The organism is Bacillus sp. PK3-067 (assembly GCF_056738645.1).
In genome coordinates, this window is the sequence record NZ_CP096490.1 from 2,238,141 (window position 1) to 2,295,811 (window position 57,671).

64 protein-coding genes (2 of these 64 cut by a window edge) are annotated in these 57,671 nt (G+C 33.1%); 44 read left to right on the forward strand and 20 right to left on the reverse strand.

What is annotated here, in order from left to right:
- Together M1D73_RS11625 and M1D73_RS11630 are read right to left on the reverse strand one after the other, a co-directional pair.
- Positions 1 to 127, reverse strand: the 5' portion of a protein-coding gene (locus M1D73_RS11625) for a nucleoside hydrolase (RefSeq protein ID WP_002195488.1). It extends 827 nt beyond the left edge of the window; the window shows 127 of its 954 coding nt (coding positions 1-127); the start codon lies at positions 125 to 127; its stop codon lies off the left edge, out of view.
- Positions 128 to 148: 21 nt separating this feature from the next.
- Positions 149 to 751 carry a DUF2441 domain-containing protein gene (locus M1D73_RS11630; protein ID WP_001005956.1) on the reverse strand — a complete coding sequence of 201 codons (603 nt, stop codon included), beginning with the start codon at positions 749 to 751 and terminating at the stop codon, positions 149 to 151.
- Positions 752 to 963: 212 nt separating this feature from the next.
- Between M1D73_RS11630 and M1D73_RS11635 the strand changes: the two genes are divergently transcribed.
- From M1D73_RS11635 to M1D73_RS11670, 8 genes are all read left to right on the forward strand, one after another.
- Entirely contained in the window at positions 964 to 1,449 is a 486-nt protein-coding gene (locus M1D73_RS11635) for a DUF2798 domain-containing protein (RefSeq protein ID WP_001143404.1), read from the forward strand.
- A 169-nt stretch (positions 1,450 to 1,618) separates the two neighbouring features.
- Entirely contained in the window at positions 1,619 to 2,044 is a 426-nt protein-coding gene (locus M1D73_RS11640) for a DMT family transporter (protein WP_000676258.1), read from the forward strand.
- 19 nt (positions 2,045 to 2,063) lie between these two features.
- Positions 2,064 to 2,759, forward strand: a complete 696-nt coding sequence (locus tag M1D73_RS11645; protein ID WP_000431608.1) for a Crp/Fnr family transcriptional regulator — start codon at positions 2,064 to 2,066, stop codon at positions 2,757 to 2,759.
- A 16-nt stretch (positions 2,760 to 2,775) separates the two neighbouring features.
- The gene (locus tag M1D73_RS11650; protein WP_481158022.1) at positions 2,776 to 3,246 is read left to right on the forward strand and encodes a DMT family transporter; all 471 of its coding nucleotides are present in this window, start codon (positions 2,776 to 2,778) and stop codon (positions 3,244 to 3,246) included.
- 81 nt (positions 3,247 to 3,327) lie between these two features.
- Entirely contained in the window at positions 3,328 to 4,221 is an 894-nt protein-coding gene (locus M1D73_RS11655; protein WP_001072679.1) for an alpha/beta fold hydrolase, read from the forward strand.
- A gap of 411 nt (positions 4,222 to 4,632) precedes the next feature.
- A complete protein-coding gene (locus M1D73_RS11660; RefSeq protein ID WP_000384572.1) occupies positions 4,633 to 5,091 on the forward strand; it encodes an NUDIX hydrolase in 459 nt (152 codons plus the stop codon).
- A gap of 702 nt (positions 5,092 to 5,793) precedes the next feature.
- Positions 5,794 to 6,201 carry a GNAT family N-acetyltransferase gene (locus M1D73_RS11665; protein ID WP_000431735.1) on the forward strand — a complete coding sequence of 136 codons (408 nt, stop codon included), beginning with the start codon at positions 5,794 to 5,796 and terminating at the stop codon, positions 6,199 to 6,201.
- A 117-nt stretch (positions 6,202 to 6,318) separates the two neighbouring features.
- Complete coding sequence (locus M1D73_RS11670; protein WP_000401476.1) at positions 6,319 to 6,972, forward strand: MBL fold metallo-hydrolase; 654 nt, start codon at positions 6,319 to 6,321, stop codon at positions 6,970 to 6,972.
- A 97-nt stretch (positions 6,973 to 7,069) separates the two neighbouring features.
- On the opposite strand, the gene M1D73_RS11675 is transcribed toward M1D73_RS11670, so the two are convergent.
- Positions 7,070 to 7,693, reverse strand: coding sequence for a TetR/AcrR family transcriptional regulator (locus tag M1D73_RS11675; protein ID WP_000435995.1), 624 nt, complete (start codon positions 7,691 to 7,693; stop codon positions 7,070 to 7,072).
- Positions 7,694 to 7,814: 121 nt separating this feature from the next.
- On the opposite strand from M1D73_RS11675, the gene M1D73_RS11680 reads away from it, so the two are divergent.
- A complete protein-coding gene (locus M1D73_RS11680) occupies positions 7,815 to 10,046 on the forward strand; it encodes an MMPL family transporter (protein ID WP_000716592.1) in 2,232 nt (743 codons plus the stop codon).
- A 47-nt stretch (positions 10,047 to 10,093) separates the two neighbouring features.
- On the opposite strand, the gene M1D73_RS11685 is transcribed toward M1D73_RS11680, so the two are convergent.
- Entirely contained in the window at positions 10,094 to 10,276 is a 183-nt protein-coding gene (locus M1D73_RS11685) for a DUF4021 domain-containing protein (protein ID WP_086402011.1), read from the reverse strand.
- A 241-nt stretch (positions 10,277 to 10,517) separates the two neighbouring features.
- Here M1D73_RS11685 and tnpA point away from each other — a divergent pair, with 241 nt between their 5' ends.
- The 6 genes from tnpA (at position 10,518) to M1D73_RS11715 (ending at position 15,443) form a co-directional block, all read left to right on the forward strand.
- Entirely contained in the window at positions 10,518 to 10,919 is a 402-nt protein-coding gene (tnpA, locus tag M1D73_RS11690; RefSeq protein WP_000606465.1) for an IS200/IS605 family transposase, read from the forward strand.
- 5 nt (positions 10,920 to 10,924) lie between these two features.
- Positions 10,925 to 12,004, forward strand: coding sequence for an RNA-guided endonuclease TnpB family protein (locus M1D73_RS11695; RefSeq protein ID WP_086402010.1), 1,080 nt, complete (start codon positions 10,925 to 10,927; stop codon positions 12,002 to 12,004).
- A 277-nt stretch (positions 12,005 to 12,281) separates the two neighbouring features.
- Positions 12,282 to 12,932, forward strand: coding sequence for a type A chloramphenicol O-acetyltransferase (gene catA / locus M1D73_RS11700; RefSeq protein WP_086402009.1), 651 nt, complete (start codon positions 12,282 to 12,284; stop codon positions 12,930 to 12,932).
- Between the two features lie 331 nt (positions 12,933 to 13,263).
- Positions 13,264 to 13,788 (forward strand): GNAT family N-acetyltransferase, encoded by a 525-nt coding sequence (locus M1D73_RS11705; RefSeq protein ID WP_000668808.1) that lies wholly within the window; start codon positions 13,264 to 13,266, stop codon positions 13,786 to 13,788.
- 37 nt (positions 13,789 to 13,825) lie between these two features.
- Positions 13,826 to 14,770, forward strand: a complete 945-nt coding sequence (locus M1D73_RS11710; protein WP_121868318.1) for a GNAT family N-acetyltransferase — start codon at positions 13,826 to 13,828, stop codon at positions 14,768 to 14,770.
- A gap of 160 nt (positions 14,771 to 14,930) precedes the next feature.
- On the forward strand, positions 14,931 to 15,443 hold the full coding sequence (locus tag M1D73_RS11715; protein ID WP_000512619.1) for a GNAT family N-acetyltransferase: 513 nt from the start codon (positions 14,931 to 14,933) through the stop codon (positions 15,441 to 15,443).
- Positions 15,444 to 15,465: 22 nt separating this feature from the next.
- On the opposite strand, the gene M1D73_RS11720 is transcribed toward M1D73_RS11715, so the two are convergent.
- Positions 15,466 to 16,353 carry a DMT family transporter gene (locus tag M1D73_RS11720; protein WP_086402007.1) on the reverse strand — a complete coding sequence of 296 codons (888 nt, stop codon included), beginning with the start codon at positions 16,351 to 16,353 and terminating at the stop codon, positions 15,466 to 15,468.
- Positions 16,354 to 16,523: 170 nt separating this feature from the next.
- Between M1D73_RS11720 and M1D73_RS11725 the strand changes: the two genes are divergently transcribed.
- The 4 genes from M1D73_RS11725 (at position 16,524) to M1D73_RS11740 (ending at position 19,951) form a co-directional block, all read left to right on the forward strand.
- The gene (locus tag M1D73_RS11725; protein WP_086402006.1) at positions 16,524 to 17,084 is read left to right on the forward strand and encodes a helix-turn-helix domain-containing protein; all 561 of its coding nucleotides are present in this window, start codon (positions 16,524 to 16,526) and stop codon (positions 17,082 to 17,084) included.
- A gap of 33 nt (positions 17,085 to 17,117) precedes the next feature.
- On the forward strand, positions 17,118 to 18,062 hold the full coding sequence (locus M1D73_RS11730; protein ID WP_086402005.1) for a hypothetical protein: 945 nt from the start codon (positions 17,118 to 17,120) through the stop codon (positions 18,060 to 18,062).
- 170 nt (positions 18,063 to 18,232) lie between these two features.
- Positions 18,233 to 18,382, forward strand: coding sequence for an aspartyl-phosphate phosphatase Spo0E family protein (locus M1D73_RS11735; protein WP_000417698.1), 150 nt, complete (start codon positions 18,233 to 18,235; stop codon positions 18,380 to 18,382).
- A 177-nt stretch (positions 18,383 to 18,559) separates the two neighbouring features.
- Positions 18,560 to 19,951, forward strand: coding sequence for a protoporphyrinogen oxidase (locus tag M1D73_RS11740; protein ID WP_048538736.1), 1,392 nt, complete (start codon positions 18,560 to 18,562; stop codon positions 19,949 to 19,951).
- 55 nt (positions 19,952 to 20,006) lie between these two features.
- Here M1D73_RS11740 and M1D73_RS11745 read toward each other — a convergent pair whose 3' ends face one another.
- The gene (locus M1D73_RS11745) at positions 20,007 to 20,555 is read right to left on the reverse strand and encodes a hypothetical protein (protein ID WP_000275240.1); all 549 of its coding nucleotides are present in this window, start codon (positions 20,553 to 20,555) and stop codon (positions 20,007 to 20,009) included.
- Between the two features lie 308 nt (positions 20,556 to 20,863).
- On the opposite strand from M1D73_RS11745, the gene M1D73_RS11750 reads away from it, so the two are divergent.
- The gene (locus M1D73_RS11750) at positions 20,864 to 21,415 is read left to right on the forward strand and encodes a GNAT family N-acetyltransferase (RefSeq protein WP_000885397.1); all 552 of its coding nucleotides are present in this window, start codon (positions 20,864 to 20,866) and stop codon (positions 21,413 to 21,415) included.
- 43 nt (positions 21,416 to 21,458) lie between these two features.
- Here M1D73_RS11750 and M1D73_RS11755 read toward each other — a convergent pair whose 3' ends face one another.
- A complete protein-coding gene (locus M1D73_RS11755; RefSeq protein WP_000286203.1) occupies positions 21,459 to 21,644 on the reverse strand; it encodes a cold-shock protein in 186 nt (61 codons plus the stop codon).
- A gap of 86 nt (positions 21,645 to 21,730) precedes the next feature.
- Entirely contained in the window at positions 21,731 to 21,934 is a 204-nt protein-coding gene (gene cspD / locus M1D73_RS11760) for a cold-shock protein CspD (protein ID WP_000176366.1), read from the reverse strand.
- Between the two features lie 393 nt (positions 21,935 to 22,327).
- Between cspD and M1D73_RS11765 the strand changes: the two genes are divergently transcribed.
- From M1D73_RS11765 to M1D73_RS11775, 3 genes are all read left to right on the forward strand, one after another.
- Positions 22,328 to 23,224, forward strand: a complete 897-nt coding sequence (locus M1D73_RS11765; RefSeq protein WP_088338860.1) for a CPBP family intramembrane glutamic endopeptidase — start codon at positions 22,328 to 22,330, stop codon at positions 23,222 to 23,224.
- Complete coding sequence (locus tag M1D73_RS11770) at positions 23,224 to 23,883, forward strand: nucleoside/nucleotide kinase family protein (protein WP_481158023.1); 660 nt, start codon at positions 23,224 to 23,226, stop codon at positions 23,881 to 23,883. The genes M1D73_RS11765 and M1D73_RS11770 overlap by 1 nt, the downstream gene beginning before the upstream one ends.
- Positions 23,884 to 24,135: 252 nt before the next feature.
- Positions 24,136 to 24,741, forward strand: a complete 606-nt coding sequence (locus tag M1D73_RS11775; protein WP_000846977.1) for a PRK06770 family protein — start codon at positions 24,136 to 24,138, stop codon at positions 24,739 to 24,741.
- A gap of 70 nt (positions 24,742 to 24,811) precedes the next feature.
- Here M1D73_RS11775 and M1D73_RS11780 read toward each other — a convergent pair whose 3' ends face one another.
- On the reverse strand, positions 24,812 to 25,678 hold the full coding sequence (locus tag M1D73_RS11780; protein ID WP_000425899.1) for a LysR family transcriptional regulator: 867 nt from the start codon (positions 25,676 to 25,678) through the stop codon (positions 24,812 to 24,814).
- Positions 25,679 to 25,807: 129 nt separating this feature from the next.
- Here M1D73_RS11780 and M1D73_RS11785 point away from each other — a divergent pair, with 129 nt between their 5' ends.
- Entirely contained in the window at positions 25,808 to 26,851 is a 1,044-nt protein-coding gene (locus tag M1D73_RS11785; protein WP_000591712.1) for an aspartate-semialdehyde dehydrogenase, read from the forward strand.
- Between the two features lie 78 nt (positions 26,852 to 26,929).
- On the opposite strand, the gene M1D73_RS11790 is transcribed toward M1D73_RS11785, so the two are convergent.
- Positions 26,930 to 27,361 carry a hypothetical protein gene (locus M1D73_RS11790; protein WP_000093112.1) on the reverse strand — a complete coding sequence of 144 codons (432 nt, stop codon included), beginning with the start codon at positions 27,359 to 27,361 and terminating at the stop codon, positions 26,930 to 26,932.
- 286 nt (positions 27,362 to 27,647) lie between these two features.
- Between M1D73_RS11790 and M1D73_RS11795 the strand changes: the two genes are divergently transcribed.
- Both M1D73_RS11795 and M1D73_RS11800 read left to right on the forward strand, forming a co-directional pair.
- Positions 27,648 to 28,772: a C45 family autoproteolytic acyltransferase/hydrolase gene (locus M1D73_RS11795; protein ID WP_121868315.1), complete on the forward strand. Its 1,125-nt coding sequence runs from the start codon at positions 27,648 to 27,650 to the stop codon at positions 28,770 to 28,772.
- A gap of 63 nt (positions 28,773 to 28,835) precedes the next feature.
- Positions 28,836 to 29,087, forward strand: a complete 252-nt coding sequence (locus M1D73_RS11800) for a hypothetical protein (RefSeq protein ID WP_000936604.1) — start codon at positions 28,836 to 28,838, stop codon at positions 29,085 to 29,087.
- A gap of 96 nt (positions 29,088 to 29,183) precedes the next feature.
- Here M1D73_RS11800 and M1D73_RS11805 read toward each other — a convergent pair whose 3' ends face one another.
- Positions 29,184 to 30,086, reverse strand: a complete 903-nt coding sequence (locus M1D73_RS11805; protein ID WP_000612248.1) for a LysR family transcriptional regulator — start codon at positions 30,084 to 30,086, stop codon at positions 29,184 to 29,186.
- A gap of 156 nt (positions 30,087 to 30,242) precedes the next feature.
- Between M1D73_RS11805 and M1D73_RS11810 the strand changes: the two genes are divergently transcribed.
- The 5 genes from M1D73_RS11810 to M1D73_RS11830 all read left to right on the forward strand — a co-directional run bounded on the left by M1D73_RS11810 (position 30,243) and on the right by M1D73_RS11830 (position 36,473).
- Positions 30,243 to 30,932, forward strand: a complete 690-nt coding sequence (locus M1D73_RS11810; protein WP_001262990.1) for an MOSC domain-containing protein — start codon at positions 30,243 to 30,245, stop codon at positions 30,930 to 30,932.
- Between the two features lie 258 nt (positions 30,933 to 31,190).
- Entirely contained in the window at positions 31,191 to 32,078 is an 888-nt protein-coding gene (locus M1D73_RS11815; protein WP_000528674.1) for a GNAT family N-acetyltransferase, read from the forward strand.
- Positions 32,079 to 32,111: 33 nt separating this feature from the next.
- The gene (locus M1D73_RS11820; RefSeq protein WP_001027672.1) at positions 32,112 to 32,708 is read left to right on the forward strand and encodes a DUF1349 domain-containing protein; all 597 of its coding nucleotides are present in this window, start codon (positions 32,112 to 32,114) and stop codon (positions 32,706 to 32,708) included.
- Positions 32,709 to 32,929: 221 nt separating this feature from the next.
- Positions 32,930 to 34,684, forward strand: coding sequence for an ABC transporter ATP-binding protein (locus M1D73_RS11825; RefSeq protein ID WP_000834784.1), 1,755 nt, complete (start codon positions 32,930 to 32,932; stop codon positions 34,682 to 34,684).
- Positions 34,677 to 36,473, forward strand: a complete 1,797-nt coding sequence (locus M1D73_RS11830; protein ID WP_001243554.1) for an ABC transporter ATP-binding protein — start codon at positions 34,677 to 34,679, stop codon at positions 36,471 to 36,473. The genes M1D73_RS11825 and M1D73_RS11830 overlap by 8 nt, the downstream gene beginning before the upstream one ends.
- Before the next feature lie 663 nt (positions 36,474 to 37,136).
- On the opposite strand, the gene exsF is transcribed toward M1D73_RS11830, so the two are convergent.
- From exsF to M1D73_RS11855, 5 genes are all read right to left on the reverse strand, one after another.
- Complete coding sequence (gene exsF / locus M1D73_RS11835; RefSeq protein ID WP_001257869.1) at positions 37,137 to 37,640, reverse strand: exosporium protein ExsF; 504 nt, start codon at positions 37,638 to 37,640, stop codon at positions 37,137 to 37,139.
- Positions 37,641 to 38,015: 375 nt separating this feature from the next.
- Positions 38,016 to 38,300, reverse strand: a complete 285-nt coding sequence (locus M1D73_RS11840; protein ID WP_001123247.1) for a DUF4183 domain-containing protein — start codon at positions 38,298 to 38,300, stop codon at positions 38,016 to 38,018.
- A 242-nt stretch (positions 38,301 to 38,542) separates the two neighbouring features.
- Positions 38,543 to 38,815, reverse strand: coding sequence for a hypothetical protein (locus M1D73_RS11845; RefSeq protein WP_000774115.1), 273 nt, complete (start codon positions 38,813 to 38,815; stop codon positions 38,543 to 38,545).
- Positions 38,816 to 39,201: 386 nt separating this feature from the next.
- Positions 39,202 to 39,984 carry a glycosyltransferase family 2 protein gene (locus M1D73_RS11850; RefSeq protein ID WP_000598280.1) on the reverse strand — a complete coding sequence of 261 codons (783 nt, stop codon included), beginning with the start codon at positions 39,982 to 39,984 and terminating at the stop codon, positions 39,202 to 39,204.
- 179 nt (positions 39,985 to 40,163) lie between these two features.
- Complete coding sequence (locus tag M1D73_RS11855) at positions 40,164 to 40,748, reverse strand: LysE family transporter (RefSeq protein ID WP_001121273.1); 585 nt, start codon at positions 40,746 to 40,748, stop codon at positions 40,164 to 40,166.
- Positions 40,749 to 40,803: 55 nt separating this feature from the next.
- Between M1D73_RS11855 and M1D73_RS11860 the strand changes: the two genes are divergently transcribed.
- The gene (locus M1D73_RS11860) at positions 40,804 to 41,418 is read left to right on the forward strand and encodes a helix-turn-helix domain-containing protein (protein WP_113732221.1); all 615 of its coding nucleotides are present in this window, start codon (positions 40,804 to 40,806) and stop codon (positions 41,416 to 41,418) included.
- A gap of 359 nt (positions 41,419 to 41,777) precedes the next feature.
- Here M1D73_RS11860 and M1D73_RS11865 read toward each other — a convergent pair whose 3' ends face one another.
- On the reverse strand, positions 41,778 to 42,464 hold the full coding sequence (locus M1D73_RS11865; protein ID WP_481158024.1) for a BclA C-terminal domain-containing protein: 687 nt from the start codon (positions 42,462 to 42,464) through the stop codon (positions 41,778 to 41,780).
- 216 nt (positions 42,465 to 42,680) lie between these two features.
- On the opposite strand from M1D73_RS11865, the gene M1D73_RS11870 reads away from it, so the two are divergent.
- Together M1D73_RS11870 and M1D73_RS11875 are read left to right on the forward strand one after the other, a co-directional pair.
- Positions 42,681 to 43,565, forward strand: coding sequence for a DUF4183 domain-containing protein (locus M1D73_RS11870; RefSeq protein WP_000827723.1), 885 nt, complete (start codon positions 42,681 to 42,683; stop codon positions 43,563 to 43,565).
- Between the two features lie 556 nt (positions 43,566 to 44,121).
- A complete protein-coding gene (locus M1D73_RS11875) occupies positions 44,122 to 45,417 on the forward strand; it encodes an exosporium glycoprotein BclB-related protein (RefSeq protein WP_136363386.1) in 1,296 nt (431 codons plus the stop codon).
- A gap of 563 nt (positions 45,418 to 45,980) precedes the next feature.
- Here M1D73_RS11875 and M1D73_RS11880 read toward each other — a convergent pair.
- A complete protein-coding gene (locus tag M1D73_RS11880) occupies positions 45,981 to 46,613 on the reverse strand; it encodes a cupin domain-containing protein (RefSeq protein ID WP_000126309.1) in 633 nt (210 codons plus the stop codon).
- Between the two features lie 229 nt (positions 46,614 to 46,842).
- Between M1D73_RS11880 and M1D73_RS11885 the strand changes: the two genes are divergently transcribed.
- The 3 genes from M1D73_RS11885 (at position 46,843) to M1D73_RS11895 (ending at position 49,399) form a co-directional block, all read left to right on the forward strand.
- The gene (locus M1D73_RS11885) at positions 46,843 to 47,148 is read left to right on the forward strand and encodes a luciferase domain-containing protein (RefSeq protein WP_048656582.1); all 306 of its coding nucleotides are present in this window, start codon (positions 46,843 to 46,845) and stop codon (positions 47,146 to 47,148) included.
- Between the two features lie 93 nt (positions 47,149 to 47,241).
- Positions 47,242 to 48,552: a phytoene desaturase family protein gene (locus M1D73_RS11890; protein ID WP_001091208.1), complete on the forward strand. Its 1,311-nt coding sequence runs from the start codon at positions 47,242 to 47,244 to the stop codon at positions 48,550 to 48,552.
- Entirely contained in the window at positions 48,530 to 49,399 is an 870-nt protein-coding gene (locus M1D73_RS11895) for a sigma-70 family RNA polymerase sigma factor (RefSeq protein ID WP_000447158.1), read from the forward strand. The genes M1D73_RS11890 and M1D73_RS11895 overlap by 23 nt, the downstream gene beginning before the upstream one ends.
- 33 nt (positions 49,400 to 49,432) lie before the next feature.
- Here the strand turns inward: M1D73_RS11895 and M1D73_RS11900 are convergent, their stop codons facing one another.
- Positions 49,433 to 49,591, reverse strand: coding sequence for a hypothetical protein (locus M1D73_RS11900; RefSeq protein WP_001100984.1), 159 nt, complete (start codon positions 49,589 to 49,591; stop codon positions 49,433 to 49,435).
- A 303-nt stretch (positions 49,592 to 49,894) separates the two neighbouring features.
- On the opposite strand from M1D73_RS11900, the gene M1D73_RS11905 reads away from it, so the two are divergent.
- From M1D73_RS11905 to M1D73_RS11915, 3 genes are all read left to right on the forward strand, one after another.
- Positions 49,895 to 50,488: an O-methyltransferase gene (locus M1D73_RS11905; protein ID WP_016124554.1), complete on the forward strand. Its 594-nt coding sequence runs from the start codon at positions 49,895 to 49,897 to the stop codon at positions 50,486 to 50,488.
- A gap of 314 nt (positions 50,489 to 50,802) precedes the next feature.
- Positions 50,803 to 51,915 carry a toxic anion resistance protein gene (locus M1D73_RS11910; protein WP_000137402.1) on the forward strand — a complete coding sequence of 371 codons (1,113 nt, stop codon included), beginning with the start codon at positions 50,803 to 50,805 and terminating at the stop codon, positions 51,913 to 51,915.
- Between the two features lie 24 nt (positions 51,916 to 51,939).
- Entirely contained in the window at positions 51,940 to 52,773 is an 834-nt protein-coding gene (locus M1D73_RS11915) for a DUF3974 domain-containing protein (protein WP_000008371.1), read from the forward strand.
- A gap of 57 nt (positions 52,774 to 52,830) precedes the next feature.
- Here the strand turns inward: M1D73_RS11915 and M1D73_RS11920 are convergent, their stop codons facing one another.
- On the reverse strand, positions 52,831 to 54,390 hold the full coding sequence (locus tag M1D73_RS11920; protein WP_000636017.1) for a glycoside hydrolase family 10-like protein: 1,560 nt from the start codon (positions 54,388 to 54,390) through the stop codon (positions 52,831 to 52,833).
- A 227-nt stretch (positions 54,391 to 54,617) separates the two neighbouring features.
- Between M1D73_RS11920 and M1D73_RS11925 the strand changes: the two genes are divergently transcribed.
- From M1D73_RS11925 to anmK, 4 genes are all read left to right on the forward strand, one after another.
- The gene (locus tag M1D73_RS11925; RefSeq protein WP_000865907.1) at positions 54,618 to 54,923 is read left to right on the forward strand and encodes a PTS sugar transporter subunit IIB; all 306 of its coding nucleotides are present in this window, start codon (positions 54,618 to 54,620) and stop codon (positions 54,921 to 54,923) included.
- A gap of 11 nt (positions 54,924 to 54,934) precedes the next feature.
- Positions 54,935 to 56,218 carry a PTS sugar transporter subunit IIC gene (locus M1D73_RS11930; protein ID WP_001032277.1) on the forward strand — a complete coding sequence of 428 codons (1,284 nt, stop codon included), beginning with the start codon at positions 54,935 to 54,937 and terminating at the stop codon, positions 56,216 to 56,218.
- Positions 56,219 to 56,296: 78 nt separating this feature from the next.
- A complete protein-coding gene (locus tag M1D73_RS11935) occupies positions 56,297 to 56,563 on the forward strand; it encodes a hypothetical protein (RefSeq protein WP_001021962.1) in 267 nt (88 codons plus the stop codon).
- 22 nt (positions 56,564 to 56,585) lie between these two features.
- Positions 56,586 to 57,671: the 5' portion of an anhydro-N-acetylmuramic acid kinase AnmK gene (gene anmK, locus M1D73_RS11940; RefSeq protein ID WP_000274978.1), read on the forward strand. 87 nt of this gene lie beyond the right edge of the window; only the first 1,086 of its 1,173 coding nucleotides appear in the window; its start codon is at positions 56,586 to 56,588; its stop codon lies beyond the right edge, outside the window.

The following is a 57,671-nucleotide window of genomic DNA, read 5'->3' on the forward strand; positions in this document are numbered from 1 at the left end:
CTGCTGGGATAACAGATACACCGGTAAGTTCAACGTTTTCCATTTGAAGTAATAAAAATAATGAAATTAAATCATCTACGCCGCCATCATGATTGAAGTACACTTTTTTCTTCATTGTAATCTCCATCCTATATGATTTAGTTAGAAATTAAATATGAATTGAGGAGAAGTCATCAATAATTTCCACCACTTCAATTTCTCCATTAATCAGTAGCTCAGGAAGTTCATTTCTAATATTTCCTTTCCAATACTTTCTAGCTTGTTCGATTTTTTGAGAAAAAGGAATACCATCTTCTTTTGGTAAAAGATTCCCGTCACCTTCAAAAGAACTTCCGATTACTCGTAGTTTAACAATCTGTAAAACTTCTCGATTGTAAGAATCAAATAATGCTTTCCATTTTAAAGCATCTTCATAGCTTTTTGCAGCGTATAAACAAGATAACCTGGAAGGATATTCAGGGAATTCTTGTAGTCTAACCATTTCTACAATGGTTTCTCTAGCTGCTCTAATTGTTTGATCCATATAACTTATAACTACTTTAGCATTTTCATTATTTATATGTAATTCGTCATTTTTATAGTGATTATTTAAAATTTGTATGCCATCTTCACCATTAGCATTTAATTGTTCTCTTTCAAAAAAGAAGTGATATAGAGTATTGTGTTGATTTTTGTTAAAAGGAATCATTTGTCCGATATGCATTTTTTTCCTTGTTACGATGTGATATGCGTAAAATTCTGTTTCATTCATGGTTATCCTCCTAGTAATAATGTAATGCAATGTTAAATTTAGTAATTCAACATTGAAATATATAAAACCTTTATAAGTAAAAGTGAGAATTTGAGTTGAAAGTAAAGAAAATACATGAAAACGTTTTAAATTTGTTCACAAAATGTTCACTTACGAAGGGGGTTCCAATGTCGATATAATGACAAAGACTCAAAGAGAGAGGATGATGAAATTTGCCAACAACAAGAAAAGAAAACCTCCAATTTGGCATGATGATGTGCCTTGGAATGGTTATCGTAATGACGTTTTACAATTTACTAATGAATGAAACAGGAGGACCAATTTATATTAAAGAGATTGCATTAGAACTATTAATTGGCTTTATTATTGCGCTATTAATTGAAATAAGTATAGTTGGACCTTGTGCGAAAAAAATTGTATTCATGTTGCCATTTGATAAATCTAAGAAAATAAATATTATCGTTGCGATGGCGACAACTATGGTAATCGGAATGGTGTTCTTTATGTCATTTTTCGGTATGGCTATGATGCATTTACATGGTGGACTACAAGGAGCTTCATTTGTTTCAATTTATTTTTCGATTTTTATTAAAAATTTCATAATGGCATATCCATTACAATTAATTATTATGGGACCGCTTGTACGTTTCTTATTTGCAAAGTTTGTTATGAAAAAGAAATCTTTTAATGTAGCGTAATTCTCATTTATAAAACACTATATATAAATAAAAAACACATCTCGCATTTTTGAGGTGTGTTTTTTTTTCATTCCAAGTTATTTTCATAGTGATGTGACATTTGTCCTTTTGTCATTATAGGATGATGGTTTTTAATTAAGTCAGAAATAAAGGATGAGGAGATGATTTTTTGAAAGGTATTCTATTTGCTGTTTTTGCGGGGATATTTATAACACTTCAAGGAACCTTTAATGCGAAACTTAGTTCACATATCGGTATATGGTCGACGAGTATTATAACCCATTTAATTGGATTCATTATTGCAACAACTGTATTTTTGTTAAAGAAAGAAGAGAAAGTAACGGATTTAAAGAGTGTAAAAAAAATATATTTAGTAGCGGGTGCATTTGGTGGATTCATTATTTGCGCAGAAACTATGGCGATATATTCACTAGGAGTTACATTGACAGCTGGCACACTAATGGTTGCTCAATTGTTAACGGCAACAGTTATTGAAATGAAAGGACTGTTTCATATAAAAAAGATACAGATGGAGAGATATCATATTGTGGGAACAATAGTAATGATTATAGGTATTGTTGTATTTAATATGTAAATGAAAGGAGGAAATGAATATGGAGAATAGATCAAGTTTAATTACGCATTATTTGAAAATCAATAAAACGCTCGAGGTTTTTTCAGAAATAGATACAGCATATTTTCAATTAAATCACTTTGAAAAAGGCGAGCTTATTTGCAATATAGATGACGAAATGGATCGTTTATATTTTGTTGTTAAAGGGAAAGTAAAAGTTTATACGATTACACCTGAAGGGAAGAAACTAATTCTTCGCTTTATCAATCCATTGGCCATTGTTGGTGATATTGAACTAATTCAAAATAGCAAAGCACATAATGTCGTTGAAGCTTGTTCAGATGTTGTAGCAATTTCTATTTCTAATACGGTTATTAGAAACAAGTTATTACATGATCCTATATTTATGAAGTTCTTGCTTGAAAACATTGCGAACACGTTAAAAATATCGACTCGTTTTACTGCTCTTAATTTACTGTATCCTGTAGAAGTACGTGTAGCTAGTTATTTACTTTCAATTTCAACAGATAGTAACGGGAATATGTATAAAGGGGATTTGGATGCAACTTCGGTAACGAGTATTGCAGATTTTATAGGGGTAAGTTATAGGCACGTAATACGGGTATTACAAAAATTTTATAATGAAAAATTAATTGAAAAGAGTAATGGAGTTATTGTAATTAAAGATTTTTCTAGAATGAAGGAAGTCGCTAAAGATAATATATATGAGCAATGAAAGGGAGAGGAAGATTTTGATTGGATTTAGTTTAGCTATATTAGCAGGAATATTAATTAGCGTACAATCTGTTTTTAATGCAAAAGTAAATGAAAATGTAGGACAGTGGTTAACAACTACATGTGTCCTTGGAATAGGTCTCATTAGTTCTATTCTATTTTATATCATTACAGAAAACAGTATTAACATTAAAGTGTATACTACAAATTATTTGTTTTATGTAAGTGGGTTGTTTGGTATCGGGTTAATTATTTGTATAATGGGTGCAATAAAGAGTTTAGGCCCAGCATATACGGTGCTAATTAGTCTTATTACTCAATTGATCGTTGCGTTATGCATTGATACATTTGGATTATTTGGAATGGAGAGCATTCCATTACAAATAAATAAATTAATTGGTATAGGTTTATTAATTGTGGGAGTAGGAATTTTTAAAAATCTATTTTTGAATAATAAAGCTATTCATATAAATGAGGATAGTGTCTAAAGAATATAAAGGGAAAAAGTGTAAATAGTCAGAACTTATACATTTAGATAGTAATAAGTGAGCGATGAGGAGAGAGGATAAATGAATCAGTTAATGTTGCAAGATGGTATACACTATTTGAAAATCAATGGGATTATGCATTGGTGTAAAGTTGCAGGGACAGCTCATAATACAGTTCCTCTTATTATAGTACATGGTGGTCCAGGTGGTAATCATTATGTATTCGAAAGAACGCTTGGTTTGAAGTTAGAAGGAAAAATGACTGTAGTTTATTACGAACAAAGAGGTTGCGGACGAAGTGAGGCACCACAAGATGACGGTGAGTACTCAATCAATACTCTAGTCGAAGATTTAGAGGAATTAAGAAAGCAATTACATGTAGAGAAGATAAATTTGTTAGGATATTCTTTTGGTGGACAACTTTGTTTAGAGTATGCTTTGAAATATCCAAAAAATGTTGAACAAATGGTATTACAAGCACCATCGTTAGATGATTTTAATGATATGTATACTGTGCAGATAGAAGGTTTTCTACAAGTAACGAAAGGGGAAATGAAAGAACAAATATTGATAATAAGTAAGTCAGAAATTCCTTTAAAAGAAAGGTATAATCAAGTTTGGAGTATAGTTGATACAAAAGCTGTAGATCGACTATTGTTTAAAAATGAAGAATTTGCAAAGCTAAATAGAAGGTTTTGGGAGGAAAGTCAGTTAAGTAATACAGGGAAGATGAGCAAAGTTATTTTTGGAACAAAAGCATCTTTACCGCTTATTGAGCGTATTAAAGGTTTAGAAATTGATACGTGTGTCATAGTTGGAGCGCATGACTATAACACGGGTGTAGGAATGAGTTATAGAATAACGAGACAATTGAAAAATGGTAAACTTGTTATATTTGAAAATAGTGGACATTTCCCAGATATCGAGGAGATGGATAAAGTCTGTGAAACGATTATTGAGTTTTTGGAACAATAGGGAGGATCGATAGTATTTCGGAAAATCCTCACGCTAAGAGCATACGAAATTTTATACAGTTTTTCGGTTAATCCAATAACAAACGAGATCCATAAAATGGAAGCAGAATAGAAATTTATAAAAAATGCATAGATCTCTAGAATAAAAAGAAGGAATTCTTATGAGAGTAAGGGTTCTTCCTTGTCCTTGCTACCAATAATGAGACGTTATGTTAACCAGTCATGAATAAGTATTCATCCCTATTTTCATTGTTTATAAGTGTAATTGCTAATGGTACAATCAAGATGATATAGGAATATCGTCCTGATTGTGTTTTATGGAAAAGCATTTCTAATAATCAGTACTGCAATGGGACAAAATAACTTTCTATGAATTTATATTGAATATAAATTCATATTGGAGCTGAAACATATGGATTATATAAGTTATTTAAGAAATATGGTTGGACATGAAAAAGTAATTATGGTGGTCGCAGGTTGTTTTGTGTTGAACAAAAAGAATGAAGTACTTCTGCAATTACGATCTGATAATGGGAAGTGGGGACACCCTGGCGGTTTTATGGAATTTGGCGAGACAGTTGAAGATACAGCAAGAAGAGAAGTGTTTGAAGAAACTGGTTTAAAATTAGGAAAACTTGAATTTTTTAATGTGTATTCTGGAAAAAAATACGAAAAAACGCTATCTAACGGTGATCAAGTTGCCTTAGTGAAATTGACTTATATTTGTAAAGATTTTCATGGAACATTACATACTGATAATGAAGAAAGCTTGCAACTAAAATTTTTCTCCCTAGATAACTTGCCTGAACTATGGCAAAATCAACAAGAAGTTTTGGACGATTTATTAAAGTTTATGAAAATAAAAAACTAATTACCCATCTTTTTTTGATATTATTTTACTGCCTATAACGATAATTAGGTAAATAAGCTTTCCTTATGGGCAGCTTATTGTAATTTTTTATTTGGGTTGTTTTTCTTCAAAAATGCATTGGATTTTCATAGAAAATTGTGGTGTGATGAAAATTTTAGCTAGATGGTTATGGACCGGTACCCCATAATAAAAAACAGGAATATTTCGTACATATCAAATATGTTCCTGCCTGTGGTTTTATTAAGATTAACATCTATGACTTAAAAATAAATTTATTGATTTTGAAGTTATGTTTTAAGAAGTGGTTTTAGGCAACGAGAATATAACCGAAAATAAAATATTACTAAACGTATATAACTAATGAATACAATGTCTTTTTCGGTTATTATGTTGTAAATAATTTTATGATAAAATCTTTTACATAATGAAATAAAGGGGTAGTATTCTATGGGTTATTTCTCAAATGGTTTATTAGTTTTGTTTGTGCTAATCGTATGCAGTTGTATATTTTTTGGTTAATAATATAATGAGAGTCTTATATAAAAGAAGTTATCTTAAGTGAGGTAACTTCTTTTTATTTTATATTGAGAAGGAATTCTATCTTTCTTATTGAAGTTTGTTCTAGTTATTTTTACATCGATCAGATTTGTGTAAAGGGAATTTTATGAAATATAAACAAGCCAGAGAATAGGGAGTATTTACATGGAAAATAGTATACGCTACACAAGTGAACATCCTACAGATTTTAATGGATTATTATCCTTATACGAATCTTTAGGATGGAATTCTCTTAAATTAACGGTTAACGAGTTAGAACGAATGTGTAAGCAAAGTTGGTATGCAATTTATGTTTTTGATGATAAGAGGTTAGTAGGGATGGGGCGAGTCATATCAGATGGAGTCATAACAGGCATTATTTGTGGAGTTGGTGTATTGCCAAAATATCAGTCTAGTGGCATCGGAAAAGAAATAGTGAAACGATTAATCCAACACTGTGAACAAAACAAGGTTATTCCACAACTTATGTGTGTAGAAAAATTGCAATCTTACTATGAATCTATAGGGTTTGAAGCATTCTCTATTGGGATGACAAAACATATTATAAGATAGAGGTGCTTTATCCCGCTATTTGCCGAGTAGTAAAAGCCCCACGGATTAAAGTTTCACTTTATATTTTCAGTTTACTCGTACATATTTTCAAACTTCAACATAAAGGAGAATGGCTGTATGGAGATTGCTAAAGGGATAGAAATGTTACAACTTGAATTTCAAGAATTTGTTATTCATCCAATTCTTTTATGGGATGATGAAATGGCAGTATTAATAGATACGGGTTTCCCAGGACAAATTGAAGATATACAAGTAGAGATGGAAAAGGTTGGGGTATCATTTGATAAGTTAAAAGTCGTGATTTTGACGCATCAGGATATTGATCATATAGGTAGTCTTCCGGAGTTGTTGCAGCGCTGTCGAAGTAATATTAAAGTTTATGCGCACGAACTAGATAAGCCATATATCGAGGGGGATTTACCTTTATTGAAGGACGGAAATGTAGAGAACCGACCAAAAGGAAAAGTGAGTGATACTATGATTGACGGGCAAGAACTTCCGTATTGCGGTGGAATACTAATTCTTCATACTCCAGGGCATACCCCGGGTCATATTAGTTTATATTTGAAACAAAGTAAAATTCTTGTTGCAGGAGACTCTATGTATAGTGTGAATGGGATGTTAGGAGGAATTCACGCCCCAACAACTATAAATATTAAGGAAGCACAGCAGTCTTTGAAGAAGTATTTAAATCTAGATATTGAATCTGTAGTTTGTTACCATGGGGGATTAAGTAAGGGGAATATAAAGATTCAACTTCAAAATTTATAAAAGTCGAAGATAATAATTTTTAGATAATGGATGCTAAATTATAAAAAAACATGTTTGAAAAAAATTCAAACATGCTTTTTTATTAAAGGAAATCTGTTTAATATGAATGACCTAATCCGTTCCAATAAAAAGAAACGATTTCTTGTGCTAATTCATCTATATTTGCAAGAATAGGATTGTGATTTTCATCTTTAAAATTCCCAATAGATAATAAAGATACGAAAGCATGAGCCGCAAATTTAGCGTTCCCTTTCGGAATTTCTCCGATGTGCATAGCATTATCGAGTGCTTTTTCTAGTACTTCATACATATTATCTTCAGCATTTTTTAATTGTTTCAATTGTTCTTCAGATAACGACAGTTTTGCATCTTTCATAAAATTTTTCATATCAATATCCATCGTTGCGTGTAAGTAAACTTTAGCGAAGTCTAATAATCTTTCTTCTAAAGTTTTGTTTGTAGAGAGTATTTGAGACATATTCTCACGTATACGTACCATCATTTCGATCATAGTAGCGGTAAATAAATCGGCTTTTGTTGAATAGTAATAGTAGACAGTTGCTTTCGTAACACCACAAACTTTTGCGACCTCATCCATAGAAACGACTTGATAATTTTGTGTAAGAAATAAGCGGGTTGCTACTTCTAAAATGTTTTCTTTTGTAGATTTTGTATTTTTATTTTGACGCGGCCTTCCGATAGGACGTTGTTTTTGTTCCAAATACATTCGCTCCTGACATTTATGATTGAGATAATTATAACATAATTTTCAATCATTCTTGATTAATTAACCGACCAGTATATATAATTAATAATGGAGGAAAAAAGGAAGGTGGGTTTTTATGAAAAAGCACCCGTTACATATGTTAGGGAGGCTTGTAGCAGGGAGAAATACGCAGTGGATCACTTTATCGGTGTGGGTTCTTATTACATTATTACTTTCATTTACGTTACCACAAGTAAACAGTACGAAAGAACCGAATCCGAAAAATTTACCTGAAACAGCTATGTCACAGCAAGCGGAAGCGCTTATGAAAAAAGAGTTTCCGAATAATGCAGGGAATCCTTTGTTAGTAGTATGGTATAGAGATGGTGGATTACAGTCACAGGATTATAAACTCATACAAGATGTTTATAAAGAGTTAAAATCTGGTCCTTTAAAAGAACAATCAACGTTACCACCATTTGATACAATTCCAGAGCAAGTATTATCAAAAAGTGCGTCAAAAGATGGTACATCATTTGTTACACCGGTATTTTTTAATAAATCTGCTGGTACGGATATATTAAAAGGAAATCTTGAAGAGTTTAGAAAAATAGTGAATAGTAAGGTGGATGAAGATCCATTTAAACAAAAAATAAGTGAATCTGGTTTACATGTTCGATTATCAGGACCTGTAGGTATTCAAACGGATGCAGTTAGTTTATTTAGTCAAGCAGATGTGAAATTGTTAGTGGCTACTGTACTACTAGTGTTAGTTTTGTTAATTTTACTGTATCGTTCACCAATTTTAGCGATTTTACCTATACTTGTTGTTGGCTTTGCATACGGTATTATTAGTCCTACACTCGGTTTTTTAGCTGATCACGGATGGATTAAAGTAGATGCCCAAGCGATATCAATTATGACAGTATTATTGTTTGGCGCTGGAACGGACTATTGTCTATTTTTAATTTCGAGATATAGAGAGTACTTGTTAGAAGAAGAAAGTAAATATAAAGCATTGCAACTTGCGATTAAAGCATCTGGCGGTGCAATAATAATGAGTGCGTTAACTGTTGTACTTGGATTAGGAACATTACTACTTGCTCATTATGGTGCCTTTCATCGATTTGCAGTACCATTTAGTGTTGCTGTATTTATAATGGGAATCGCGGCTTTAACAATTTTACCAGCACTATTATTAATTTTCGGTAGAATTGCATTTTTCCCGTTTATACCGAGAACAACTTCAATGAATGAGGAGTTTGCAAGAAAGAAAAAGAGGGCTGTAAAAGTTAAAAAATCAAAAGGCTCCTTTAGTAAAAAACTTGGAGATATTGTAGTACGAAGACCATGGACAATAATTATGCTAACTGTATTTGTATTAGGCGGATTGGCTTCATTCGTACCACGTATTCAATACACATATGACTTATTAGAGTCGTTTCCAAAGGATATGCCTTCTCGTGAAGGGTTTACGTTAATTAGTGATCATTTCTCAGCTGGTGAACTAGCACCAATAAAAGTTGTTGTTGATACGAAAGGAAAAGAGCTTCCTATTAAACAAGAACTAGAGAAACTTTCTTTCGTAAATACAGTGAAAGAGCCAAAAGAGGGAAAAGAAATTAAGCAAATAAAAATGTATGAAGTTTCTTTAGCAGAAAATCCATACTCAATTGAAGCGTTAAATCAAATCCCTAAATTGAAAAACAGTGTGGAAAAAGTATTAAAAGATGCTGGAATTAGTAAAGCTAAAGAACAATTATGGATTGGTGGGGAAACAGCTTCATTATATGATACAAAGCAAATTACGGAACGTGATGAATCAATAATTATCCCAGTAATGATTAGCATTATCGCTTTACTATTACTTGTCTACTTACGATCGGTTGTTGCAATGGTTTATTTAATTGTAACTGTTGTCTTATCATTCTTCTCAGCGTTAGGAGCAGGATGGATATTACTTCATTACGGTATGGGAGCGCCGGCCATTCAAGGTGCGATACCGTTGTACGCATTTGTATTTTTAGTTGCTTTAGGTGAAGATTATAATATCTTTATGGTTTCAGAAATATGGAAAAACAGAAAGACACAAAATCACTTGGATGCAGTAAAAAATGGTGTAATACAAACAGGTAGTGTTATTACATCGGCAGGTTTAATTTTAGCAGGAACTTTTGCTGTGTTAGGTACACTTCCAATTCAAGTATTAGTTCAATTTGGTATTGTAACTGCAATTGGCGTATTACTAGATACGTTTATCGTAAGACCGTTACTTGTACCCGCAATTACAGTTGTGTTAGGCCGATTTGCTTTTTGGCCAGGTAAACTTTCAAGAAAGAGTGAAGAAATACAAAAGGTGGATGCATAGTTAAAAAAGCCAAGGATATTTTCCTTGGCTTTTTTAAATGTAGTTAATTAATTTTTTGAAGTTAAATCATCAGCTGCAGAGTGATCAGCATCTTCAATTGTTGTTTCGGGCATTCCGTATAAGCCGTTCATTGCTTGTTCTTCGATAGTAAGATTTGCAGTATTATTATTTTGAATAGATGTAGTGTTTTCAGTAACATTTTCTTTTTTATTTATACTTTTGTCATTCATGTATGTATCCTCCAAATTTCATTTGATTTATCTATAGTATGTGGATGGATTTCCAGAAATATGTGAATTGATTCTTACAGCCCTTTCCGAACGGGAAAGCCCATCGCCTTTAGGCATGGGATGAAAGTGAGGTTGGATACGGAGTACCACTAAAAATCGCTAAGTTTGTGGTACTTTAAGTATCCAAAATATTGGTATCTTTTGTGGTGTAGTTTAAAAGTAAAACTGATACAATGTGAATATGATAAATGATTATAGAAGAACCAAAACAACTGTGTCATTAATTAACTACCATTTTGTGTTTTGCCCGCGATACAGAAGAAAAATTTTTCTTAACACAAAAGTAGAAGAACGTTTCAAAGAGTTGGTTCAAGAAATATGCGGAGAAATGGATGTTGCTATTGTCGCAATGGAATGCGACAAAGACCACGTTCACTTGTTCTTAAATACACTACCAACACTTAGTCCTGCTGACACAATGGCGAAAATTAAAGGAGTGACATCGAAGCGTTTGAGAGGAGAGTTTCCTCATCTTCAACACTTGCCAAGTCTATGGACACGTTCCTATTTTGTTTCTACTGCTGGAAATGTATCGACTGAGACAATTAAACAGTATGTTGAAAATCAAAAGACGAGGGGGTGAAAATTGTGTCACAAACAATCACAGTCAAAGTTAAATTGCTTCCAACAAAAGAACAAATTCAGTTATTGGAACAAAGTAGCTATGAGTATATCAAAGTCATTAATACACTTGTATCTGAAATGGCTGAAGCGAAGAAGAGCACTAAGAAAAGTACAAAAGATGTTGAAGCGAATCTTCCAAGCGCAGTGAAGAACCAAGCAATTAAAGACGCTAAAAGTGTGTTTTCTACAAAGGTGAAAAAAAGTAAATACAAAGTTATTCCGATTCTAAAGAGACCTGTTTGTGTATGGAACAATCAAAACTATTCGTTTGACTTCACGCACATTTCAGTTCCACTCATGGTAAATGGAAAATCAACTCGCTTAAAGGTTCGTGCTTTATTAACTGATAAATATAATCGCAATTTTAATTTGTTAACACACAAGTTAGGTACACTTCGTATCACGAAGAAATCTAATAAGTGGATTGCTCAAATATCTGTCACAATTCCTACAAATGAAAAAACAGGAACGAAGATTTTAGGGGTAGATTTAGGTCTTAAAGTCCCTGCGGTAGCCATCACAGACGATGAGAAAGTTCGTTTCTTCGGCAATGGTAGACAAAACAAATATATGAAACGTAAGTTTCGTAGTGTTCGTAAGAAGTTAGGTGAAAATAAGAAATTAAATGCCATTCGACAACTTGATGATAAAGAACAAAGATGGATGCAAGACCAAGACCACAAAGTAAGTCGTGAAATCATTGACTTTGCAACTGATAATAACATTTCTGTTATTCGTTTAGAACAACTAACGAATATTAGACAGACGGCAAGAACAAGCCGTAAAAACGAGAAAAATCTACACACTTGGTCATTCTATCGTTTAGCACAATTCATTGAATACAAAGCGAATTTAGTTGGTATTAAGGTAGAATATGTGAACCCTGCTTATACAAGTCAAACATGTCCGAAATGTTCTGAAAAGAACAAAGCACCAGACAGAAAATACAAGTGCCGATGTGGATTTGAGAAACATCGTGATATTGTTGGGGCGATGAATATTCGCTACGCAACTGTGATTGATGGTCACAGTCAATCAGCCTAAGATGCTATACGCACTGTCTTAGGAGGGGCAATGAGATGCCCTCATCTTGAAGTCTGTTCAAAACAGAAATGGACTGCGAACGTTTAGTCATTCAAGAATCCCACCCGTCAATCCGTAAGGATTAGGGCTTGCGACTTTAGTCGTGGGAGTCTCAAATATGTTATATAATTAAATGAATAATTAGGGTGAGTTGTAAACTGTTAGGAGTGAACAATTATGGTGAAAGCAAGGGAATTAGCCTTCTAAAATAAAAAGAAAATTTTAGGAGGCTATTAGAATGAAGTTTCATGTAATTGATAGAGAAGATTGGAATAGAGAGCAGTATTTTGAGTATTATTTAAAGTTGAAATGTACATTTAGTATGACTGTGAATGTTGATATCACGATGTTATTAGGGGAAGTATATCAAAAGGGAATAAAATTTTATCCCGTTTTTATATATTTAATTTCTAGAGTAGTAAATAATTATAAAAAATTTCGAACATGTTTTAACGATGAAGGAGTTTTAGGCTATTGGGAGGAAATGATACCGAGTTATACAATTTTTCATAAAGATGATAAGTCTTTTTCAAGTATATGGACGGATTATTCAAGTGATTTCCGCACTTTCTATAATAATTATGAAGACGATATGAGATGCTATGCTAATGTTCATGGTCTTTTCACGAAAGAAAATATTCCGCCTAATGTATTTCCGATTTCTAGCATACCTTGGACTAGTTTTACTGGATTTAATCTTAATATTAATAATGATGAAAATTTTCTATTGCCAATTATAACTTGTGGGAAATATTTTAACGAAGGAAACAAGGTTATGCTACCAGTTTCATTGCAAGTACATCATTCGGTTTGTGATGGATATGATGCGAGTCAATTTATAGAAGATTTACAGCAGTTAAGTAATACTTGCAACGAGTGGCTTAAGTAATATCTAATTTTTAATTATATAAAGTGAAACTTTAATCAGTGGGGTGTCAGCCCCCGCTGATTATTAGCCCGACCCCCACCTAACTTCTTTGCTTTCGCTGAATTTTGAGGTGGGGGTCTTACTGCCCGGCAAATAGCGGGATAAAATTGAAAATGAATAAAAGAAGAGAACATGTTTATATTACATGGTCTCTTTTTATTATTCATTAATACTAAGTAATCGTGGAAAATATAGGGTGATTTGTAGTTTAATAGTAAAGAGGGTGATTAGTGTTAATTTTCTTTGTTTTTAAAAAATTAAGGATATAAATGTTTTAATAGGGGGTAATAAAGTGAAATTCATAAGCATTGAAAAAGATGAGATCCTAATTGGGAATATGGAAAATTTGTATTGTAAGGTATTTGAGAAAACAAATTTCAATGAAATGATCGAGCGAATGAATAGGCATATAGAATATACAGGTTTTAAAGGTATAGTAGCAATAAATGATGAAAATGAAGTAGTTGGTTTTACTTATGGTTATCGCTCAATCGAGGGACAGTACTATAATCAATTAATGAGAGAAGCGTTACATCTAGAGCAAGTAGACGAATGGTTACAAGATTGTTTTGAATTTGTAGAGTTAGCAGTCCACCCACAATATCAAAATGAAGGTCTTGGAACGAAATTACATAATGAATTACTAGAAGGGATTCCAAATAGAACGAGTGTTTTAACAACACAAATAAACAATGAAAAAGCACGTTCGTTATATGAAAGATTAGATTGGGTAAATGTATTAGAACCATTTCATCCAAGTAAAAATGATGTTCCATATGTAATAATGGGAAAAGCATTAAAAACAAAAGTGAATTGATAATTATGCCATTCACAAAAATGGTTGGTTTGTAATAATGAAGGGGAAAACGAAAATGACGAAAATATCTATAGAAAAAGCTACAATTTTAGATGCTGAGAAATTAACAGAAATAATGAAAAGAACATTTGATGCAGAAGCAAAACAATGGCTATACGGCCAAGATGATGTCATTGATTATAACATTCAACCGCCAGGATATTCTTCAGTTGAAATGATGGAATATTCCATTGAAGAATTGGATTCTTTCAAAGTTGTAATGGATAAAGAAATAATCGGAGGGATAATAGTTACGATTTCTGGTAAGTCGTACGGTCGAATTGATCGTATTTTTGTAGATCCTGTTTATCAAGGAAAAGGAATTGGATCACATGTTATGAAATTAATAGAAAAGGAATATCCGAACATAAAGATTTGGGATCTCGAAACATCTAGTAGACAAATTAACAATCATCACTTTTATAAAAAGATGGGTTACCAAATGATTTTTGAATCGGAAGATGAGTATTGTTACGTGAAAAGAATAAAAACAAGCTCAAACAAAGCCAGTGTAGTTACAAATAAAGATATGAAAAATAGTCAATACGAAAACTGTAATTTAGCAAATAAAGAGTATTATCAAGTGAATTTAAAAAACAGTTCATTTGTTGGTAGCAATATAATGAATATGAATATGAGTAATTGTAATGTAAGTCAATCCAAGTTTAGAAATATAAATTTTAGAAGGTCATCATATGCAGATTTAAATCTTTCTGGCAGTAAATTTAATTTGGTGACTTTAGGTGGAGTGCGATTTAAAAATACAAGTCTCGGAGATGAGAAGGAACCTATTGTATTCGATAAATGTGATTTGGAATGTAGCACTATAAGTAATAGTAATCTGAAAAATATTGAAATAGAAAATTGTGATATAGTCGGCATGAAACTAAATGGTATTTTAATTGAAAATTTGCTTGATTTATATAACAAGGTGAAAAGTTAACCAAATCCATATCCATATAGTCTTTAATCTTTTTGGAAATTAAGTATTATATCGAAATAATTATGTAAAAATGACATAAATAAATCCGGGCGAGAAGGTCATTCGTGAACGTTTCTAGAATACACACAAATATATTGTTATTTATATGGAGGAGAGAAAGATGGGAATCAACGTTAGAGCAGTAGAAATACAAGATGCTAGAGCAATTCATCGTATATGTATACAGGATGATGTTTTACCGTATATGGTTTTCTTACCTAGCATGCGTGTAGAGGCTATGGAAAATAGAATTCGAAATTTAGCACCAAATCAATTTGAATTTGTTGCAGAATATGATGGAGAAGTTGTTGGGTTTGTAGGTTTAACACAAAGTCCGGGCCGAAGATCTCATTCAGGCGATTTATTCATTGGGGTAGACAGTGAATATCATAATAAAGGAATTGGGAGAGCACTTCTTACGAAGATGCTTGATTTGGCTGATAATTGGTTAATGTTAGAGAGAGTAGAACTAGGTGTGTTAGAAACGAATCCAAAAGCAAAAGCTTTATATGAAAAATTTGGATTTGTAGAAGAGGGAGTAAAGATAGGGAATTTGAAAGCTCATGGAAAGTTTATTAATGAAATTATGATGAGTCGTTTTAGACCGAATGGTTTAATTGTACATAATGAATAGTTAAAAGCATGACAGTATACTGTCATGCTATTTTATTAGAACTTGGCTGCAATAAAAATAATACTAAACCAATAAAAATAACGGTAATTCCTAGTCCTTGTTGTAAAGAAATGGTCTCATGTAATATAAAGTACGCTAGTATACAAGTGCCAATTGTTTCACCTAAAATACTCATTGAAATTACAGTAGCACTTATCCATTTTAATAACCAATTAAAAATGGTTTGTCCTAAAATTGTAGCAATGAAAGCTAATCCAATAAAGCACAACCAAGTTTGTGTAGAGTAATGGATGAAAGATTCTTGTTGCGTGAAAGCAAATATGCCAAGAAAGCTAGCACTACTTCCATAACTAATTACCGAATATGGTATAAGTGACAAATCTTTACGAACGTGTTGGCTAATGAAAAAATAAGCAGTAATGATACCGGCAGCGATAAGTGCTAAAATATCTCCATATAAAGCTTCTCCACTAATTTGGAAATCTTGCCAGCCAATGATGATACTACCTGAAATAGCGATGAGGCAACCAATAACTGCTCCTTTCGTAAATCTCTCCTTAAATAAAAAATAACCACCAATCATTGAGAACAAAGGTTGTAACGTTACGATAACTGTAGAGCTTGCTACAGAAGTATATTGTAATGATTCAAACCATAGTACATAATGTGCAGCTAAAAATAGCCCAGATACGAATCCAAGTGCCCATTGTTTTTTCGTTAAAGTTTTTAGCTCATTTCGACTATTTTTATTAAATAGTAATAACGGTAACAGAATTAGTGTGGCAAAGAATAATCTGTAAAAAGCAATGATTGTCGCAGGAGCATCTGCCAATTTTACAAAAATAGCTGAAGTTGATAAGGCGAATACACCAAAAAATAAGATGCAATATGAAAGAATAGGTGATTTCAAAGTTTGTCCCTCCGATAGAATGTTTATTATAATGAACTTAATACGATATAATGTACAAAGGTAAGTATATAAGTCCCGGAGATAATAGGAAAGGATTATTTGCCTTTGTTTAGTATGTCAGCACAAAGACAATGAAATATGCATTATGATGGATGAAAGGAAGTTTTACTATGATACATGATAGGCTTGGACAAACAGTATTAAGTTATCGTAAGAAAAATAATATGACAATTCGTGAATTCGCTGATTATGCAGGAATTAGTACATCACTAATTAGCCAAATTGAAAGAGGACATGCTAATCCTTCTTTAAATGTTTTGGAGTTAATTGCAAAAGCATTAAATGTACCGCTGTTTACACTTTTTATTAATAATATCGATACAGATTCGCTCATTTCTAAGAAAAAAGATCGAAAAAAAGTATATCGGGAAAACAATGATCACATTGTATATGATGTATTAACACCTGATTTTATGAAAGCACGTATTGAAATGTTAATGATGGATTTAAATAAACGAGCAAACACAACAGAAAGCCATTATTCCCATGAAGATAAGGAAGAGATTGCTGTTATTATGAAAGGGGAAGTGTATGTGGAATTGGAGGGAAAAGAATATTATTTAGAAGAAGGCGATGTTGTACGTATTCCACCGAATGTGAAGCATCGATTTTTGAATAAAAGTGATGAATCGAATCACATTTTATTTGTACTGACACCAACTTTAGGATGAAAATATAGTGATTTTTAATAGGGGAGAAAGAAAATGGAAAAAAGTATTTTGAAAGGCGGTCTTTCAATTATTTCTCAATGTAAAAAAGAAACAAATGATATTTGGCATGCACATTTTGGAGCAGCTGCAATTGCTAGTTATTTTTTTATGAAAGATAATAATATTGATGAAGAAACAGCTCGTAATATGTATTCGCAAACAAGGATGATGCTGAACAAGAAAAAAATTGGTGAGATGATTGATGATAAAAAAGAAATAGATTTTAAAATTGCGGAAAATATGATTATAAAATCTTTAGAACAAACGATTGATGAGCTTCATTGGGTGGGGCATAACGTCATTTATGCGTCATTAAGTTTATTAGCTATGAAAGAGCTACAAAAATGGGGTGATAATCAAGCAATTGAAGGGATTACTACTCTTATTTTATCATTTCGAAAAACAATTCCAGGTAGATCGTGGATTGGTTATACGACGAAAGAAGTAAAACAATTAAGTTTTGAAGAGGAGATACAAAGTGAATTGAGTAATCCAACACAAGTATCTCAGTTCATTTTAAATGAGTTATCGAAATTTAATAGTATTTATCGAGCGGAATCACATCATGATTTAATTGGGCATTTGCTTACATACTCCCACGCAATTAATATAATGTACGATTTAGGACATATAGATATATTTCAACGAGGGATACGTCCGCTGTTAAAACTAGTATACGTACTAAGAGCTAGCCAAAAGCTCAAGCTGAATACGGAAATACCTTTACACTCACCTATAGATCGATTACCTTTAATTCAATCTAAACGTGCAAATATTTTACCAACTGAAAATATATTTTGGATAAAAGACTATAGTGAATTCGATTGGGATTTTGGTCATGTATTTAAATTCTCGTATAGTTATTTTAATCATATACAGAGAGCTCCAAATTATAAAGATATCACATTAGAAAAATTCCGTTATGTTATTCATTCTTAATGAACGTTAATGATCTGTAAAAGGATGTTTAATCTAGTTTCTTTTTTTGTTAGTAGTATATTATTTTTTCAAATATGTAAGATTTTACATGCGTATTTTACTTTTACTAATTATGTAAGTAGGCTATACTGAAATACATACATTTTATTTTTGGAGAGATGTAAAACGACATGGAACTAGCGAAATTGGAAAAAGTAATTGAAATAAAAAAAGAAGAACTTTTATATTTAGTATCGGATTATGGAATTCAACATGAAAAAGTATTGGCATTGAGTCAAGAACTAGACAAATTAATCAATTACTTTATGTTTTTAAAATAAAGAGAACTATGACGGGGTTTGTAAATGTTATAGTTCTTTTTTATTAGGTAATTTGAAAATATATTAAAATATATTGTCTAATTTCTTACAGAATGCGCAACTTGCTAGTCGAATATAAGGACTTTTGGTTATAATAAAAAGGAATTATTAATTGTATCGGTTAGGAGCGCAGCACATATGAAAACAGTTGTTGTTATCGGTGGAGGTATAACGGGACTTTCTACTATGTTTTATTTAGAAAAATTAAAAAAGGATTATAATATCGATTTAAATTTAATTCTTATTGAGAAAGAAGAGTATTTAGGTGGTAAAATCCATAGTGTGGAAGAAAAGGATTTCATTATGGAGTCAGGAGCGGATTCAATCGTTGCTCGTAATGAACACGTTATGCCACTTGTAAAAGATTTAAATTTAGAAAATGAAATGGTATATAATGAAACGGGTATTTCTTACATATATTCTGAAAACATGTTACATCCGATTCCTTCTGATACTATATTTGGGATACCGATGAGCGCCCAGTCGTTGTTTAGCAGTACGCTAGTCTCAACGAAGGGGAAAATCGTAGCTTTAAAAGATTTCATAACGAAAAATAAAGAGTTTACGAAAGATACATCACTTGCTTTATTTTTAGAAAGCTTTTTAGGGAAAGAGTTAGTGGAAAGACAAATTGCTCCTGTGCTTTCAGGTGTATATTCTGGTAAATTGAATGAGCTTACAATGGCATCTACATTACCGTATTTACTGGATTATAAAAATAAGTATGGAAGTATTATTAAAGGTTTTGAAGAGAATAAAAAACAATTTCAATCAGCGGGAAATAAAAAATTCGTATCATTTAAAGGTGGACTATCTACGATAATTAATCGCTTAGAAGAAGTGCTGACTGAAACTGTCGTAAAAAAAGGTGCTATAACGACGGCTGTAAGTAAACAAGAGGATCGATATGAGATTTCTTTTGCAAATCATGAAACAATACAAGCTGATTATGTTGTTTTAGCAGCTCCACATGATATTGCACAAACTTTATTACAGTCTAATGAGTTAAATGAGCAGTTTAATACATTTAAAAACTCATCTCTTATAAGTATTTATTTAGGATTTGACATACTAGATGAACAACTACCAGCTGATGGTACGGGGTTTATTGTAACGGAAAACAGTGATTTACATTGTGATGCTTGTACATGGACAAGTCGAAAGTGGAAACATACATCGGGTAAACAAAAATTATTAGTTAGAATGTTTTATAAGAGTACCAATCCGGTATATGAAACAATCAAGAATTACAGTGAAGAAGAATTAGTACGAGTCGCTTTATATGATATTGAAAAGAGTCTCGGAATTAAAGGTGAACCAGAAGTAGTTGAAGTTACAAATTGGAAAGATTTAATGCCGAAATATCATTTAGAACATAATCAAGCGGTTCAAGCATTACAAGAAAAAATGACGAATCTTTATCCAAATGTATATTTAGCTGGTGCCTCATATTATGGTGTTGGAATTGGTGCGTGTATTGGAAATGGAAAGAATATAGCCAATGAAATAATGGATACATTAAATAAATAATACTGTAGAATAAATAAAAACTGTCCCTTCAGCAAAATGGAGGAACAGTTTTTATTTATTTTATTTGAATGGAAATTGTATTGTTTTTTACATTGTTTTCTTTTATTGTTAATATTATTTCTCCAGACTCTTTAAATGAATACGGTGATAGTTGATAAATATCTTTTATATCAAGTTTTTCTTGTAATTTATTTACCGGTATTGATACGATATTTGGCTTCCATGTTTCTTGTTTTCCTGAAGGATATTCTATAAGTATTACCGGATTTTTTAACTTTATTGTTTTCCAAGAGACGAAATATAGTTGTACTTCTGTATCTTTTTTTAATAATTCTTCGGAGAAATAACCGAATTCGCCTACATTACCGAAAACAGTATAGTTTTGATTTTTTAATTTAATATCTAAATAACTAGGTTGATATGTTACTGCATGATAAGTTCCATATGAAAGTGAGAGTATGGCAGCGATTAAAATACCGATTGAAAATGTCTTAAAGCTATTGCCTTTAAAGCTAGTCATCATGAATGAGTTTGGTGTGAATTTTTTTGCGAATAAAAAAATAAGTAATATGAGTAAGAGGGATAAGCCGATGAATATATACATAGATTTTTACACCTCCATAGCGTAAAATGGATTAACTATATTTTACCATAAATGTATGGGTTAGGGTGGTTGTTTAGAAGGGAAAAATGAAGGAACAAATTCTTTACAGTTCTTGATAATTTAAAATTTGATTTATGGAAATTATAGCGTCATGTTTGAGTCCCAATCAGAAGGTATCCAATTCGTGTATATAGAATAAAGAGGGAATGCGCCATTAGAAATGTTTGACTTATGGAACAATAAGGACTTTACTAATTATACATATTTTTTCTGATATAATGAATGAGTAGAGAGAAAGGAGTGATCCTATGGCATTTCCTATATTAGAAACAGAACGCTTACGTTTAGTTGAAATAGAACAATCTTATTGTCAAAAAATATATGAAATCTTTTCATTGGATGAAGTGACGTGTTATTACGGTATGAATTCTTTTACGGAGTTTGGACAAGCTTCACGTATGATCGAATCTTTTTCAAAAAATTACTTTGAGAAAAAGGCAATACGATGGGGAATTGTGTTAAAAGAAACGAACGTTTTAATAGGAACAATTGGACTAAACAATTTACAATTATGGAGTAAACGATCTGAGATTGGATATGATCTGCATCCTCGTTATTGGGGAAATGGTTACGCTTCGGAAGCAGCTCGAGAAATTATTGATTATGGATTTAAAGATTTAGGTTTGTTTAGAATTGGAGCTATTACATATCCTGAAAATGATACTTCTTGTAGAATGTTATCTAAAATTGGCTTCCAAAAGGAAGGTCTATTGCGTGGATATATTCATCAAGGAAATAAGCAACACGATGCATTATTGTATTCTATAGTACGAACTGATATTGAGAACATAAATTTATAATAAAAAAAACCTCTTAATTAAAAGAGGTTTTTTTTATTATAAATTAACCTAATTTAGGTAATAAACGTTCTCCGCTTTTCATGCTACTTTTACATAAAGGGCATTTAGGCTCTTCTTCAAATGAAAAGTTCTTTCTCATCCATCCTAAACAATCCTCTGATTCACATTCCCAAACAGGGGTTTGTTCTGGTGGTACTTCTGCTACATCGTTCTTTCGATTGCGATACATGTAACCACTCCTTTTATGTAAAAAATTTTAGTTATATATTAAAAAGGTTGTTAACCTTGCTGGTAACAACCTTTTTATTGTTTGAATTATAGCTTTACAACGTTTTTAGCTTGAGGTCCGCGGTTACCTTCTTCAACTTCGAAACTAACTTCTTGACCTTCGTCAAGAGACTTGAAGCCGTCGCCAGTGATAGCTGAGAAGTGAACGAATACATCGTTACCGTCTGCAACTTCGATGAAACCGAAACCTTTTTCGCTGTTAAACCATTTTACTTTACCTGTTAATGTCATGGTAATGCCTCCTAAAAGTAGAAAAATTACAATATGATCGGCCTTATTCGAATGAAAATAAAAGTTCACATATTATCAAAAACCCATAAGGAGTACAAAATGCCCCTGATTGATACTTGATAATATGCAAAGAAAATATAGTGTTAAATTGACCTTAATTACTATCTTACAACAAATGGTTGGAAATAGCAAGTGCTGGTAATACCACTGAGTAATCTGGGTGATAATAGTAAAGGCACAAAGGCACCTCTTTTATTTATATATTATTCCTAATTTGGATTTATGCAAAATCATGTAAGAAAAACTTAGAGTAAATATTAATATTGCATTTTTTTATGGTAAAATATGGTTGTTGACTGGTAGTAGTTAAATATTATAAAAGGAGAAAAGAAAGTGAAAAATAATTCATTTATAATAATTGAAGCAGCAAAAGCAGGGAGAAAAAAGGTGCATCCAGTCTTTGCTGTAATATTAGCCATTATATTTTTGACTTTAGGCGAACTTTTTATGTTATTTATGTTATTTTTACCAAAAGCTGAAACGATATTCATGAAAGGTATTTATGACAATGTTAGAATGGTGTTAACGTTTGGTGGAGCTATATTTATTTTATTTATATGGGTTCGTTTTGTAGAAAAAAGACCTTTTTCATCCATTGGCTTTTGGAAAGAGAAATGGATGAGAAAGTATTTAAAAGGTGCGTTAATAGGGTTTGTATTTATTTCAACGCCAGTTATTCTACTATTATTAATGGGGAGTGTGAAATTGCAAGTACAACATATTACCTCAACAGTAATAGTAGGAATAGTAGGATCTCTAGTTGCATTTTTAATACAAGGGGCAACGGAAGAAATTATTGTACGAGGTTGGTTATTCCCGGTTCTTTCTGTTAGAAGTCGTATATGGGTTGGGATTGTTGTGACGTCTTTCTTATTTGGTTTTCTTCATTTACTTAATCCAGGTATTACAATTCTTTCAATATCGAATATAATATTAGTTGGTGTATTTGCAGCTTTTTACGTTTTAAAAGACAGTAGTCTGTGGGGGATTTGCGCATGGCATTCCATTTGGAATTGGGCACAATATAACGTCTACGGTTTTGCAGTTAGCGGGATGACCATATATTCAACTCCGCTATTTAAACCTGCAACAAATGGCCCTGAATTCCTTCATGGAGGCACGTTCGGAATTGAAGGTAGTATCATTACAACAATCATGCTCACTATCGCTTCAATTGTTTTATGGAGAAAGTTATGGGGAAGAAAAGCGAAACAACGAAATTTTAGTTAATGAAAGAGGGGGAAACTATGGGGATAATAGCATTTGAGGGAGCAAGCGCTGTTGGTAAAAGTACCACGTGCCGTGAATTAGAAAAGAATTATGGTGCTTATATAATACCTGAAGTGAATTCTTTATTTGAAAGGCCAAAAAATGAACATAGAACATGGTATTTTGAAAAACAAGTTGAGCGCTGGAATATAGCTGTTCAGAAGTCAGAGCAATATGAATTAGTAATACTCGATGGGGATATATATCAACCACTTAGTTATAATTGGTGCTTTCATTTTGGTATATTTAATCAGCCATTATCTTTAATAGAAAATTTTTATAAAGAAAATATGATAAATAGGGAAATTGGTTTTCCGGATCAATATTTTTATTTATATACGAACGATGAAGAACTTAGAAAGCGGAAAGTATCTGATGAGACGAAAAGAAGAAGAAACTTTGAAAAACATTTACATATATCAAAATCGTTTCAGCGTTATTATGAAAATTTAAATACTGTTACAGATGGGTATTGTAAATTAATTGAGGCGAAAAGTGTAAGAAATAATGAATTAGAAATAGTGAGAAACTCAAAAAATTTGAATGTGTGTGAAGAAAGACGTTTTGATGTTTCGAAGTTAGATGCTATTACGAAGTGGTTAAAAGAAAATCGTGCATAAAGTAAAAACAACGAGTGTTGTAGAACGCGCTCGTTGTTTTTTTGTTTCTTTATAAATATAAAGGAAAAATTTGTAGAATATTTTCATTATTTAACAGAATAATCTTTCAATTATAAAGAAAAAGAAATACAATATGAGGAAGTATATATAAATAATATGATAGGGGATGCGATATTTTGAATGAAGTAACAGTTTTTATATAAGAAATAATTAGGCAGACAGAACAGAGATATTTGGGAGGAAACAAGCGAGATGAAAACATTTTTGAAAATAATAGGTGTTATAGCTGGTATGGCGGTAATCGGAGTGGGTTTAACATATGGTATGCTGCATTATTTAAATAATAGTAAACCAGCTGCGAAAAAGGCATCACCAGCTGCTCCAGCAGTAGAAGTATTAGCTGATAGTAACGTAAAAGCAGAAGATGCAAAGATTTTAGAAAATGGCAATTATTCATTGCCAAATAGTGGTTTTAATAAAAATTTTAAATGGACAGATGAGAACATACAGACAGCATTACATGAAATGGCACATCAAAAAGCGAAAGCTGATCAAAAGTGGGGCTATATTTTTATTACACAAGAGCGGATTGAAAGCTTAATTGATATTGTAAAGAGTAATGATCTTGTGCAGGGAAGTACATATGTAGAAATTTTAGAACGATGGAAACAAGGGAAATATGAAAAGGTTGATGGGGATCACAATAAGATTTGGAAATTACAAAGTGGGAATTTAGGAGAAGGAAAAGGAGTAATGTCGGAAGCTGAGCAAAAAGAATTAATTAATCAATTGTTTATGAACAAAGGTACATATTCAGGTAGTAAATTAATTGCAGGTGGGGGACAGACTAATAAATAGTATACTAATTAATGAAAGAGAGTAATTGCTTATTAGGCAATTACTCTTTTTATATGTACGTCTTAATATTTTAGTCTCGTTCAAGTAAGGAAAGAAACGACTGTAACACCGGGGAAATCCATCTAGATTTATGATAGATTACATGACTTTGAATAACTGTTGGAGTTTCGATAGGCTGAAAACATAGTTGTTCTTTTTGACAACTTTCTTGTACAACGATATAAGGAAGAATTGAAATGCCTAACTCACACATAACGGATTGTTTAATGACTTCAACATTGGAAGTTTCAAATGTTTTAGCTGGAATATTTCCGCTTTGACGTAAAAAACGATCTACCATTGTCCTATAGCCGCAGCTTTGTTCTGTAAAAATGAACTGGGTTTCCTGTAATAACTGGAATGGATTTGTATGTGCAGCGGAATAAGCTGGTAAAATCCATCCAAATGTTTCATTACTAAAAGTACGCGTAATAAAATCATTATGTTCTATACTTTCTCCAATTATGAAGACAACGTCTGTTTCTCCTTCACGTAATTTTTGTAATGCTTGTTCATTTGTGTTCGTTTCAAGTACGATATTTACTTTCGGATTTTTCTGTTTGTAAGTACGTAATAATTGTGGTAATCGGTATACCGCTAATGATTCATTAGATGTAATACTTAATGTACCTTCTAAATAATCTGTATTTTGGGGGATTTCTTGCGCTTTTTCATATATTGAAAGTAATTCTAATGCATAAGGATGAAATTGATGACCGGCTTTTGTAAGTAGCACTTTTTTCCCTAACCGATCGAAAAGAGGAATATGTAAATCGTTCTCTAAAGCTTTCATATGTGCTGTAACAGTAGATTGCGCATAACCTAGTGCGTGCGCAGCTTTAGAAAAATTACCATACTTCACAATGGCGCAAAATGTTTTAACATGTCTCATTTCCATAAGCGATCCCTCTTTTATTATCATGATTTGTGAATGATTATATCATGTATTTTAATTTTCCAAATGATTAAATTCTGTATAAAATGAAATTGTAGAAATATTCATTCAGGTGATATTGGAGGAGAAAAGATGATCAAAAAGGGCTATCATGTAGCTGTTGTTGGGGCTACAGGTGCGGTAGGGCAAAAAATTATTGAACTGTTAGAGAATGAAATGAAGTTTAATATAGTTGAAGTTACATTGCTTTCGTCAAAACGATCCGCTGGTAAGAAAGTAAGATTCAAAGGACGAGAGATAATTATACAAGAGGCAAAAACAACTAGCTTTGAAGGTGTAGATATTGCCTTTTTTAGCGCTGGGGGAGAAGTATCTAGACAATTTGTAACTCATGCAGTTTCTAGTGGTGCGATTGTAATTGATAACACAAGTGAGTACCGAATGGCACAAGGTGTACCGCTCGTTGTTCCGGAAGTGAATGCGCACACTTTAAAACAGCATAAAGGTATCATTGCAGTTCCAAATTGTTCAGCACTACAGATGGTAACAGCACTTCAGCCGATTCGAAAATCATTTGGTTTAGAAAGAATTATCGTTTCAACATATCAAGCTGTATCGGGTTCTGGCATTCATGCGATTCATGAATTACGAGAGCAGGCTAAGTCTATACTTGCAGGTGAAGAAGTGAAGAGTGATATATTACCGGTGAAAAATGATAAAAAACATTATCCAATAGCATTTAATGTACTGCCTCAAGTAGATATATTTACAGACAATGATTTTACTTTTGAAGAAGTCAAAATGATTCAAGAAACGAAGAAAATATTAGAAGATGAAAACTTGAAAATGGCAGCTACTTGTGTACGTGTTCCAGTTGTATCGGGGCATTCAGAATCGGTTTATATAGAACTGGAAAAAGAAGCAAGCGTTGCGGAAATCAAGGGAATACTAATGGATGCACCAGGTGTTATTTTGCAGGATAACCCTAGTGAACAGCTGTATCCAATGCCATTATATGCAGAAGGGAAAATAGATACATTTGTCGGAAGAATACGTAAAGATCCTGATACGCCAAACGGATTCCACCTCTGGATTGTTTCCGATAACCTATTAAAAGGTGCGGCTTGGAATTCAGTTCAAATTGCAGAGACTTTAGTGGAAAAGGGGATACTTTAATATAGTTTAAAAAACTGGGGAATCGTTAATGACTCCCCAGTTTGTATTTCATAATTGTTTTCTTTATTTCGGCCGACTTTAATTAAAATTAGTCGTTATTGAATTTTTATAAATGTCTACTTTATGTGCAGTGAAGCGTAAGGTTTTTGATTCTGCATGAATTGTAAGATTAATAATAATCGATAACGGCATTTCGACCGTTTTCACAATATCTTCTATAGCAATATACTCATTTTTTGCTTCCTTATAATAAACAACAGAACGAATTACGGCCTCGTCACCTTCAATATCAATTTCACACATCATAGGGAATTTTTCACCATTATGTAAGAATAATTCGCCTAGTACGATTGAACCGTTTAATTCTTCTGTAAAATTAGTAGTTGCCGCTGGTTTTACCCATGTTTCGTCATGTTCTTCGTTTTCCTCTTCATCTATTCCCCATTCCCAAATGGGGTTTTGTTTTAGGTCCTCAATAGTTAATTTATCAATTGGTTTGCAACTACTCATACATAAATTCTCCTTTTATTTTGATAAATAAGTTTTTTGATTTCATGAATTAGATGATTGCTTATAAGTGGGTTTAACAAAGTATTTTGCTCATTTGATATCCAAACTACTTTATTTTGAAATAAAGCTATTACAGCAATATTAACAAAACTTTAATTGTCTAGTAAATAATTATTAGTGGAGATATTAAAATGGAATGGTGTTAAAGAAAGATAGTAAAAAACATCAAGGATGAATGAAATCCATTTGGTACGATATGGATATATCCAATGTGAGGGGGAGTTTGATGTATCAAGTAAAGGGGTATTTTTCATCATTAAAAGGAAGTTATTATGAGATTGGAAAGCAACAAGGGGAATTCGTGAAACAAAATCCGTATCTCATCCCGCAATTTATACACGAAGAAAATGTAATATCGAATAACCATTGGACAGAATCGAGAAATATACTAAACAAACATTGTCCAGGCATAAATGAAGAAATTGAGGGGTTTTGTGAAGTGTTAAAAATTCCTTCAAAAAATATGATGTATTACTATCAAACACTATTGAAAGCAGGTTGTAGTCATTGTGCAGTATTACCTAAAAAGACCGATTTAGAGCACACATATGTATTAAGGAATTATGATTTGTCACCAGTAATAGATGATATGCGTTTTTGTTCAACTCATGTTGAAGGTGCGTATGCACATAGTGGCTTTTCTACTCAATATTTTGGCCGAACGGAAGGGATAAACGAGCATGGATTAGCTGTTACATTTTCAGCATGTGGTCAACCAGTAGGAAATATTGCAGGTTTAAGAAAGCCAATGGTGAGTGGTTTACAATGTTTTGCGGTAATTCGATTGTTGTTGGAGAAATGTAAAAATGTGCAGGAAGCTAAGTTACTAATAGAAGAAATCCCAATTGCTAGTAATATTAATTTAATAATAGCTGATCCTTTAAATGCAGCATATATTGAAATATTTGACGGTCATAAATCCACAAGAATGATTGATGATGAAAAACAAGCTTTTATTGTATCAACAAACCATGCAGTTAGTTCATCAATTCAGAAATTAAATAATAGGAAATTAGAACAATCAACAAAGAGATATTACCTTTTACATGAGCATTTAAATAGATGTGAACAAGTAAGCATAGAGTCTTTAAAAAAGTTAGTAGAAGAAGAATATCCTGCTGGACTTACTGTGCATAACTATGAAGAATGGTTTGGAACTTTACATTCTGTATTATTCGATTTACATGATCGTACAATGAAGATTTGTTTCGGATCACCACTTTTAAACGACTGGTATTCATTGAAAGTTGGAGGAAGTATGCCGTTTTCTGAGGTGAACGTGAACTTTAAAAATAAAACTTATACTGACTTTTGGAAGGAAGATAAGAATGAATTGATACCTAAAAGATAAATGGGATAAGATGGTGATGTAAAGAGTGCATTTATACTGGAGGGATTATCAATACTAAAGGTTATGTTACCATTTGTTCTTATCTTTTTTCTTGTCATTGCGATGTATATTGCTTATCAAAAGAGAAAAAAGTCTGGGATAAAAGGATTGAAAAGTGCGGTAACTTCTATTTGCTTCTTTTCACTTGCAATCTTAAATATGTTTGCATATTGGTTTCATTTTGGCGGTGCTTTTACTTGGTTATTTTCAATTGTATTATTGCTAGTTGGTGCATATTTTACTAAATATATTCCAATATCTAAAAAGGTACATTAAAGTTTATAAGAGTTAAATATAATGTTTACTTTGTTTTGAAAAGAGATTATTCTACTAAATTGTTGTGAAACGGTTTCATAGGATAATCTCTTTTGTTTAGTTTTGGAAAGAACGTACTGTGATTTTTAGTTGCTCAATAAATTCTCGAGTTGCAGCACACATATATTTATCTTTTCTATAAATTAGCCCTATTTCAATTATTGGAGTAGGGTTTTCTATTTTAATAGCTTGAATGTTTTTATTTTGTAAAAAGTCTATATATGGTTTGGGTAACACTGTAATTCCCATTCCTTTGGAAACCATTTGGATTAAAGATTCCATCGTACTAATTTCTAAAATTGGCCTTGGTTTAAAGTTTAACTTTTGACAATGAGATGTAATTAGTTCGGTTAAAAAGAAATTTTTAGGTAAAAGAATTAAAGGGTAGTTCTGTAATTCAGCAATAGATACATGATTACGTTCAGCTAATCGATGACCAGTGGGCACGACCAATGTAAGATCGCTTTTGTATAGAGGGATGGAGATAATCTCTTTATCTTGCACCGGGAGAAATGTAATTCCAATATCTAGTTCGTTTTGTAATAATTTTTCACGAATATCTCCTGTACGAAGCCCTAATACAGAAAGCTCTATATTAGGATATAAATTATTAAAATTTAAAATAGCTGGTGGTAGTAAATAATTTACGACGGTTAACAAAGCCCCTATTGTTAAGGAACCTTGCTGTAATCCGTTTAGGTCTTGAATAGCTGAACGAGCTTGTTCGACTTCATGAAAAATGGTTTTACTATGTGATAATAAAACCTTCCCTGCTTCAGTTAAAGATATTTTTTTACCAATTCGATCGAAAAGTGGCATTCCTACTTCATGCTCTAATGCACGTATTTGTTGACTTAGTGAAGGCTGTGAAATATTTAATTTCTCAGCTGCTTTTGTGAAATGTAATTCTTTTGAAACAGCTAAAAAGTATTCAAGTTGTCGTAATTCGATTGGAATCACCTCAAGTATAATAATAGGTTATACCTATCATTATTATATAAATAATTGAATTGAACAATGATTTTAGAGGTTTTATAATCATCTTTATATAACAGAGAGGTTTGTAAAAATCAATCGAGAGAAAATACATGTAACACCTTTAAAGGAGGAAATAGAATGGCTAATGAATATCAATTATTATCTTTAAATATAGGATTACCAAAAGAGGTTACATACGGCGGAAAAGTAATTCATACAGGCATAAATAAGAAACAAGTAAAGGAACCGGTATATTTATCCTTTGTAAAATTTAATGGGGATGGACAAGCTGACTTAGTTCATCATGGAGGAGTAGATAAAGCAGTTTGTGTTTATACTGGTGATCACTATCCATATTGGGAAAAAGAATTGAATCAAGATTTTGTATATGGGGCTTTCGGAGAAAATATAACAGTTAGTGGTATGCGCGAAGAGGATGTTTGTATTGGTGATACGTTTGAGCTAGGACAGGCAATCGTACAGGTAACACAACCAAGGCAACCTTGTTTTAAATTAGCAAAAAAATATAATATTCCAAAGTTACCACTATATTTTCAAGAAACAGGATATACAGGATTTTATTTTCGTGTATTAAAAGAAGGATGGGTATCATCAGTCGATACCTTAAAAAAACTACAGTCTGATCCAAAAGGTGTTTCAGTAGCGTTTGCTAATCGTATCATGCATAAGGAAAAACAAAATATTGAAGGGGTAAAAAGGATATTAGAAGTAAATGCACTTTCATGTAGTTGGAGAAAGTCTTTTGAAAAGCGTATAAGTGGAGAAGAAATTAATACGAAGGAAAGACTTGAAGGAATAAAAGACTAAAAATATTTTATTATAAATAGTGTATTTCTATTAGTAAAAGCTAATTAGAAAGCGCTATTTTTGTATAATAAACTAATTAATATCCAAAAATCTTAATATCGTTTTATTCGACTTATTTTCAAATAGTCAAAACATAAAATTAATTAGACTTTTTTTTTATGTTTTGTGATAGTATATTGATTGGTAAGACCTCTATTTTTAAGAGTAGGTCATATAAGTATATCTAATTTAATGGAATTTAACATTTGGAGGTACAACATGGGGAATGTTGAAAAATTGGCAAGTCTTCTAATAGAAGAACCGAAAAGAGAGCAGTTATTTCCTTTATTTGAAGAAGTGTTTGGAATTACAACTCAAACATTGAATGATTTTTCGGATAAAGGATATTGGGATGATACATATAAAGCTTTATCATTTTTACAAGAAGATAAAGTGATTGCAAATGTTGCGGCATTTTCACTCCCATTATTAATTAATGGTGAAAAAATAAATGCAGCGGGTATTCAATCAGTAATGACACACCCTAATTTTCGTAGACAAGGCTTAATGACACAATTAATGGGTAAAATGATAGAAGAAATCGATAAGAAATGTGAATGTGCATTATTGTTTACGGAAAACCCTGAACTATATACAGCATTTGGATTTAAAGTTGTGCAGGAATATTTGATGACTATACCATATGATAAAAATATTAATAATAACGATTCACTACTTAAAAAGTTAGATTACTATAATATAGAGAATAGACAGTTAATACATGAAACTATTGATAGTAGCCAAAGACTTTCAAATAGTTTTTCAACTTTAAACTTCCATCCTTCATTTTATTTGAATATGTATGATTCGGAATGGAATGAGAAATTGTATTATTCAGAGAAACTAGATGCTCTAATCGTTTATGAAGTAGAAAATGAAAAGTTAAAATTATTTGGAGTATTTGCGCCAGTACTTCCGGTTTTAGATGAATTATGTGGAGAAATCAATGAAAGGTTTACGGAAATCGAATTTTATTTTTCTCCGGATCAATTAGGGGTTGAGGAAGTACAGTTTACAGAAGTACAGTCTAGCAAGTATTTAATGGTTCGAAGTGATAAAGAGTTAGATTTTAAAGGTTATAAATTCCCAGTATTAGCGGAGTTTTAAATGTCTATATAAATGCTTTATTATGGAGGAGCTATGAATATATCGTATATACCAGAACATATTGAGCAACTCACTATAATGAATGTACCTGAATACTATAAAATTAATGATAATCATGCGTTTATTGTCCGTTCGAAAGCAGAAACTGATTTTTGGCTTAAAACACATTATGGTTTTGAAGTAATGAATGGTCATGTATTTTATAATGAGATGATGACAGACTTTCAAGCTGAAGTTCAGTTACGTATGAATCCAAATTCAAAATTCGATCAAGCAGGTCTTTTTGTTATGATTTCGGAGAACTGTTGGCTAAAAACATCTTTAGAATATATCCCCGAAGGGCCATCTCACTTAGGTGCTGTCGTAACGAATAATGGATATTCTGATTGGTCAACGCAAGATTATCCAACTGAAGCAGCTAAGCAACAACTTCGTTTTCGAATTATTCGAAAACGCGGTGATTATACAATATATGTGAAAAAGAGACATCAATGGGAACAAATAAGAATCGCTCATTTAATGGAGGATATAGGAAATGAGCCTATTAAAATAGGTTTTTACACGTGTAGTCCTTCTAAAAATAAGGGATTTGAGACTGAGTTTTTACATTTTACAATTGAAGAATTATAGATGAAAAACCGTATTCTTTTCATTAAGAATGCGGTTTTTGTATTTACATAATATAAAGCATATGTATTGACCAGAAAGTCATTAATACTTATCATTTAATAATGTTAAATATTAATTTACATAATATAATAGAAGTAATGAAGAAATTACAAAAAATATCGCTTAAATAAGGAGGGATATGAATTATTCAGTGGTAATTTCATGGGAAAAGGAGACTATGTATGAAATCATTTCGTAAGTTATTACAGTATTTAAAACCATACATGTTCTTCGCTATTATTGGACCGCTATTTATGGTACTTGAGGTTGCGATGGACTTAATTCAACCGACTATTATGCAACATATCATTGATGTTGGGATTGCAAATCGGGATTTAAATTATGTAATAAAAATGGGGCTTCTTATGATAGGAGCAGCAGCACTCGGTTTAGTTGGAGGGCTTGGGTGTATGATGTATTCTACAAAAGCAGCTGTTAATTTCGCTACTGACATACGAAAAGATGTGTTTGCGAAAATAGAAACATTTTCTAGTAATAATCGTGATTCATTTGGAACAGGTAAATTATTAACGATCGTGACGAATGATATCACTTCCATTCAATCAGCAATGACGATGACATTACGTGTTCTCGTTCGTGGTCCGCTGTTATTTATCGGAAGTATAATTATTGTTTTTGTAACAGCAAGAGAGTTATTTCCAATATTACTTGTAGTTGTTCCGATTTTATTACTTGCGATTATTTTAATTGCAAGTAAAGCAAGTGGTACATTTAAAAAGGTGCAAGAGGCATTGGACAAAGTGAATACAAAGTTACAAGAAAATTTATCTGGTGTACGTGTTATAAAAGCGTATGTAAGACAAAAATATGAAATCGCTCAATTTGGAAGTGTAAATACAAATTTAACGAAGATAAATATTCGAGCTGTGCAGCTTATTTCTTTAATGATGCCAATCATTATGCTAGTTGTAAGTGGCGGGATTGTCGCAACATTATGGATTGGTGGAGAAAAAGTATTCAATGGAACGCTTCAAGTAGGAGCGATTTTGGCATTTATTAATTACTTGAATATCATTTTAATGTCACTTATGTCGATTAGCATGGTATTTATTCAAATTGCGAGAGCTTTTCCATCTGCGGATCGTGTACAGCAAGTGTTAAATACCGAGGTTGATATAATAAGCGAAGCGAATGCAATCGAACCTGAGAAAATCGAGGGGAATATCGAATTTAAAAATGTTAGTTATAGCTATACGAAAAATAATGAATACGTTTTAAAAGATATTTCGTTTAACATACAAAAAGGTGAAAAAGTAGGGATTATTGGATCAACTGGAAGTGGTAAATCTACCTTAGCGAAACTGTTACCACGTCTATATGATGTGGATCAAGGTGAAATATGTATAGATGGAATAGATGTTAAAACATATGATTTGCAAAAACTCCGTGCTTCAATAGGGTTTGTACCTCAGAAGGCTTTGTTGTTCTCAGGTAGTATAGAAGAGAATTTACGTTATGGTAAAGAAAATGCAACACTTGATGAGCTGGAAGTAGCAGCTGCATCAGCTTGTGCGACTGAGTTTATCAATAAGCTGGAAGAATCTTATCAATATAATTTAACACAAGGTGCGACAAATCTATCAGGTGGACAAAAACAACGTGTATCAATTGCAAGGGCACTTGTGAGAAAACCACCGATTCTCATATTAGATGATTCTACATCAGCAGTTGATGCAAAATCAGAGGCTACTATTCAAACAGCTTTAAAAACAAAATATAAAGGCACAACGACTTTATTAATCGCGTCCAAAATTTCTTCCATAATGGATGCGGATAAAATACTTGTATTAGATAATGGTGAATTAGTTGGCAATGGTACACATGAACAATTGTTAGAACGAAGTGAGGTTTATCAGGAAATTTATCTTTCCCAAGGTGGTAATTTGCATAAAGAAGGTGGGGAAGAACATGCGTAATTTTCAAGGGCAATTTGCTAATAAAGGTGGACGAAACACGCCAAAGATGGGGAAAGCTAAAAATGCTCAAGGAACTGTAATGCGGATATGGAACTATATGGGCTACCAAAAAGCTGCACTTATGTTTGTTATATTTCTAGTCGTTGTTACTACTTTACTTGGATTATTAGGTCCCTATTTTATGGGGGTCATTATAGATCAATATATTGTACCGAAAGATTTAAGTGGTACAGCAAGAATGTGTATGTTACTTATCGCAATTTACGGTGTAACTGTACTTTTAACATGGTTACAAACATTTGTCATGATTAACGTTGCATTAAAAACAATTCAAAAAATACGACAAGATATTTTTGAGAAAATCCAAACGCTTTCTTTACGGTTCTTTGATGTGCGTTCCCAAGGTGATTTAATGAGCCGTGTGACAAATGATATAGATAATTTGAATCAAGCTTTGACACAAAGTGTTGTACAAATTATTTCATCAGCGTTAACTTTTATAGGTGTAACGATTGCGATGTTCGCTTTAAATTGGATTTTAGCAATTGTAACTTTAATTACAGTACCTATTATGTTTTACGTTACAAAAAAACTAGTTGCATATAGTGGTAAAAACTTTGCGAAGCGTCAAAAAGATTTAGGTGAATTAAATGGATTTATTGAGGAAGCAATTACAGGTGCGGATGTTACAACGTTGTACGGAAAAGAAAAAGAAACTGTACAAAATTTCAATAAAATTAATGAACAGCTAAGAGTTTCAGCTACGAAGGCTGATACATTTTCAGCTTTTATTTTTCCAAGTATGAACTTTATTAATAATTTAGGTATGGGCCTTGTCATTGGGACTGGATCAGTTATGGTCTTAAACGGAATGACAACAGTAGGAGTTATTGCGGCTTTTATTAATTATTCTCGTCAATTCTCAAGACCGCTAAGTCAATTTGCGACTTTAATGAATACAATTCAAGCGGCAGTTGCTGGTGGAGAACGTGTTTTTGAAATTATGGATGAGGTACCAGAAATTCAAAATAAAAAAGACGCATTCGTTGTACAAAATTTACAAGGGCATGTTGCACTTGAGAATGTTTCATTTGGCTACGCAGAAAATAAAACGATTTTAAAAGAAGTGAGTCTTAAAGCGCAGCCAGGAGAGACAATTGCTTTAGTTGGTCCGACTGGATCAGGGAAAACAACAATCATTAATTTATTAACTCGCTTTTACGATATACAGCAAGGACAAATTCATATTGATGGAAAAGATATAAAAGATTATGATATTAATTCTTTACGAAGTAAAATAGGAGTAGTTTTACAGGATACGTATTTATTTGCTGGTTCGATTATGGATAATATCCGTTATGGACGCTTAGATGCTACTGATGAAGAAGTTATCACTGCAGCTAAGGCAGCATCTGCACATTCTTTTATTAAGCATTTGCCAAATCAATATGAAACAGAAATTGCTTCAGAAGGATCGAATTTAAGTCAAGGACAAAAACAACTTCTAGCGATTGCACGAGCAATTTTAGCAGATGCAGATATATTAATTCTCGATGAAGCGACATCAAATATTGATACAAGAACAGAATTACAAATACAAGCAGGACTAAATAATTTAATGAGAGGTCGCACAAGTTTTGTGATCGCTCATCGACTTAAAACAATTGAAAAAGCAGATCAAATTCTTGTTATAAAAGATGGAAATATTTTAGAAAGAGGGAATCATGAATCTCTCATGGAAGATAGAGGGTTTTATTTTGATTTGTATACGAGCCAGTTTAAAATATAGTAAAAGCATTGATATGTTGCGGTTTCTCTTGAGAGGAGAAACCGTATTTTTATATTTGTAAATGTTACTATTCGAATGGTCTTTCACTACATATTTTAACAGCACCCCCTTGTATTCTAGGAAAAACATGTGAATAACGATTTAATGTTATGAACATATCTTTATAACTGAAGTGTTTACTTACAGTCTTTGGATGTATACCTTGTTTCAAAAGTAGCGTAGCATGTGTATAACGTAAATCATAAAATCGAACTTTAAAAATTGGAATTTAAATAAAAAGAGCGCTGTTAAAAGCGCTCTGAGACAAATCATATATTTAGAGAGGAGTCAAGATAATATATGGATATTGTGTGAGAATGTTGTAGGTTTTAATGAAAAATAAAGCACACATATAAGTGTGCTTTTATGAACGCTTTAGATTTGTATGACTATATAGTCATACAATAAAATATGCTTGTTTAATATAAATGTGTGTCAAATCTATAAAAAGATATTGTGTATAAGGAACAATAAATGTTAATTAGCCAAGTCTTTTGTTTTTATCCTGCTATTTGCCGGGTAGTAAGACCCCCACCTCAAAATTCAGCAGAAGCAAAGAAGTTAGGTGGGGGCTGGACTGCCCGTAAAGTCCGATTGGTGAGGGCTGATTAAAGTTTCACTTTATTAACGAATTTGTGCAACTGTTAACGCTGCAGAACGAATATCTACTGTACCTATTACTTCAACGGGGACAATTTGAATTAAATCACCAGGGTTTAAGTTAATTAGAATGACACCACTTGATACATCGACTTCACCAGTTCCTATAATATTAGAACGGACTGCGGTTCCGGATCCTGCAATAACATTAGTCGATGAATTTAATGTCAAGAAAAAGCGTGCTGCTTCCGGGGCTAATGGAACGTTATCAAGGCTAATCGTTAATGTATAGCTAATTTGATAAATACCAGCTACCTGAATTTTAATACCAGTTCCAGTACTAATTGTATCATTGATTACAGGGACAGTAATATTAGGATTTGGGCCTGTACTAGGTAATAGTAGTGGTGTAAATAATGTTGCGAATTGAGGTGAAGTAGCATTGAATGCAAAACCTAGGGCAGGTAGTGTACTAGGTGCGTGTGCTTCACAATTAAAATTAGCGAATTTACGAATGGATGAGCGCATATTTTCACTCCTTTCTTGTATTTAGATTTCGTGAGTATTAACTTCACATTTTGGACAAGCATAATACAATATATGAAAATTTATAGTAGATAGTGCACAAGCTTCACTATTACGAATAAAGCAATGAATAATAATAAATACTATATGGAAAAGCAGTTAGCTAACTGCTTAGTAGGTTCTCCAAGAGCAAATAGGCGCAAAATTATTGCACTCTCAAAAAGATCAATACAGATAAGTGCTCTTTTTGAGAGTGAGTATAAATTTCTATCATTCTATCTAGTATTTGCACTGTATTATGTAGTTGCTACTAAAATTGATGTGAATTTTTAAAATTAGAGGTTTCTTTTAATGAAACCTCTAAAAAGACAACTAAATTTACGTTATAGTAAATTCAATTGCGATAGGAGTGCCTCCATCTAGGACTGCTCCTCCTACAATAGTAGCAGCTGTAGTAGTCACACCAGTAATAGTATCACCTGTTTGAATAACACCATTAATATAAAGTGTTAAAAAGGCATAAGAAGCAGGGAATGTTGTTACAGCACCAGTGTCATCAGTGAAGTCTGTGTTAGCAAAAGTTAAATCTGCTCCAGCAGCAGTTCCTGTTGCTGCTGTACTTACAAATCGTCTTCCTGCTATAAAAGGTTTAACGATAGGCATTTATATTCACCCCTTTTTGAGAATTAACTTAGACAAGTTTTTTGAAAGTTTTGTCCTGTATCGTATATTATGCTGTGCTTCTACTAAGAGATACGGCTTGTATACTAGTAAATAAATATAATTATTATGCGTTTTATAAGTTAGGTTCTTATAAGTAATTAAGTGGTTAAGGTTGGATTTTGTATATGGTATGTTTATGTTAAAAAAGAGAGCTCTTTTAGAAAGAGCTCTTAATCAAATTATTATCTTAGTGTTGGAGGGAAACTGGCGGCCTCAGTGACAGATGGTAGAAATAATTTACGTGGTATTGTAATAAATTCAAGCGCAATTTGCTTTGGATAAAAAAGTATTTGAGTTAAATCTAGAGCATGTATTAATAGTATCATGAAGCTTGTAAGAATGATAAAACTACCCCAAAAGAAACTTTTTGAAGTGTTGCGGAAATCTTTTATTAAAGAAAAGAATGAAAAAAATGCGGTAACAATGAGAATAAAAAATTTATACTTATCAGCCATTGTGATCCTCCTAAAGAACAGTAATTTATATTATATCGTATTTTTCAATATTATTATAAAAAGATTTTAAAGTGAATAATAAGAAAAAAATAAAGCCATAACTTAAAATCTTAGTTTAGGTTCTATTGTTTGAATTCTTTGTTTTAGAAGGTATAAAATCTGAAATTGAAAATTTTCCAAATGAACTACCATTTTTTATTTCTGATCCAACATCAAGTGCTTAATGAAATGGTATGAAAGATTATAGGCTAGTGATACGAGATTAAATAAGAGGAATTTCCGTGCAGCAAGAGTTCTAGCTCAGATTTCTACTAGAGAAAAGTATTTAGTTGGAGTTGGTATGTTAATAAAAAACGGATGGATGTCGAAACTAAATATTCATGACATTAAGGACAAAGATCAGGAAATATAATTTGGTATTCTGGGAATAACCGGAGATCCGTAGTTAAGGTTGCATAGTATTTGTATTTTTTTTCTAATTTTTCAATTGTTGTTAAGTGATGAGAACCTAATCCGCGTCGTACACTATGTTGAGAAAGAGTAGGCCCGATTTGTAATTTTCGTTTTTTCATTGCATCGTTCCATGGACTATAAAAAAATTTAAAAATAAAAGCAGGTTCCATGTAAATGCTATAAGGATAATGCGAACCATGTCTCCCGACTCTATAGTTCCCGTGCGAATTATTGTGAATTAATCTACCGTTAAGATATAGTTGGTTTGGATTAGGTTGAATTATTATGCCGTGATAACGTTGTTTAACAAGCGGAGAGCTATATCTTGGATTAGTGTAGCCATGAGTCGGTTCATCAATCATCATAATCATTCTTATTGAAAACATATTGCCGCCCATAGTGTTAAGTGATTTGAAAAATTGTTCTTTATTATAACAGCACAGGAATTCTGTCGTATTCAATACCATTTTCCATCCTGTAATTTCTCTTTCAATTTCCATAACTTCTTGATCAACTAAATAAGCATCAAATTCGAATGATTTTGAGTTTCGTATTTCCCAATTAGGAGCGAATGTTTTACAGATTTCAACTGAACGATCAGTGGATCCACGGTTAATAAGAATGCCATGATCAAATAGCTTTGTATGGTGCATTAACCACCACGGAAGTAAATATTCTTCATTGTAAAAATGAGAAATTAAAGTAGTCTTAATCAAAATCACCTCCGTATTTAACCTGCTTCTTATTTAATATAATATGGAAGGAAACCTATTGTTAGAAGGTTTCCTCTTAAAAGTTTTAAACCACATAGGGTATGTGGATGGATTAGTATGTAAAGTAGTCTGAATGATAAAGAGTGGTATTAAAAAGTACAAAATCTAAAATGAGCATCGAATTAGTGTATAACGATTGAAACGGCACTGAAAACTAATAAAACAGCCATAATGATGTTAAATAATTGATTATGTTTTAATAAAAGTTTTTGGAACATGGAACCAAAAAGGCTCCAACTAAATGTACTCAGTAAACCGACTATACCTAGAAATAATGAGAAAAGTAGAAAACTTGAATATGAATTGTAGTAAGGGAGTATAAAAGTAGAGACTACTGTGAGTCCGAATAATATTCCTTTAGGGTTAATAAATTGAAGGAAAATACCCACTGTAAATAAGTTTTTATTATTTTTTTCATTGTGACCGGCACCGCCTTTACTAGTAATTATTTTAAAGGCTAAATATAGCATATACGCGACACCTAAAATTTTTAAAGGAAATTCAATTATAGGGATAATATTAATTAATACAATATTAAAGAAACTGCATAAAGAAGTGAGGATGAAAAAACCGAATGCTACTCCAAAGCAAAAGTTTATGCTTCTCTTTAATCCATGTTGATTTGCGTATGTCATAGCTAAGAAATTGTTGGGACCAGGTGTGAAGCTACTTATAAATACAAATAACAAAAAAGAAAATATAGGCATTTCAAAACCCCCTATTTTTTGTGTGTTATAATGACCGAAAAGAACAATATAACGTGTGCTTTTTATTATACATAACGGTCGTTATATTGTATACAGTGTAGGAGTGTTTTTTATGGAAGAAATTCAACTTATTCTGGCAAAAAATTTAAAATCAATACGTGAAAAAGAAAAATTAAGTTTAGAAAAGGTCTCTCAATTAACAGGTGTAAGTAAAACAATGATTGGACAGATAGAAAGAGGAGATTCAAGCCCGACACTAACAACAATATGGAAAATTGCTAATGGTTTGAAAGTATCATTTACCTCTTTAATTAATAATCCACAGCCTGATACGAAAGTAGTTTTACGAAATGATGTTCAAGTATTGTCTGAAGACAATGGGAGATATAAGGTGTATCCCTCATTTCCTTTCCAAGATAATAGGAATTTTGAAATCTATATGGTTGAAATTGATACAGAAGGGAAATTAAGTTCAGAAGCGCATAAAGAAGGAACAGAAGAGTTTATAACGGTATTTGAAGGGAAATTGACAATTGACATAAACGATTGTCAATATACGTTAAATAATGGAGACTCAATTCGCTTTAAGGCGGATAGACCGCATACTTATACTAATTCAGGAAGAACATTAACGCGGTTAAGTATGACTATTTATTATCCAGCTTTATAAGCTGGCAATAATATAAAGAGTAAATGTGTATTGTTAAAACCATCTATAAGAGATGGTTTTATTTTTTGAATATAAAAAAAGACACTCAATTGAGTGTCAATATAGTATTGCTCTCGCGTATAGGATTGGAGATGTTCCTCAAATACATATTGAGATGGTCTGTAAAGAAGAAACGATCTTCATCTTTAATGTAACACCGACATGGGGGAAGTGTAAATTGATAATATATATACGGAAAATTTAGTATAGATGTTTTCTACTATGGATATAGTACAATTTATTTTTATTACGTCATCACTCTCGTAATATTTACCAATTGAGTATTTAGATTGTTTATTATAAAAAGAATGAATCATTTTTTAATCAATTCGTATAATTGTAAGAGAGGCACCTGTTGATCCACCTCCAACTAAATTCACGACAGATAATATACCAAATAATTGTAGTGAAATTGTATTACCAGCATTTAAATTAGTAATTAAATTATTACTATAATTTGAAGTTGATAAAGCGGGAGAAAAAATAGAGCCAGGAATTGGCGTAGAAACGTTTAATAGTAGTCTAGTTCCAGCAAGTAGAGCGGTTGTCGTATTAACTTGATAGGTTAAATGATATCTTCCAGTTACAGGAATTGTAAATACGTCATTTGAAGCGTTAACTGTAAAATTACCAAGACTTTGGTTATTTGAAAGTGGAATGTTTGTTCCTCCTAATACGACTGAAACAGGGCCACCTGATGTATTATTAGCGAACATAGAGTTTGTTGTAACGATTGAACCAGTACTCCCGGTAGGCCCAGTACTCCCGGTAGGCCCAGTACTCCCGGTAGGCCCAGTACTCCCGGTAGGCCCAGTACTCCCGGTAGGCCCAGTACTCCCGGTAGGCCCAGTACTCCCGGTAGGCCCAGTACTCCCGGTAGGCCCAGTACTTCCGGTAGGCCCAGTACTTCCAGTAGGTCCAGTAAGCCTGTAAGGGAAAATAATGTCAAGGGCCATTGACATTATTTCTTTTTTTCTAATTTCATTATTATCTTGAATATAAATCACCTCATCTTTTTAAATAAGAATGTAATAGATTTAGTACTTTTTAAATAGAATGATTAATTTATTATATTAATTAAAGCGGTTATAGCAACGGTAAAATGTTTAATATATGTAATAATTCTTTGGGAAGAAAAAAGAGAATAGTTATAAAGTTATTCTTTAATAATAGGGTCATAATGATGTGTATGAATTAAAAAACATGTGGAATGAGGTATTAAATTGAAACGCAATGACAATTTACCATTGAATAAGGGGATGATAGGCCCAGAAAATATTGGACCTACATTTCCGATTCTTCCACCAATTTATATTCCAACCGGAGCAACAGGCCCAACCGGAATAACGGGCCCAACCGGAGCAACAGGTCCAACTGGAGAAACGGGCCCAACCGGAGCAACAGGCCCAACCGGAATAACGGGCCCGACCGGAGCAACAGGTCCAACTGGAGAAACGGGCCCGACTGGAATAACGGGCCCAACCGGAGCAACAGGCCCGACTGGAATAACAGGAGCAACCGGAGTAACCGGAGCAATAGGAATAACGGGCCCGACGGGAGCAACAGGGATAACAGGAGCAACCGGAATAACGGGCCCGACCGGAATAACAGGAGCAACCGGAGTAACCGGAGCAATAGGAATAACGGGCCCGACTGGAATAACGGGGCCGACCGGAGAAACGGGGCCGACCGGAATAACAGGCCCAACCGGAATAACGGGCCCGACCGGAGAAACAGGTCCAACTGGAGAAACGGGCCCGACTGGAATAACGGGCCCAACTGGAGTAACCGGGCTAACCGGAGAAACGGGCCCAACCGGAGCAACAGGTCCTACCGGGGGGATTGGCCCTATAACAACAACCAATTTGTTATATTATACTTTTGCAGATGGAGAGAAACTTATATATACAGATGCCGATGGGATACCTCAATATGGTACAACGAATATATTATCGCCTAGTGAAGTTTCATATATTAATTTATTTATTAATGGAATAATGCAACCACAGCCATTATATGAGGTGAGTACTGGTAAATTAACTTTATTGGATACTCAACCTCCATCGCAAGGATCTTCAATTATATTACAATTTATCATTATTAATTAAAAGGACAGATCCTTAATGAAAAGGAATCTGTCTTTTTTTGTTTTATATTTAAATAGTTAAAATTAAGTGAAGGTACATTCAATTTCTAGCTGTCATAAATGGTTGAATGATAGGGATTTTAACTTCAATCCTTTTCACAGTGTATTGGAATAAAATATAAAATGAATTTTTCAATATATTATATGAGAGTTCTCTATAATACAAACGGCTTCATGTTTAAAAAGAGAACACAATCTTAGTAAAGAAATAATGTATATTTATATAAAAAATGGTACTGTTAATTGTTGAGTATATTCAAATTAATATGTGTATTTAAACCTAAGAGATAAACGTGGAAAAATAAAATAAACCCGTAAGTTTAGGTGTTTAATCTAAGCAGTCAATTATTAAAAACATATAATTAATATGTGAGTCATGAACATAATTAAATAGCGTTTGTAAGTTTAATTATATTTCATGTTTCCTATTTTAAGTCAATATATAACATAATTTTTTACAACTTTATGATCCTTATAATAGGAAAAACTCAAATATAAAACAAGTAAGGAGGACATAAATGACAAACAATAATTGTTTTGGTCATAACCACTGCAATAATCCGATTGTTTTCACTCCAGATTGCTGTAACAATCCACAAACAGTTCCAATTACCAGTGAGCAATTAGGTAGATTAATTACTTTACTAAACTCTTTAATAGCGGCTATTGCAGCGTTTTTTGCAAATCCAAGTGATGCAAACAGATTAGCTTTACTCAATTTGTTTACTCAACTATTGAACTTACTAAATGAATTAGCACCTTCTCCAGAAGGGAATTTCTTAAAACAATTAATTCAAAGTATTATTAATTTACTACAATCTCCTAACCCAAATCTAAGTCAATTACTTTCTTTATTACAACAATTCTACAGTGCTCTTGCACCATTCTTCTTCTCTTTAATTATTGACCCTGCAAGTTTACAACTTTTATTAAACTTATTAACTCAATTAATTGGTGCTACTCCAGGAGGCGGAGCAACAGGTCCAACAGGTCCAACAGGTCCAGGAGGTGGAGCGACAGGTCCAACAGGTCCAACAGGTCCAGGAGGCGGAGCGACAGGTCCAACAGGTCCAACAGGTTTAACAGGAGCAACAGGAGCAACAGGCCCAACAGGAGCGACAGGTCCAGCAGGTACTGGTGGAGCAACAGGTTTAACAGGAGCAACAGGCCCAACGGGAGCGACAGGTCCAACAGGTCCAACAGGTTTAACAGGAGCAACAGGCTTAACAGGAGCGACAGGTCCAACAGGAGCAACAGGCCCAACGGGAGCAACAGGTTTAACAGGAGCAACAGGCTTAACAGGAGCAACGGGTGCAACTGGTGGCGGAGCTATTATTCCGTTTGCTTCAGGTACAACACCAGCAGCGTTAGTTAATGCGTTAGTAGCTAATACAGGAACTCTTCTTGGATTTGGATTTAGTCAGCCTGGTATAGCATTAACGGGTGGAACAAGTATCACATTAGCATTAGGTGTAGGTGATTATGCATTTGTAGCACCACGAGCAGGGGTTATTACGTCATTAGCAGGTTTCTTTAGTGCAACAGCTGCATTAGCTCCATTATCACCTGTTCAAGTGCAAATACAAATATTAACTGCACCTGCAGCAAGCAATACGTTTACAGTACAAGGCGCACCTCTTTTATTAACACCAGCATTTGCCGCAATAGCGATTGGTTCTACAGCATCAGGAATCATACCTGAAGCTATTCCAGTAGCAGCTGGGGACAAAATACTGTTATATGTTTCATTAACAGCAGCAAGTCCAATAGCTGCAGTTGCTGGATTTGTAAGTGCAGGTATTAATATCGTTTAATTTGTTACATTTAGTAGGAAATTAAACAGGGGTTTGTATATAGTCCTTCCTAATAAATTTAGGAAGGACTATATTTTTTTGAGAAATAAGTAATAAATCCATTGAACAATTACTCTTTGTTAAGTTCGTATAAAAAAGTATAATTTACCCTTTCTCATTTAAGGCATAAGTTATGTAACTTTAAAAATTTCCGATCAGCAAAAAAAGATGAATTCTTTTAAAAAAGAATTCATCCATAAAATAAACTATTTATTTTTATTGCAGTTACATCCTTTTTTCTTTACATAGCCTTGCTCGGCTAAGTCTCTTTGCGATTGGGAATTGGAAGATTGAGAATTGGAAGATTGAGAGGATGCTGAAGAGCTACTATTTTTATTATAAGAGTAGTTTTTTCGATAGTTATAATTACTCATAGTACTATCACCTCCAATTTAATATATAAATATTATATGTATGTACACTATCAATTGTTACTATTATTAATAGGAAGAGAACATACAATAAAAAAATCTCCTCGGTATTTTCCTAGGAGATAAATGATGATTCTTTTAAAAATTTACAAATTAATAGCCCCAGTAAAGAGGAAAGTAATAAGAATCTTGGTGATACGGATTATGTTGTTGAGGGAGGGGCTGGGTTGGGTAATTTTTCATTCCACGGTTTTGATTGCAGTTTGCCGGAGGACCAATTACAGTAGTTGATTGAATAGGGGAAACCGCTTGTTTCCATTGTTGTTCATTGAGGCAGTAAGTATGGGCCATCATATGAGCTGGAGTTAATCTTAAAATGTCAGAACCGAAAATAACTTCTGGAGTTGGAGCGTTGAAAATAGCTAATAAATGAGTATTATCTGCTGTAGCAATTTCATAATGCCACCACGCTTGTGGAATGTTGGCAACTTGCCCCGGTTTTATCGGTAAGTTTAATATTTGATTCGTAAATGGATTAAGTAAAGAAACAACAGCAGACCCTGAAATACAATAAACAAGTTCAGCTGCATTTTGATGAATATGTGGTTCTACAACATTTCCTGTACTTAAATAAATATCTAATAAAGAAGTATTTTCTAAAGTATTTAATTGTTTAATGCCAAGTACATTTATATAATTTTGGGCATCTTTTCGAAAAAAATTACTTTTATTTACATCAAAAGTAAAATTGGTTGAGGGGGAGGTATAGTCGATGTTGGCAGTCAATTGTACTACCCACCTTTCTATAGGTAAGTTAGGTTACAAAATTAGGATATGTGTCTAGTCTTTGTTTTGTGCTGTTGTAGGTAGCTTAATAAATTCACTTATTCCATAAAGAATAAAGTATTAAGATTAAACTATATTCGTATTCCCATTCATACTTTGGATTGATGGAAAAAAGTAATGAAAATGTTAATTTAAAAGTACATCAATCATTTATAAGGAGTGAATGTTCATGTCATTTAGTGAAATGATTAGAAATGAAGTGCTCAGCTGGGCGGGTGTTTCTGAAAAACCGCATCGATTTGGTGGTATTGAAATAAATTATGGTAAGAAAGAACTTGGCCATCTTCATGGTGATAAATTAGCTGATTTACCATTTCCGAAGTTAAAGCGAGATGAATTAGTGAACCGAGGATTGGTAAAACCACATCACATATTACCCGAATCAGGATGGATCAGTTATTATATAAAGAGTGAAGAGGATATTCCATTTGCAATTGAGTTATTTCGTATGCAATATGACCGAATTAAAAAGTAATGAAATAAAGTAGGGTAATAAAAATTTATTTTCATGTCACATCCCTCCTTAATCGTTCGTCTTGTATGTAGAACGATAAGGAGGGATTTTATTATGAATACATTTGATGTAGCAATTGTTGGCGGTGGGCTTGCTGGATTAACAGCATCTATATATTTAGCGAAAGCTGGAAAGAAAGTGATTGTATTAGAAAAATCCAGTCAATTCGGTGGCCGAGGGATGACTATAAATAAAAATGGAATCTGCATGAATCTTGGTGCACATGCTTTATATAGAGGCGGGGCAGCGTTTATAACTTTTAATGAGCTCGGTTTGAATCTTCCAGGTGGAATACCATCTACAAAAGCACATGGAATATGGAAAGGGGATATATTCACCATCCCAACAGATTTTCGCTCAATTTTATCAACACCACTACTTTCGTGGTCTGCAAAAGTACAATTCTCACGTCTTATGATTCGTTTAGGAAATTTAGATGTAGGAGAAGTTCCGAAAATGAGTCTAACTACATGGGCAGAAAATGAAATAAAAGATCCAATGGTTCGTAATATATTTTATGCGCTATGCCGGACAACAACATATACGTTTGCTCCTACAATACAATTAGCATCATCTGTACTAAAGCAAATACAGCTTTCTATAAAAGAAGGAGTACTTTATGTAGATGGTGGTTGGGAGACGATAATAACAAAATTAAGAGATTTAGCGAATGATGTCGGGGTAAAATTTTTGGCTAAAAAGCATGTTTTGGAAATAGAGCATTATGAAGATAAACAAAGAATACATTGTGTTGATGATGAGGTTTTTGCAGTAGATACAGTCATCGTGACGACTCCGCCAAAAGAGGCTTGTAAAATAATAAAAGGTGCAGAAGGAACAAGTTTGCATAGATGGAATGAACAATCGGTACCGGTTACTGTTGCTGCATTAGATATTGGCTTGAGACAATTACCCAATCCTACACATCAATTTGTATTAGGATTAGATCAACCTATATTTTTCACAAATCAATCGAGAGCAGCTAAATTAAGTGAAGATGGATCAATTGCAGTGAGTCTAATTAAGTACCATAATCCTGTGCTAGAGATGAATCATATTCATGAAGATAAAGAACAGTTGGAAAGTACGATGGAGTTGTTACATCCAAATTGGAAAAGAGAAGTTGTTGCACAGCAATATTTACCGAAAATAACAGTAGTACATGATTTTCCTCATATTGACCGTGTTGAAAAGCCGGGTCCTAATATACCTGAAATGCCAGGTGTTTATGTTGCAGGAGATTGGGCAGGGCATGATGAAATATTAGCTGATGCTGCGGTAGCAAGTGGGAAACGAGCAGCGTTACACATTTTAAAGCAATATGAAAGTGAGGCAGTTCATCATGGAAACGGAGCAGTTATATGAAGCGTATCAACCATTATTATTTTCGTTATCATACAGAATCCTTGGGAGTGTTATGGATGCTGAGGATATCGTTCAGGATGTATTTATCTCGCTAAATAATATAGAAGATCCTCAATCTATAGAAAATATGAAAGCATATTTATGTAAGATGGCGACAAATCGTTCAATTGATAAATTACGATCGGCAGCGCATAAACGTAACGTGTATGTAGGGATGTGGTTACCAGAGCCACTTGTAGACGAGAGTGATGAGCCATCAAAGTCATTTATAATGAAAGAATCCCTTTCCACCGCATATTTATTACTTTTACAACAACTATCTGAGGTAGAAAGGATTGTTTTCATATTAAGAGAGGTTTTCAGTTATGAATACGAAGAAATAGCTTCAATTGTTGATAAGAGTAGTGTGAACTGCAGGAAGATCTTTCAACGTGCACGAAAAAGCATGTTGGAGAAACCGAAGCAATCAAAATTAAGCACGGAGAAAATGGCTTCTTATGTTGAAAAGTTTGTAGCATCATTACAGTGTGGGGATACGGAAGGTATGTTGGAAGTATTAAAAACAGATGCTATACTCAAAGCTGATGGTGGAGGTAAAGTTACAACTGCGATCAATCCGATTTATTCTGCAGATCGAATTATTCGCTTGTTCTTTGGGATTGCACAACGATTGACAGAAGAGTACACTGTTGATTTTAAAATGGTAAATGGTATACCAGGAGTTATAGTTACAATAAATAATAAAGTAACGTATGTTCTTTCGTTTGCATTTGAGGATGAGAAGATTTCAAATATTTATATGATGGTTAATCCTGAAAAACTTATGCATTTAAATGTAAAAATATAAAAAAGCGCATTTCTTTAGAAATGCGCTTTTTTATTATTTTTCTAACATTTCAAGAGGTACATCTTTTTCGCCAGCTACCTCAAATTTAATTTCCCCGTCTTCTTCATAAATACGTGTAATAATCGGTATAGTAATCATTAATTTTTTATGCTGCTTTCGTTTTCGAGCAGCATCTAAGCTAATCACGTTCATTTGTAAGCATCCTTTCTTCTGGAAATATATAAACAAAGAAAATGCGTCCGAAAAGGGCGCTTAATTGAATTTGAAATACCGATTCATTTAAATGGGGTTTATATAATTTAATAACTGCAATTTTAATATGAAATAATATGAATGGAATAATTGCACGTAGAAATTAACTTTACCAAAAAACGAAACAATATGCTATAAAAAATTATAAATCTTTGTCATATAACGGGAAAAAGGATTTCGTTTCGCATATAATAAAAGTAGACGGGCAGCAAGAGCTTTTTCATCATATTGCTTGGAAAGGCGATGAAAAGAATGGATACGTTAGATTCATTATTACTTCAACTTGAACAATATGGAGAAGAGCATGATCGGAATAAAAAAATACGGGAAGAAAAATTACGGAATATTTCTCGTGAGATGGGGCAATTTTTATCAATTTTAGTAAAAGGGTGTAATGCAAAAAACATTTTAGAAATCGGAACTTCTAATGGTTATTCTACATTGTGGTTAGCTAATGCGGTAGAAGAAACAAATGGAAATGTAACAACTGTAGAGCTTTCTTCAGAACGAGTTGGAGAGGCACTTGTCAATTTTGAAAAGGCAAACCTTTTACAAAGGATTGATGTTCACAATCAAGAAGCAGGGGCATTTTTAGATTCCCAATTAGATCATTCATTTGATTTTATTTTCCTAGATTCAGAGCGCACGCAATACATGTGGTGGTTTGAGCATATAAAACGTATGTTACAGCCAAAAGGTTTTCTTGTTGTTGATAATGCAACTTCTCATGCAAGTGAATTAGATGAGTTTATAAAAATGATTGAAGAAGATGATACGTTTGAAACAGTGTTATTAGCGTTTCAAAAGGGAGCATTTGTAGCTCGCAAAAATAAATAGAAGTGAGTGTAATAGAATTATCACATTGAAAACGGGTGAATGTCAAAAGATTGAGTGTAGCACGATTAAAAGAACGTAAATTATTTAGGAAATATATGAAGAATCCGCCTTCAGCATGTAGTTCTCTAGGTCTTAAGTCTGAGGAAAATTATGTTGATTACAGGTATACTTATAGTAAGAAACAGGGAATGACTGCATAAACAGACATTTCTAAAAAAATCGATTTCAAGCAATCAGAATGTGTATGAAATACGATATAATTGATGAAATATAGTGCATATAAATTCGCACATATAAATAAAGGAGCGATTTTGTTGACTGAACTCGAGAAAAAAGAACCTGTATCCATTGTGAAAGATAATAATGTAGAAGTAGTGGTTGATACAGTTATAAAAGATGAAGAACTTGATGAATTAAATAAAGAAGCCGATCTTTATGTACAAAAGTTAAATAGCGAGCAAAATACAGATTTATCAAAAGTATTGTCGCAGCTAGGAGATTTGGGGGATAAAGAACAACAAGCAGCAGGACAAACGTTATCAGCATTAAAACGTCCTGTCACAGCGATGATGAATGGAAAGAATGAAGAAATTCCAAATACATTGTTAGAATTACGCAAAGTAGTATCAGAGCTTGATCCCAATTCACTTAAAGCAAGTGGTATGAAGAAAATTATGTTTAAAGTATTTAAGAAAAATCCACTTGAAACATACGTGCATAAATATCAATCTATAGATAAGCAAATTGAGGAAATTATTAGATCCCTTCTAATTGGTCGTGATAACTTACAAGAGGATACAGTTGGTCTTGAAATGTTAAAAGAACAATCGCACGATAAAATTCATGCTCTTGATAAACAAGTATACTTAGGGAAAAAGCTTGCTGGCATGCTTGAAGCTGAGAAACAAAACCCAGAGCGTCAAAGGGATATTCCGTTAATTAACGATGCATTAGAAAAGATACTTGTACGTACACGTAATATGCAGCAAGCGAAAAGTGTATTATTACAATCTATAGCTTCTGTAGACATCATTAAGAAAAATAATGAAAAATTAACAGAGGCGATACGTAATGCGATTACGATGACACAAAACGTTGTAACAGTTTCAGCTGCTATTCAGCTTGCATTAACGAATCAACGGAAAACAATTGATGCCGTAAATGCGACGAATGAAGCAATTGAATCGATGGTATTAAGTAATTCTCAAGCGTTAAAACAAAATACAGAAGAAACGACGAAATTGCTTGAAAACCCTGCTATTAGCATGGATAAATTACGTGAATCATTCCAAAATGTGTTCGCTGCAATTGAAGCATCTGAAAAATCGTCAGAACGTATTATTGAGTCAAGCAAGAAGTTCGTTATTGAACTAGACACATTTAATGATGAGATGAAGCAGAAACTCATTCAGCGTCCAAGGAAATAACGGATTATTAGAGGAGGTGAACAAATGAGTTTCATTCAAACAGTACTATTACTACTCGGTACATTGCTTTTAATAGCATTTACTGTCGTTGTTTTAGTCGTATACTTCGGGCGGAAACTGTATTTTTCATGGACGAAGCCATATAAAAGAGCGCAAGATTCTTTAGATAAGATATCAAACAAATCAATACCGTTTCTACAAGAATTTACACAACATCCACTGTTTTATCGCTGGATTCGCACCGAAGGAAAGAAAGAACAAAATACATTAAATACTCTATTTTGTGCATCAGGTCAACGTACGAGAGAGCAAGTCTTCTCGATGTTACCGAAAGAAAAGCAGAAAAAAGTGCATGTAATGGCAAAAACTACGAAAAAGCTTACAAATGAAGATATTGATGTGGCTGCGATGAAAGTGAAAGATTTCTTAAGACAAGAAGCGCAGCAAACTGTAAAACCGACAGACTTATCATTTTACAAATTGTATTTTTATGACCGTTATCCAGACGCATTAAATACAATTCAAGCGTATAAACGCTCAATAAATCCTTCATTACAAAGAACGGTTGATGATATTACAATTTCAGTATTAAATGCACTTCCGTACTATCAAGAGCAACGCATGTTTGAACAACAACATAAACTTGAAACATTCTTAATGAAAGATTTAACGGCCATGTTATCGTTGGTAGTACAATTACCACCTTCACAAAGACCAGAGAAGGAAGAAGAACTGAAAATCTACTTGGAAAATTTCCAAAAAGAAATGGAAGTAGTAGAGCGAGATATTCGCGACTCAATTGATCACGATTTAAATGTGAAGATGAGAGCAGCGACTGAGAAGTTTAAGAATAAATAACAAAAAGCGCCTTAAAAGCTAAGTATCACGGCTTTAAGGCGCTTTTTTTATGAGGTTTTATTTTGCTCTAACGGTAGTATGACTAGAAGCCACACTTTCATTATGCAATCGATCAACTGCAGTTACGACATAGGTATACGTTTCTCCGGAAATAGCGGTTTTATCTACATAAATTTCTCCAAGTTTTGTTTTTCTTACAGTAGTAAGTAAATTTTTGGGATTTTGTATATCCACTTCATTTTTCCCATTCACGCGGTAAATAGCGTAATAAGCAGAATCATTATCTCTATTGTCAATGATACCGATTGCAATACCTTCATCTCTTGGAATGGCGCCTTTTAAAGTCGGTTGTTTTGGTGGATCATGATCAAGCCAAGGCATAGGCGGGATTAATGCAGGATGTTTATATATGTTTTTTGAAAGGCTATCTTTAACTCCGAGTGGATTGTTATTAATATCTTTTAAGCTAAAATGCATACTACCTTTTATATCAGGATATAGCCGGTTTAATGCAATTTGTTTTGGATATTCTTCTGGATCAGACCAAGCAGGGACGGAGTTATTATTAATTTTATAGGCCGCTTGACCGATGTATAGGTGAAGCGGTTTGTTATTTGTTTCTTTAACCCACCAATCTACTAATATGTCATATGCAGCTGGGGTGAAACCTATATTCCAATATATTTGCGGTGTAATGTAGTCAATATATCCTTTTTGTATCCACTCACGTGTGTCAGCATAAAGGTCATCATAGTTTCTTTGGCCTGCGGTTGTGTTAGAGCCAGTGGGATCGTCAGCTATATTTCGCCATACGCCGAACGGACTAATGCCAAACTTTACATATGATTTTTCTTGTTTTATAGCAGTATTTAAATCTTTTACAAGTTCATTTACATTATTACGTCGCCAATCTTCTATATTTGTAAATCTACCATTATTATATGTTTCGTATGTTTTCTGATCTGGAAATTCTTCACCGGCTACTTTATATGGGTAAAAATAATCATCCATATGCAGCGCATCAATATCGTAATTTTGTACGATTTCTAAAGCACCTTCTGTTATAAATTTTTTCACTTCCGGAATACCGGGATTGTAATATAACTTTCCGCCATAAGGGACAACCCAATCGGGATGTTGCCTTGCAGGGTGATTATTTGATAATCGATTTATATCGGTGTGATTCATCGTTATTCGGTATGGGTTAATCCAAGCGTGGAATTCTATATTTCTTTTATGAGTTTCTTCAATCATAAATGCGAGCGGGTCATAACCAGGATCTTTTCCTTGTGTTCCTGTAATGTATTCAGACCAAGGACCGTAATTTGAAGGATAGAAAGCATCAGCGGTTGGTTTAATTTGTACAACAACTGCATTCATACCAGTGCTTTTTACATCGTCTAATAATCTTATAAATTCTTGCTTCTGTTTTTCAATAGGTAAGCCAGTTTTTGAGGGCCAATCAATATTCAGAACTGATGCGATCCATACAGCACGTAATTCATGTTTTTTGTACGTAGTATTTACTTCAGCATAAGTAGAGTGAGGGGGAATGAAAGAGAAAGGGATGAACAAGATAACGATACAACATATCATTAATAAACGTTTAACGATCATTTATACGCCTCCCTATCATATGATTATTTAAAATAATATCTGAGGCGAGGTTGACCTTGCAATAGAGAAAATTGCATATTGAAACATTAATTTAATAAGAAAAATATTTTTAATGAAATTTACTTTCATTATAACTAAATTCATTTACTACTTCATATGCTTGTTAGTAAAGTGAAACTTCCTTTCATTTGAAGGGTAATAAATTATAAGTATAGGAGGATTAATAAATGAAAGTTTTGTTCGTCTGTTCTGGAGGAATGTCCAGTGCAATTGTTGTAAACGCTTTAAAAAAAGAAGCGGAGAAAAATGGTGTGAACATGGAAGTGCATGCAATTGGAACGAATGAGGTAGAGGAAGAAGTAAAGAATGGCTGGGATGTCGTAATGGTGGCACCTCAAATAAGACACCGATTTGACTCTGTAAAAAAATTTGCAGAGGAGGAATCTATTCCGTGTGGCATCATACCGCCGCAAGCATACACACCGCTTGGCGGCCCGACTTTATTAAAAACTGTAAATGAATTAATCAGTTAGGGGGAAACGTTATGAATAAGTTTGTCACGTTTCTTGATAAAAACTTATCTGGACCGATGGCAAGGCTTTCTGAGCAGAGACATTTACAAGCAATCCGTGATGGAGTTATTTCGGCGTTACCATTTATTATAGTAGGAAGCTTCTTTTTAATAGTAGCATTTCCACCACTGCCGAAAGATAGTTTCATATCAGTTTGGGCATTAAAGAATCAAACAAGTATATTGATACCATATCGTTTAACCATGTTTATTATGTCTTTATATATCGCATTTGGAATAGGATATAATTTAGCGAAAAGTTATAAGTTAGATGCTTTATCAGGAGCACAGCTCGCGGTATGTTCACTACTTTTAACATTAACGCCTGAGTTAATTGATAAAAAAGGATTCATGCTTCCGATGACAAATCTCGGAGGTCATGGATTATTTGTGACGATGATTGTTTCTATTTTATCCGTAGAGATTTTAAGATTTTGTAAGAAGAAAAATGTAATGATTAAAATGCCAGAACAAGTACCGCCATCTGTATCGCGTTCATTTGAAGCACTTATACCTGCAGCATTCGTTATTATTATAATGAGTCTAGTAACTGTCGTTTTTAGCATTGATTTACACCATGTTGTTGATAAATTAGCAGCACCATTAGTAAAAGCTGGGGACAGTTACTTCGGTGTAATGATTCCAGTGTTTTTAATTACGTTTTTTTGGTCATTCGGAATCCATGGTGTGTCGGTTGTTGGAACTGTTGCTAGGCCATTATGGGAAGTATACCTAGGGAAAAATGGTGAAGCAGTTGCTAGTGGAGCAGATCAGTTGCCATTTATTTCACCAGAGCCGTTATATCAATGGTTTATATGGATTGGCGGTTCTGGTGCGACGTTAGGGCTTGTATTAGCTATGATTATATTTGGTCGATCGAAATATTCAAAAGCATTATCAAGAACTTGTATTGTTCCAGGTATTTTTAATATTAATGAACCAGTCATATTCGGATTACCGATTGTACTAAATCCAATTTTAATTATCCCATTTATCATTACACCACTTGTAACAGCAACTGTTGCATATTCAGCAACTGCGATGGGATTTGTAACACCAACGCATATTATGCCGCCATGGACACTACCTGCTCCAATTGGTGCATATTTAGCAACAGGTGGAGATTGGCGTGCGATTGTATTAGTTTTTATAAATATAGCAATATCATTCCTTATTTATTTACCATTCTTTAAAATGTACGACAAAAATATGCTTGAAATTGAAAAAAATGGTGACGGGGAATCTGTTAATCCTTAATCTGCACGCTGTTATTTTGAGTGATAGACTTTTTGTCTATCACTTCTTTCACATTAAAACTAGAAAGGGGGAAATAGAATGAATATAAAATTTAGTTATAAAGGCGTATTTTTATTATTATTTGGAGTGATTTGTGCAAATTTACTTTTTGTCCCTTTATTAGGCATGCTAAATCTATCACAAATGCATAGTATCTGGCTTGTTACAAGTATTGCGGCAAGCGTTTTGCTTACGGTAGTTGTTTCTTTCATTGATGGATCGTTTGCATCGAAAGCTCAGTTGTTTTTTAGATTTATATTGTTTTCGATTTGTTGTACGTTCGTTACTTACATGATTGTTTTTTAGTAAATAGGAGGTCATGCACGTTATGTATATTGCAGGGGTAATGTCTGGTACTTCATTAGATGGAATAGATGTAGCGCTCGTTCATATAGAAGGAAGTGGTGTAGATTCTAAAATCCAACTCATCCATTTTACTACTGTTCCATTTTGTAATGATATGAAAAATGAGATCCAACAAGCGTTATCAATTGAAACTTCGAATGTCCAACTTATATGTAGTTTAAATTTTAAACTTGGTTTATGCTTCGCCAATGCTGTAAAGGAAGTTTGTAAAGAGGCCAATTTTCCTTTGAGACAATTAGATTTAATAGGCTCTCACGGACAAACGATTTATCATCAGCCAAAGCAAGAAGGGAATATTATTTCTTCAACATTGCAAATTGGGGAACCAGCAGTAATAGCATATGAAACGAACACGACGGTTATCTCGAATTTCCGAACGATGGACATGGCGGCAGGGGGACAAGGTGCACCACTTGTACCATATTCAGAGATTATTTTATATCGGCATCAAACTAAAAATAGACTACTACAAAATATTGGTGGGATTGGTAATGTTACAGTGGTTCCAAGTAAACGAAGTAAAGAGAGTGTTATTGCTTTCGATACTGGACCAGGCAACATGGTAATCGATGAAGTATGTCAAAAATTATTTCATGTACCATATGATCAAAATGGTTGGATTGCAAAGCAGGGGGTAGTTGTAGATGAAATTTTAACATACTGTATGAACCATCCATTTTTGAACATGAAACCACCAAAATCAACAGGTAGAGAACAGTTTGGAGAAGCGTTTGTGACTGAATTATTGAATCAATTTAAAAAGCATAGTAAAGAAAATATATTGGCAACTGTCACGATGTTTACAGCATGTTCAATTGTTCATCATTATAAGGCGTTTATTTTGCCGTATTATGAAATTGATGAGGTGATTTTAGGTGGTGGTGGAAGTTATAATAATACACTTGTTGAAATGTTACGGAATGGATTAAGAGAAGAGAAATGTAGCATATGTATACAAGAAGATATTGGTCATTCTTCAGCAGCGAAAGAAGCAATTGCATTTGCTATTTTAGCAAACGAAACGTATCATCGTAATCCGAGTAATGTG

Excerpts from the sequence above, each read along its gene's own strand:
- catA (WP_086402009.1), top strand. The coding sequence starts at position 12,282 with ATGAAGTTTCATGTAATTGATAGAGAAGATTGGAATAGAGAGCAGTAT.
- exsF (WP_001257869.1), bottom strand. The coding sequence starts at position 37,640 with ATGCGCTCATCCATTCGTAAATTCGCTAATTTTAATTGTGAAGCACAC.
- M1D73_RS11890 (WP_001091208.1), top strand. The coding sequence starts at position 47,242 with ATGAATACATTTGATGTAGCAATTGTTGGCGGTGGGCTTGCTGGATTA.
- M1D73_RS11750 (WP_000885397.1), top strand. The coding sequence starts at position 20,864 with ATGGCATTTCCTATATTAGAAACAGAACGCTTACGTTTAGTTGAAATA.
- M1D73_RS11780 (WP_000425899.1), bottom strand. The coding sequence starts at position 25,678 with ATGGAAATGAGACATGTTAAAACATTTTGCGCCATTGTGAAGTATGGT.
- M1D73_RS11795 (WP_121868315.1), top strand. The coding sequence starts at position 27,648 with ATGTATCAAGTAAAGGGGTATTTTTCATCATTAAAAGGAAGTTATTAT.
- M1D73_RS11930 (WP_001032277.1), top strand. The coding sequence starts at position 54,935 with ATGAATAAGTTTGTCACGTTTCTTGATAAAAACTTATCTGGACCGATG.
- M1D73_RS11745 (WP_000275240.1), bottom strand. The coding sequence starts at position 20,555 with ATGTATATATTCATCGGCTTATCCCTCTTACTCATATTACTTATTTTT.
- M1D73_RS11905 (WP_016124554.1), top strand. The coding sequence starts at position 49,895 with ATGAAAAGAATGGATACGTTAGATTCATTATTACTTCAACTTGAACAA.
- M1D73_RS11685 (WP_086402011.1), bottom strand. The coding sequence starts at position 10,276 with ATGAATGACAAAAGTATAAATAAAAAAGAAAATGTTACTGAAAACACT.
- M1D73_RS11920 (WP_000636017.1), bottom strand. The coding sequence starts at position 54,390 with ATGATCGTTAAACGTTTATTAATGATATGTTGTATCGTTATCTTGTTC.
- M1D73_RS11855 (WP_001121273.1), bottom strand. The coding sequence starts at position 40,748 with ATGCCTATATTTTCTTTTTTGTTATTTGTATTTATAAGTAGCTTCACA.
- M1D73_RS11740 (WP_048538736.1), top strand. The coding sequence starts at position 18,560 with ATGAAAACAGTTGTTGTTATCGGTGGAGGTATAACGGGACTTTCTACT.
- M1D73_RS11885 (WP_048656582.1), top strand. The coding sequence starts at position 46,843 with ATGTCATTTAGTGAAATGATTAGAAATGAAGTGCTCAGCTGGGCGGGT.
- M1D73_RS11755 (WP_000286203.1), bottom strand. The coding sequence starts at position 21,644 with ATGTATCGCAATCGAAAGAACGATGTAGCAGAAGTACCACCAGAACAA.
- M1D73_RS11770 (WP_481158023.1), top strand. The coding sequence starts at position 23,224 with ATGAAAGAGGGGGAAACTATGGGGATAATAGCATTTGAGGGAGCAAGC.
- M1D73_RS11925 (WP_000865907.1), top strand. The coding sequence starts at position 54,618 with ATGAAAGTTTTGTTCGTCTGTTCTGGAGGAATGTCCAGTGCAATTGTT.
- M1D73_RS11715 (WP_000512619.1), top strand. The coding sequence starts at position 14,931 with ATGGGAATCAACGTTAGAGCAGTAGAAATACAAGATGCTAGAGCAATT.
- M1D73_RS11630 (WP_001005956.1), bottom strand. The coding sequence starts at position 751 with ATGAATGAAACAGAATTTTACGCATATCACATCGTAACAAGGAAAAAA.
- M1D73_RS11840 (WP_001123247.1), bottom strand. The coding sequence starts at position 38,300 with ATGCCTATCGTTAAACCTTTTATAGCAGGAAGACGATTTGTAAGTACA.
- M1D73_RS11680 (WP_000716592.1), top strand. The coding sequence starts at position 7,815 with ATGAAAAAGCACCCGTTACATATGTTAGGGAGGCTTGTAGCAGGGAGA.
- M1D73_RS11900 (WP_001100984.1), bottom strand. The coding sequence starts at position 49,591 with ATGAACGTGATTAGCTTAGATGCTGCTCGAAAACGAAAGCAGCATAAA.
- cspD (WP_000176366.1), bottom strand. The coding sequence starts at position 21,934 with ATGACATTAACAGGTAAAGTAAAATGGTTTAACAGCGAAAAAGGTTTC.
- M1D73_RS11895 (WP_000447158.1), top strand. The coding sequence starts at position 48,530 with ATGGAAACGGAGCAGTTATATGAAGCGTATCAACCATTATTATTTTCG.
- M1D73_RS11810 (WP_001262990.1), top strand. The coding sequence starts at position 30,243 with ATGGCTAATGAATATCAATTATTATCTTTAAATATAGGATTACCAAAA.
- tnpA (WP_000606465.1), top strand. The coding sequence starts at position 10,518 with ATGATAAATGATTATAGAAGAACCAAAACAACTGTGTCATTAATTAAC.
- M1D73_RS11670 (WP_000401476.1), top strand. The coding sequence starts at position 6,319 with ATGGAGATTGCTAAAGGGATAGAAATGTTACAACTTGAATTTCAAGAA.
- M1D73_RS11785 (WP_000591712.1), top strand. The coding sequence starts at position 25,808 with ATGATCAAAAAGGGCTATCATGTAGCTGTTGTTGGGGCTACAGGTGCG.
- M1D73_RS11665 (WP_000431735.1), top strand. The coding sequence starts at position 5,794 with ATGGAAAATAGTATACGCTACACAAGTGAACATCCTACAGATTTTAAT.
- M1D73_RS11655 (WP_001072679.1), top strand. The coding sequence starts at position 3,328 with ATGAATCAGTTAATGTTGCAAGATGGTATACACTATTTGAAAATCAAT.
- M1D73_RS11875 (WP_136363386.1), top strand. The coding sequence starts at position 44,122 with ATGACAAACAATAATTGTTTTGGTCATAACCACTGCAATAATCCGATT.
- M1D73_RS11800 (WP_000936604.1), top strand. The coding sequence starts at position 28,836 with ATGTTACCATTTGTTCTTATCTTTTTTCTTGTCATTGCGATGTATATT.
- M1D73_RS11815 (WP_000528674.1), top strand. The coding sequence starts at position 31,191 with ATGGGGAATGTTGAAAAATTGGCAAGTCTTCTAATAGAAGAACCGAAA.
- M1D73_RS11725 (WP_086402006.1), top strand. The coding sequence starts at position 16,524 with ATGATACATGATAGGCTTGGACAAACAGTATTAAGTTATCGTAAGAAA.
- M1D73_RS11915 (WP_000008371.1), top strand. The coding sequence starts at position 51,940 with ATGAGTTTCATTCAAACAGTACTATTACTACTCGGTACATTGCTTTTA.
- M1D73_RS11845 (WP_000774115.1), bottom strand. The coding sequence starts at position 38,815 with ATGGCTGATAAGTATAAATTTTTTATTCTCATTGTTACCGCATTTTTT.
- M1D73_RS11775 (WP_000846977.1), top strand. The coding sequence starts at position 24,136 with ATGAAAACATTTTTGAAAATAATAGGTGTTATAGCTGGTATGGCGGTA.
- M1D73_RS11935 (WP_001021962.1), top strand. The coding sequence starts at position 56,297 with ATGAATATAAAATTTAGTTATAAAGGCGTATTTTTATTATTATTTGGA.
- M1D73_RS11710 (WP_121868318.1), top strand. The coding sequence starts at position 13,826 with ATGAAGGGGAAAACGAAAATGACGAAAATATCTATAGAAAAAGCTACA.
- M1D73_RS11790 (WP_000093112.1), bottom strand. The coding sequence starts at position 27,361 with ATGAGTAGTTGCAAACCAATTGATAAATTAACTATTGAGGACCTAAAA.
- M1D73_RS11730 (WP_086402005.1), top strand. The coding sequence starts at position 17,118 with ATGGAAAAAAGTATTTTGAAAGGCGGTCTTTCAATTATTTCTCAATGT.
- M1D73_RS11660 (WP_000384572.1), top strand. The coding sequence starts at position 4,633 with ATGGATTATATAAGTTATTTAAGAAATATGGTTGGACATGAAAAAGTA.
- M1D73_RS11825 (WP_000834784.1), top strand. The coding sequence starts at position 32,930 with ATGAAATCATTTCGTAAGTTATTACAGTATTTAAAACCATACATGTTC.
- M1D73_RS11820 (WP_001027672.1), top strand. The coding sequence starts at position 32,112 with ATGAATATATCGTATATACCAGAACATATTGAGCAACTCACTATAATG.
- M1D73_RS11645 (WP_000431608.1), top strand. The coding sequence starts at position 2,064 with ATGGAGAATAGATCAAGTTTAATTACGCATTATTTGAAAATCAATAAA.
- M1D73_RS11830 (WP_001243554.1), top strand. The coding sequence starts at position 34,677 with ATGCGTAATTTTCAAGGGCAATTTGCTAATAAAGGTGGACGAAACACG.
- M1D73_RS11735 (WP_000417698.1), top strand. The coding sequence starts at position 18,233 with ATGGAACTAGCGAAATTGGAAAAAGTAATTGAAATAAAAAAAGAAGAA.